We start from the raw sequence: 57,010 nt of genomic DNA, 5'->3' as shown, positions 1-57,010 counted from the left end.
CGGCCGCGATATTCCTGACGAAAAACTCTATAGGCTGCGCGAGGCGGGTTGCCTTGACGGCATAGTCATCCGCATCGGTGGCACAGACAGGACAATCCCGGTGTGGCTGCAATCGCTCGATAACCAGACGATCTATAAGGGAATCGATACGACACCCGAGACTGCGCGAGCGCTTGTCAGCCATTACCTCGGCAAGCCGGTTCGCGTTCACGGACAGGGAGTATGGGAGCGTTCGACCGAAGGCGACTGGAGTCTGGTAAGTTTCCACATCGCGCATTTTGAAGAGCTGGATGAGACGCCAGTTGACGAGGTGTTCGCAAAGCTCGCATTACATTCGGGGAATGGATGGGCGGAGTTCGAGGACCCGCTAAAAGAACATCAAAAAATCCGGGGAAGCGATTAATGGTCGTTTTTGATGCTGGAATTCTGATCAGTCTCCTGACACCTCGCAAGACAGAGCAGCACAAGAAAGAGCGCTTGGAATTTCTTGTACGCAGTCTTCATCAAACGCGGACAAAGATCCTCATCCCGACGCCTGCGTTGTCGGAGCTTCTAGTCCACGCTCCTGAACTGGCTGACGGATTTAGTCGATCGTCCGGTTTTGAGGTCGTCCCGTTCGATCAGCGTGCTGCGATCGAATGTTCGATTAGCATTCGAGCCGCGCTGTCCTCTGGAAATAAAAAGGGAAAGCAAAACGCGGCTTGGAGCAAGGTGAAATTCGATCACCAAATCGTGGCCATTGCGCGCAGCCGTAGTGCGACCTGCATTTACTCCGACGACAAGGGGCTTCGCAACTTCGCTCGGACTATTGGCATGAGTGCCGTTTCGTCCGACCAACTTGTCGATGATCCGGCGAAAGCACAGGGGCAACTTGATCTGGAGGAAGGGGAGTAAGCTCCCGCAGAGTAGTTCTCGCATGTGAGAACCCGGTATGCCGCAATGTCCGCAGACGATTTCGTTCAGCGCATGCGTCATTTGCCCGTCTGGCAAGGCAATTCCCGCCCTCTCTATTCCCTCCCGGAACGCTGACCAGGCATATCCGAAAACCCTCTCGCCTGAGTCGCCCGCTTTATGGTGCGCCCTTAGCTCATCCTGAAGCTCATCCTGAAGCTCATCGGAAATTGGCACTGCTCGCACCTTTCCCGACTTCGTTCTTGCGAACTGAATAATCCCTGCCCCTATCTGCGATATCTGAAGCTCCTCCGCTTCACTCCAGCGCGCACCAGTCGATAGGCAGACTTTTGTAATCAAGAGCACGTGCGGATTTCGCGCTGTCGATAATGCAGCAACCAGTAGACGAATTTGTGCGCCAGTAAGATAGGTCAGTTCGTTTTCCTGAATCTTGTACTGCCGAAGCTCGCCTATCGACAGATCCGCAGTTCATTACTGACGAGATCCGCCGACGAACGGTGCGCCAGTGTCAAGGTGTGACGATGCCCGGCATCGGCACACCTTGACTGGACTCTTATTGCTGCCGGCTCTTCTGGAAGTCCTGGTAATACTCGTCGAGAACCTGGCGCGTGAACTTCCCGATGGATGCGTATTCGCGATCCGTCAGGTTCGCGAGCGACACACGCGCCGACGTATCGACGACCTCGAATCCATTGCCGGGCAAAAGCACGACGCCAGTTTCCTGCGCGAGGCGGAACAGGAAACTGGTTCCCAGGTCGCTTTTGATGAACCAGGCTTCGAATTCAGGTCCATACAATGCACCGCCCAGTTCCTGAAGATCGATCAGGGTGTAGTAGTTGACATCGTTGGGTTCGTGCGCAACCTTGACGCCCATGTTTCGGTAGAGTGTGAGATACCGCTGTCGTATCAGTTGTTTGGCGGCATTCTTGTAACGATGTTCGCGATCCATCAAGCCGTTCAATGCAAAGAGCGCCATCTGGAGCTGCTGCGGCACAGACAGGCCGGCCGTATGATTCAGCGCCACCGCCCGACTGTCCGCCACCATACGATCAATAAAACGTAGTTTTCGGGGCTCCGTCGTCAGAGAGGCATACCGCACATCAAGCTGCTTTTTTTGCTCTTCGGGCAAGGCAGCCAATGCCGCGTCGAACACATTGTCTTCGTGTAGCGCGATCGCACCAAGCCTCCATCCTGTGGCGCCGAAGAACTTGGAAAAAGAATAGACACAGAGCGTGTTGCGCGGGCACTTTGCAAAAATCGACACGAAATCATCGGCGAATGTGCCATACACGTCGTCGGTGACGATAAAGAGGTCGGGAGTACGGGTTGCAATCAGGCTGGCCAATTGGTCCAGAACCGCATCAGACAGTTTGGTCGAAGGAGGATTGCTCGGATTGACCAGGCAAAATATCTTGATGGCCGGGTCCATCAACTTGTTGATTTCTGCCTGCGGCAGTTGCCAGTTGGAATGTTCATCCATACGGATATCAACGATCTCAAGCCCATAGTCGGCGAGAACGGGAATCTCCAGATACGGCGAGAAGATCGGCGTCCCGATGGCTATCTTGTCGCCCGGTTTGATCAAACCATTTTCCCGCAGACTCTGGAAAATGTAGGTCATTGCTGCCGTCCCGCCCTCGGTGGCAAATACGGAGAAATCGCCGCTGCGCGGCACCTGCCCGAACATCTCCTGCGCGAGATACGCTTTGACGATCTCCTCGGTATGCGCAAGCATTCTCGGAGGGGTGGGGTAATTGCAACCGAGAAATGCGCTGACCATTTCAAACAGGAACGCGTCCTGATCAAGCCCGAGCTGATCCTTGACGTAGGAGATCGCCGAGCGTAAGAAACAGACACCTTCGCTTCCGGCATGGTTGCCAGCGTATGTCTCGAACCGCTGCGCGATACCCTCGTGCTCGGGCAAGCCGCCGAAACCGCTGTTCAGGTAAGAATATGACCGCTGCGCCTCCTGCATCGCAAATTCACCCAGACTGAGGAAAGCCCAACGCGGTAGCGTAGCCAGGAAATTGGGATTGCCACGTCCTGCGTTGAGCATCAATCGCTGGGCATCCGACGATGCAATTTCTATTAGCTGATCCTTGAGTTCAAACGGGCTCAGATTGGCAAACCGACTGAAATCCTGCTTTGGCATGATAGGCCTCGTATCGGTAATGTTAGAGAACGGCGTTTTTGGTAATGACGCCGACAATGACCGGCCCCCAGAGTGTCAGGAACACGTTGGCCACGGCATAGGTGACGGTGAATGAGACAACCGGCGTAGCGTTGCCAGCCTTGGCCAGCAATGCCGCAAAAGCGGGGTTCGCGCTGCGACCACCGGCAACACACGCCAGCGCCTCAATGGGGTTTTGGATGCGCAGAACGTAGTAAGAGAAGAAGAAAGTAACGACCTGAGGGATCAGCGTAACGGCAACGCCGAGAAAGAACAGCGTCAAACCGTACTGCCTTATAGCAATCAGAGCCTGAGGCCCGGCCCCGATACCCACGACGCCGACAAACACGGCCAGCCCGAAGTCACGCAGGAAGTTGGAGGCGCCAACGGGTAGCGCAGCAAATTTCGGATGTACGCTGCGCATCCACCCAAACAGCAGACCGGATAGCAGGCAGCCGCCTCCGCTGCCGATCGAAATCGGGACGCCCCAGAGTTTGAATTCGATCATGCCGATCAGGATGCCAACCAGCATGCCGATGCCGAAGAAAATGAAATCAGTGACAGCAGCGGCGGTGATCTTGTAACCGATCTTCGCTTGCACCCGATCCAGGTCCACAGGACTGCCTGTGAAGTGCAGTTCGTCGCCAGTTTTCAGTTGCAGCTTGCTCAGCAACGGTAGATCCCGTCCCATCCGCTTTACCGCAGTCAAAAAGACGCCGTGACGCGTTTCGATATTGACGTGGTCGTGAATCTCATCGACGGCTCGGCCACCGAGGGCGCGATTAGTCAGAATGATTTCGCGATTCTCTTCAACCAGCGCTAGGCCATCCGGTGCGGCGACCTCTTTACCGAATAAGTCACCGGCGGTTTTCATGACATCAACCTTGCCGGTCACCGCGATCCGGTCGCCCGCCTGAATCAGTGTTGCATCGGTCAGATCAATTGAAGTGTCATTGCGGAACACAGCTTCTACAGCGGCATCGGAAAGCTCCTTGTCCAGTGTCAGCGCCGTCTTGCCGACCGCCTTGCTGTTCGCGGCTACTTCATAGACGCGAGTGGCGATATCCCTGACAGCATTGAACTGTCCGGGATCGAGTTCCGTTCGGCCTCCCGACATTGCCTTGGCGAGGTTGACAGCCTCCTTACGAATATCCCACTTCATGATCATCGGCAAGAACCAACTGACCATAATGATCGGGCCGAGCGAGCCGAAGATGTAGCAAACGGCGTACCCGACAGCGACGTTGGTCTGCATGGTCTTGACGAGTTCCGGTGACAGTCCCAGCTTTGCTATCGCGTCGCCGGCCGTACCGAGGATTGCGGACTGCGTCAGCCCCCCTGCCGCGAGACCTGCTGCCATTCCCCGGTCCAGTCCAAACATCCACGCAGCGGCCAGCACGCAAAGCAGACCGGTCAGACACATGATGAAGGACGAAGCGAGCTGATTTAGAGAGCGTCGGTTAAGCGCATGAAAGAACTGCGGGCCGCCCTGGAACCCGACCGCATAGATGAACAGTGCAAAAAAGATGTTCTTGATCCCGCTGTCGATATTGACGTCAAGCTGGCCGATGATGACACCAACGAGCAAGGTTCCAGCAATGCCCCCAAGTACGAAGCTTCCTATTTTGATTTTGCCGACAAGGTAGCCGAGGGCAATCGTGACAAAGAGTGCAAGCAACGGCTGGCTACCGAATAAGTGTCGTATGAATTCCATGCTCAGGTTCCTGAAACGGGTAGTGTTGTACCTCTGGATCTGATTCGCACTCCGAAATCTGAAATTCCATATCAGGTTCAGGTCGGTACTGATGTGTGTCCCGATACGGGCGACATTCTCTTGTTGATGATGGTTCTCGTGGAAGTGCAAAGGCACGCGTGCACAGATATTCTCCGGCCCCATTACCCACAGAGTTGGACCATATCGGGGCGTAAGCCAGAGGCCACTCGCAGGAAGCAAGGCCAGTTCCAGCGGCAATCCGTGAATACCGGAAAGTGGACTCAGTAACGCGACTCACTTGGTCTGGACTGAACTTCCCCCAGTTTTCGGGGCAGCCGAAGTATAGTGCTCCGTTTTATCCGGGTTGATCGAAATTTAGCTAAACTTTTGATGTTAAGCAATCTCTGATTAGCTTCGGTCGAATGTCTATCATTTTCAAAAACTTACCGCATCTCACGCCGAATCATAATGCGCAGGTCAGAGGTTCGATTTCCTGTTTCGCCACGAAATACGAAAACGGCTTCCAGCAATGGAAGCCGTTTGCTGTCGCGCCGCAAAGCTACCGTTTTCCCGCAAATCGATTCATTCACCGACTTCGCGGCCAACGTTCGGTGCTCTAGGCCGAACGTATTTTTCCAAGCAACGTCAATCGGGGTCGAATATCTCCACTGTTAACTTCGTCTTACGACGACGATCGTCGCAACCGCGACGCATCGTGCGATTGCCATGCTCATGATCGTCCCAATACGCTTGCGAATCCTGGCGATAACGCCTGTCGTCATCCCCGCACGACGACTGCGCCGCCCCTCCCCCCAACACCGTCCGTACGCTCGATCAGCTTGTCCAGTTCGCCGCGAATCAAACCTGCATTTCCATTCATTCAACCTCGCAAACGCCGAACTTCATGGACATAAAAAAACGGTGCCGATTTTCACCGGCACCGCGCTCATCTGCTGATTTGCTCACGTTTTCACGTGCTCACGTCCGCACCGCTCAGTGCAACACGCGGGTCTCCTTTGCCTTGCGACGTGCCTTCGCACGGCGCGTCATCATGTTCAGACCCTCGACGAACGCCGAGAATGCCATCGCCGCGTAGATGTAACCCTTCGGGATATGCGACCCAAAGCCTTCCGCGATCAGCGTCATACCAATCACCAGCAGGAAGCCCAACGCCAACATCACCACCGTCGGGTTCGCCGCAATGAAGCGCGAGAGCGGCCCCGCCACGAACAACATCGCCGTCACCGCCGCAATCACCGCGACAAACATGATCGGGATGTGCTCCGTCATACCCACCGCCGTCACGATACTGTCGATGGAGAACACCAGATCCAGCGCCAGGATCTGCATCACGGCCGAGCGCGCCGTGATCGTCACCATCGCACCCGCCGCTGACGTGCCTTCTCCCGACACATCCTCATCGTCCGCCGTCGACGCCACATGGTGATGCATCTCCTTCGTCGCCTTCCATACCAGGAACAGCCCCCCCGAGATCAGGATCAGATCGCGCCACGAGAATCCGTGGCCGAACATCTCGAAGAGCGGCGTCGTCAGCTTGGCAATCCACGCCACCGTCCCAAGCAACGCCAAACGCATGATCAACGCCAACGCAATGCCCATGCGCTGCGTGCGCGCACGCATCGATACCGGCAGCTTGTTGGTCAGAATAGAGATGAAAATCAGATTGTCGATGCCAAGCACCACTTCCATGACCACCAGCGTGACAAGCGCCGCCCACACCGCCGGATCAACCGCCAAAGCAAGTAGATAGTCCATATGTGCGCCAGAGTTTCCTTAGAGTTATCGGAGCGCCCACTCTCCCCAGCAGCGGACGCCTCCCTTCATTTTTCCGCACAAGTTCACAGAGCGCGGATTCAGGACAGCATCATCCTAGATCTCATGCTTCGCAAAAACCAGCTATATACTTCGCAATAGTTCGGTTTTTCCGAAGTCCACATCAATATGTTGAACTACCGTCATCTTTACTATTTTTGGGTCGTCGTCAAGGAAGGTGGCTTTGCTCGCGCTGCGGAACGCCTCGATATGGCCGTGCAAACCATCAGCGCCCAGGTTCGCGAGTTGGAGAAGACGCTTGGCCATCAATTGCTCAAGCCCGCCGGGCGCGGGGTTGCGATGACCGAGCCGGGGCAAGCGGCCTTTCGGCGTGCCGAGGAAATCTTCCGCCTCGGTCAGTCGATCCCCGATGAAGTCCGCGAAGCCGCAAGCGGCCGCGCAGCAAGGTTGGCCGTCGGGCTGGCCGACGGCATCTCGAAACTGGCTGCGCACGCCATTCTGGCACCCGTGCTCGACACGCCATCGCTGCGGCTCGTGTGCCACGAAGGCGAACACGAACAACTGCTCGGCGAACTCGCGCTGCACAAGCTCGACCTCGTGCTGGCGAGCCAGCCGGCCCCCTACAACCCAACCTTGCGCCTCTCGAGCGAACGCCTGGTCGAATCACCCGTCGACTGGTATGGCCCCGCGTCGCTCGTGCGCAACGCGTCGCGCGACGCGTTTCCTCAGTGCCTGGCCGACCTGCCCACCCTCCTGCCCACCGGTCATTCCGCGCTGCGCGCCCGGCTCGATCAATGGTTCGAGGCACAGGGCATTCGCCCCAATCTCGTCGGCGAATTCGAGGACAGCGCCCTCATGGCGGTCTTTGCCACGCGTGGCATGGGCGTTTTTCCATTGAGCGAGGCGGGCGCGGGCGACATCTCCCTGCTGCGCGGCCTGCGCTGGCTCGGCCGCCCCGACCATGTCTTCGAAGACATCCACGCCATTCGCTCGCGACGCGGCGAAGGTCATCCGCTCGTCGCGCAAATCATCCGGGAATTCGGCCCGAGCGCCGATTCTGATATAAAAACGACTGGCGTGCCCTCCAGGCCGCAGTCACCTGCAAGGAAACCTCATGACGAGCCATAGCGACCAGCGCAAATTCTTCCACCTCATGCTGTTCGTCGTGACCGTCGTGTTCGGGTGGATTCTGTTTCCGCTGTTCGGCGCCATCTTCTGGGGGACGATCCTCGCCGTGCTATTCCTGCCCGTGCAGCGCCGTATGCTCGGCCGCCTGCGCGGTCGGCGAAACCTGGCCGCGATCGCCACGCTTGCGCTCATCATGCTCATCGTGATCCTGCCGCTCACGCTCGTCGTGGGCATGCTGACGCAGGAAATCAGCACAGCGCTCGTTCGCTTCCGTGCCGATCTGCCGCAACTCACGATCGCCTTCCAGCAGTTGCTCGACCGGATGCCCGCGAACGTGCATCGCCTGATGGACCTGGCCGGCGTGCAGGACGTCAACGCTATCCAGCAAAAGCTCGCCGACGGCGCAGCCCAGATCGGCCGTCTGGTCGCCGTCCATCTCTTGAGCATCGGCCAGAACACAGCCCAACTGCTCGTGAGCTTCGGTGTCATGCTCTATCTGCTGTTTTTCCTGCTGCGCGACGGCATGATCCTCGGCACGATGGTGCGACGCGCCATACCGCTCGACGAACGTCACAAAAGCCAACTGCTCCGGCAGTTCACCACGGTCGTGCGCGCAACGGTCAAAGGCAACATCGCCGTCGCCGTGGTGCAAGGGCTGCTCGGTGGCTTCATCTTCGCGGTGCTCGGCATTCAGGGCTTTGTGCTTGCTGCCGTCGTGATGGCATTCCTGTCACTGCTGCCCGCCGTGGGCGCGGCCGTCGTGTGGGTGCCCGTCGGCGTATGGCTGCTGGCCTCGGGGGAAGTCTGGAGGGGTGTGGTGCTGTTTGCATTCTGCGGCACCATCGTGAGCCTGGTCGACAACGTGCTGCGTCCGATTCTCGTGGGCAAGGACACGAAGCTGCCCGACTGGGTCGTGCTGATCTCCACCCTCGGCGGCATGTCGCTCTTCGGCTTGACGGGCTTCGTGATCGGACCGCTCATCGCCGCACTGTTCATCGCGAGCTGGAACATCTTCACGCGTCTGCGCGACGACGACGCCAATCAGGCCGATGCCGGTTGATACCGGCTCATACAGGCTGATACCGGCTGATACCGGCAGCCATTGTCAAAATTTTGCGGGAATCAGCGGAATTCGGCCGGCACGAGCGCCAACCCATGCCGGCCGACCCGGCGCCAAGCCGAACGGCGTCGCCCTGCATCGACCTTACTGCGCCGCCACTGCCGCCCGAGTTCCTTGCACAAGGGCAGTGAGATCGGCCTCGACCTGCGCCATCACGCCATCCCAATCGCCGCGTTGCAACTGGCGGTAAAGCCTGAGCGACGGATACCAGTCGCTGTCCCTGCGCGACAACTGCCAACGCCAGTCGGGCGTGAAGTCGATAAGCCCCCAGACGGGTTTGCCCAATGCCGCAGCCAAGTGCAGCGCCGCCGTGTCTGCCGCAATGACGAGATCCATCTGCGCGACGACCGCCGCCGTCTCGGCAAAGTCGCTGAGCTTCGCCCCGATGTCGCGTACGTTGGCATACTTCGCCAATTCCGTGCGCTCGTCATCGGTTGCGTCGACCTGCAACGCGTAGAACTGCGCGTCGACGCCGAACACCCGCGCCCATTGCTCGAGTCCCCCATCGCCACGCCCAGGCGCCGAATGCGAGCGCCACACGAAGCCCACCCGCAACGCGCCTTCCGGCGGCTTGCCGAGCATCGATCGCCAAATCATTTCCCGCCCGGCACTGGCGCGCAGATACGGCGAACGCACCGCCACGTCGCTCCCCACGTTCAACAAATGCGGCAAGCTGAGCAGCGGCAATTGCCAATCGAACGACGGCACCGGCATACGCTCGCCCAGCACCGTCACGCCGCGCGCGAATCCGCCAAGCAAGGTGACGAGCGGCGCCTGCACCGACAGCACGACGTTCGCGCCCCGTGCAACCAGACGCGGCACGAACCGAGCGAACTGCAGCGTATCGCCAATCCCCTGCTCGCTATAGACGAACACCGTCTTGCCTGCGAGCGGCGCGCTGCCGTCCCAGAGCTTGTCGCTGAAGCGTCGCTGCTGGCCACCGTCCTGCCAGCGCCACTCGAAGTCATGCCACCCGTGCTCGTAATCGCCCAGCAGCAGATGGGTCTGCGCCCGGTTGGTGCGAGCTCCCGCATGCGTCGGCGCGAGCTTCACGGCCTCGTGCAGACACTGCAGTGCGTCGGTGAACGCCTGCCGCTCACGCAGCGCCACGCCAAGATTCACCAGCGGATCGGGCTGCTGCGGGGCAATGGCGTTCGCCAACCGGTAAGCGTCGATCTCTTCGTCGTGGCGGCCGAGTGCGCCGAGCGCGCGCCCTCGGTTGAAATGCGCCTGCCACAGCGCCGGAGCCTTGGCAGACGTGCGCTCGAACCATACGAGCGCGCGCGCGTTGTCACCCGCCTGCGCCCAGGTCAGGCCAATGGTATGCATCGTGCCAATGACGTCCGGCGACTGCTGCACCGTTGCTTCGAAGAGCGCCTCGGCGCGCATCTGACGCCCGGCCTGCAAGCTGGCCATCGCTGCGTCGAAGCTCGCCTGCGCCCCCGGTTGTGGCACAAGCGCGATCAGGCGATCAAACGCGTCGGCGGCCGACTCGAAGGCGCTCGTGCGCAATGAGACATAAGCCAGCCCCTCAAGGGCAGGCAGAAATTCCGGAGATTGCTTCAGTACTTGGCGCAACTCGACAATCGCTTCGTCGAGCCGGCCGGCGGCACTCAGTTGTCGTGCACGCTCGCAACGCGCATCCAATGGCGTCGTCATGCGGCGCATCCTTGCTTGTCTTGGTATTTGAGGGGACGGGCCGGCATGCGACACGACAGCCCGAGCGTCCTGCCACCCAGGCCACAGGCGCCGTAGCCCGATCGAGCGGTGCACACTACACGACCGCACGGCGCGAAGCAAGCCGTGGGAATTGGTCTGCGCAACGCCCATAAAGTTCACATCCTCAAAGCAACATTCTCGTGCTGGCGCGACCGCAAAATTACCGGCCCGAGCCCGCGCCTGCGCAAGGCAGACAAACACCGCGCGCGCTCAGCGGTATCGCCTGTCGGAACGCAACCCTACCGCAGTGCAACATAAAAACCACAATCGCTCGCCCCAGACCCGGTTTGCCAGTCTGCGGCACGCGCTTTAACATATTTTTACCGGGCAATCTGGTAGCATCCGCTGCCGTCCTTGCGCGCGCGCACCGTCGCTGCCGTGCCACGCACCGACGTCGAGTCCTGTTATCTGTCCGACCCCTCATCCTCACGAGGTCTTGATGACGCGCGTAGCCCGTCCGTTCATCCCCGCCACTGCGCGACGCCTGCTGCCCAACCGCTGGGATTTCATTGCCTTCCCGCTCATCATCGGATTTCTGATGGTCAGCTCGTCGGGCATTCGCCAGACCTGGGCGCCGCTTGCCGACCTGCAGACCGAGGTCATCTCGCTGAACCCGGCCAACCTGCCCGAGTACGCCTTGCGCACCACGCTGCGCATGCTCGCCGCGATGGTCGCCTCGCTCGTCTTCACGCTCGTCTACGGTACGCTCGCGGCCAAGAGCCGACGGGCCGAGAAACTGCTGGTGCCGATGCTCGACATTCTCCAGTCGGTGCCGGTGCTGGGCTACATTTCGTTTACCGTCACCTTCTTCCTCGCCCTGTTCCCGGGACGCGTGCTCGGCGCCGAATGCGCCGCCATCTTCGCGATCTTCACGAGCCAAGCGTGGAACATGACGTTCTCGTTCTACCAGTCGATGCGTACACAGCCGCGCGATCTGTCGGAGGTCGCCGTGAATCTGCGCCTCTCGCCGTGGCAGCGCTTCTGGAAACTCGATGTGCCTTACTCGATGCCGGGCCTCATCTGGAACATGATGATGAGCATGTCGGGCGGCTGGTTCTTCGTGGTGGCGTCCGAAGCGATCACCGTGGGCGACAAGACCGTCACGCTGCCGGGCATCGGCGCCTATCTCGCCACAGCCATCGTCCAGCGCGATCTGCACGCCGTAGGCTGGGTCATTCTGGCAATGGTGGTCGTCATCGTCATTTACGACCAGTTTCTGTTCCGGCCGATGGTCGCCTGGTCCGACAAATTCCGGCTTGAAGACACCGTCTCGCAGGCCGCGCCCGAGTCGTGGGTGCTCAATGTGATTCAGCGCACCCGGGCGATTCAGTTCCTGCTCCGCCCGTTCGGCAAGCTGCTGCGCACGCTCGCCCACATGCGCCTGCCGATCTCGCTGCCTGCCGCGATACATTCGGAATCGAAGACCGCGCTCTCACGTGTCATCGACGGGCTTTGGGCCGCGTTACTCGTGGTGCTCGGCCTGTCCGCCGCCTGGAAGATCTGCGCGTTCGTCATGGCCGAAGTCGGTGCCTCCGAAGTCCTGCACGTATTCGGCCTCGGCCTGATTACACTGATTCGTGTCGTGGTCCTCATCGCACTGGCGTCGGTGGTGTGGGTACCGCTGGGTGTGCTGATCGGGCTGCGTCCGAAGCTTGCCGAGCGTATTCAGCCGCTTGCCCAGTTTCTCGCCGCGTTCCCGGCCAATCTGCTGTTCCCGATCTTCGTCGTGGCGATCGTCCACTTCCACGCCAATCCGGACATCTGGCTCTCCCCGCTCATCGTGCTGGGTACGCAGTGGTACATCCTGTTCAACGTCATTGCCGGTGCGACGGCCTTCCCGAACGACTTCAAGGAAGCTGCGACCAACTTCCGCATTCGCGGCTGGCAGTGGTGGCGTCAGGTGATGCTGCCCGGCATCTTCCCCTATTACGTGACGGGCGCGATCACCGCGTCGGGGGGCGCGTGGAACGCGTCCATCGTCTCGGAATACGTGCAGTGGGGCGACGACAAGGTCGCCGCGCACGGTCTGGGCGCATACATCGCCCAAATGACGGCCGCGGGCGACTATCCGCGTATTTTGCTGGGCATCGCCGTGATGGCGCTGTTCGTCGTACTGTTCAATCGCTTGCTGTGGCGCCCGATGTACGCCATCGCTGAAAACAAGCTTCGCCTGAATTGAAGGGGCCGTGATGCCGAACGATACCCAACCGATCGCCGGAAAAGAGATCTTTTCGCTCGCCAACGTCAGCCGCGGCTTCCGCAAGGGCAGCGACGAGCGTCAGGTGCTCGACGGTGTGAATCTGCAACTGCACGAAGGCGAAATCGTCGGACTGCTCGGCCGCTCGGGCTCGGGCAAGTCGACGCTGCTGCGCATCATCGCCGGTCTGATTCAGCCGAGCGCGGGTGACATCCGCTACCTCGGCAAGCCGCTCGAAGGCCCGCCCGAAGGCGTGGCGATGGTGTTCCAGACCTTCGCGCTGTTCCCGTGGCTCACCGTACTTCAGAACGTGGAAGCCGGGCTGGAGGCACTTGGCGTCGAGCCGAAGGAGCGGCGTCGCCGCGCGCTCGCAGCCATCGACTTGATCGGTCTGGACGGCTTCGAAAACGCCTATCCCCGCGAACTCTCGGGCGGCATGCGCCAGCGTGTGGGCTTCGCCCGCGCGCTTGTGGTCAACCCCACGCTGCTGCTCATGGACGAGCCTTTCTCCGCACTCGATGTCCTGACGGCAGAGACGCTGCGTACCGACCTGCTCGACCTGTGGAGCCAGCGGCAGTTGCCGATCAAATCGATCCTGATCGTCACGCACAACATTGAAGAAGCCGTCTTCATGTGCGACCGGATTCTGGTGCTGTCGTCGAATCCGGGCCGCGTGGTGGCCGAGATCAAGGTGCCGTTCCCGCATCGTCGCAACCGTCTCGATCCGACCTTCCGCAAGATGGTCGACGACATCTATGCGCTGATGACGTCGCGCCGCAACGCACACACCACGCAAAAAATACCGCTGGAACTCTCGAGCCCGCTGCACGAAGTGTCGACCAACCTGATGGCCGGTCTGCTCGAAGCGCTCGCCGGCCCGCCTTACAATGGCCGCGCCGACTTGCCGGACATCGCGCAGACGCTGCTGCTGGAGGTCGACGACCTCTTCCCCGTCGCGGAAATTCTCGACCAGTTGGGCTTCGCGGAACTCAAGGAAGGCGACCTTTTGCTGACCGTCGCGGGCAAGCACTTCGTGGACGTGAGCACGCAGGAACGCAAGGTCTTGTTCGCCGAGCATCTGCTACGCCATGTGCCGCTCGCCGCGAAGATTCGCGCGGTGCTGCAAGAGCGGCGCGGCCAGCGTGCCCCGCGCGTACGCTTCGAGCAGGAGCTGGAAGACTCGATGTCGGACGATCTCGCGCAGGAAACGCTCGACACGGCTATCAACTGGGGACGCTACGCCGAGATCTTCTCGTATAACGACCACACCGAAACGTTCAGTCTGGAGGACGTGGAAGGCGCGACCTGATCGCAGTTCACCGGGGTACGACTACCGGAAAAATAACGCCGCGCGGGTCGTCCGATCGCGCGGCGTTGTCCTTTATCAGAACGCGTAGCCCGCGCCAATCATCCACGTCTGGTTGATCGTCTTCGAATCGGGTTCGTAGGCGTTCACGCCCGGCTGCACCTGCGTGACGCTCGAACGGCCGTACTGGAAGCGCGACCACTCGTACGTCGCGTTCACATGGAAGTTGCGCGCGATCGCGTAGTCGAGCCCGAAGCCCGCCACCACGACCGGCTTGCTGCCCAGGCTGAACGTGTTCTGCGAGCCCGCGAGCGTCATCGATGCGCCGACCATGGCCCCTGCACGAATGTCGGCGGTCGCGACAAGTTTCGGCGTGACTTCGAGCTGCCCCATGAGACCGCCGCCGATCACGTGATGACGATATCGCTCATAGAAACCATAGGGATCGCGGCTACTGTCTCGAATCCAGTCCCGATAGCTGTAGCTCACGTACGGGATCACCTGCGCATTCCAGGTGCCGAGTTGGAATGGGATCGCCTTGCCGGCCTTGAGCGTGACATCCGTGGTTGTCGAACGCGTGGTCATCGTATAGTCCGGCTGGACGACACGGCCCGCGAAATCTTGCAGATAACCACCGTAATCGACATTGCCATGCGCCACGCGCACCGAGCCGCTGAAGTACAGGTTCGACACGCCGAACAACTGGCGCTGGGTCGACGCCCCCAACGCGAACGCGGCAGTCGTCCCCCGCTCGGCGTCGCTCTTGCCGGGCGCGATGTTCTCCCAGTAGTGCATCTGCTGGGCACCTGCGCCGATCCAGACCTGATTGTTGGCGCGCAGCATGGCGTCCTGCGCTTGGGCATTGGCCGCGCACGATGCTGCGACAACGACGGCGAATACGGCGGGCTTGATGGCCGCTCCCCATTGGCCGCAAACGATAGTGCGGCAAGTGTTCCGCGTCATGACACGTCCCTCCCAGGCGTGATCTCTACAACGACTCGGAAGTGGCCATCGACGTGGCCACCGTTTGCACGCATTGTTTCAGCGCGTGCCGCGGCGCGCAAGCGGGGAAATGTGGAATCTGCATTCGCTTCGCAGATCAAGAGTCACGCGCCGCGAGACACTGTGTACGCCTACCCGAGCGCCAGGCCGCTGCCGTTGGGGCTGGCGCCGACAATGTGTGTGTTGCCCTCGCTCAAAGCCGTCGCCGAGACATGTGATGCGTCGACGCAACCGTGTCAAAAAGGCCACACCTATCGGTAAAGATACTGATTCGCGGTCGTTTTTTTGCGGTCGCATAATCGGGCGAGAACCTGCGCGTCATGCACCGGGGGGCGCATCGACGGCGTGTCATGCAGGTTCTTTCCGCGGCGAAGACCGTGCATCGGATCCGAGAAGACGCAACATGAGCTACTACCATTCAAAAGAAGCTGGCCGAGTACGAGCCTTCAGCCTGACGCCCGCCTACCGCTGGCGCCGGCGTGCCTACGCTGTGGCATGCGCGGTTCTCGCCGCACTCACCTACTACGCGGTCCACCACCCGAAGTAAGCCTCGCGGCAGGACCCGCGCACAATGAAACAAGGCGCGTACGACTCGACATCGCACGCGCCTTGTTCGAACCGTCTTCTCTTTTTCTACCCGCGCCCGGAGACCCGTCGGCGTGACCTGCCGCGTTTCGGCACCCTCAGCTCGCTCGTCACGCAGCGTGTCCGAGTGCCGGGGCGTGCCAGTCGAGCGGTACGTTGGCGAGCATGTCGTCGACCATGGCGTCCAGACCGAAGGCCGGCTGCCAGCCCCAATCGTAGCGGGCATGCGTGTCGTCGAGCGTGTGCGGCCACGTCTCGGCAATCGCCTGACGGAAGTCGGGGGCGTATGTCACCGCGAAGCCCGGCACGCGGCGCGCGATGGCCGCCGCCAGGGTGGCCGGATCGAAACTCACGCCAGCGACGTTATACGACGAACGCACACGCAGCCGCGAGGCGTCTGCGCCCATCAACGCCAGCGTGGCGCGCACCGCGTCGGGCATGTGAATCATCGGCAGCGTCGCGTCTTCCTTCAGAAAACACGTGTAGGTCTCGCCGCGACGCGCGGCCTGAAAAATCTCGATGGCGTAGTCGGTCGTGCCGCCGCCCGGGGGAGTCTTGTAACTGATGACGCCCGGATAGCGCAGACTGCGAACGTCCACCCCGAACTTGGTGAAGTAGTACTCGCACAGACGCTCACCCGCCTGCTTGCTGATACCGTACATCGTGGTCGGATCCATGATGGCGAGCTGCGGCGTTTCGACCGCGGGCGTATGCGGGCCGAACGCGGCGATCGACGAGGGCCAGAACACCCGCAGTCCCGTGCGCTCGCGCGCCAGTTCCAGCACGTTGAGCAGGCCGTTCATGTTGAGCGTCCAGGCCTGCAGGGGACGCGTCTCGCCCGTCGCCGAGAGCAACGCCGCCAGATGGAATATCTGGGTGATGCCGAAGCGCTCGACGAGCGCGGCCAGACGGGGTGCATCAAGCACGTCCAGGGTCTCGTAATGCACCGGATGACGCGACGGCCCCGGCGCGATATCCGTGGCGACGACATGCTCGTTGCCATACTGCGCGGCGAGGGCTTCGACGAGTTCGCTGCCGATCTGCCCGTTGGCGCCGATGATGAGGATGCGTTCCATGTTCAACCTTGCTGGAGAATGCCGAGTTCTTTGCCGGCCTGGGCGAATGCGCTCAGCGCGCGGGTGAGGTGATCGCGCGTGTGGGCCGCCGAGAGCTGCACGCGCACACGCGCCTGGCCCTGCGGCACCACCGGATAGAAGAAACCGGTGGCGATCACGCCCAACTCGTACAGTCGCTGCGCAAAACGCTGCGCGAGCATCGCATCGAAGAGCATGACGGGCACGATCGGGTGGGTACCCGGCTTGATCGTGAAGCCCAGCGCCGCCACTTCCCGACGGAAATACGCGGTGTTCTCATGCAGTTGTTCGCGACGCGCCGACGAATGCTCGAGTTCGTCGAATACGGCGAGCGACGTGCCGACGATGGCCGGCGCGAGGCTGTTCGAAAAGAGGTATGGGCGCGAGCGTTGGCGAAGCGTCTCGATCACCTCGCGTCGCCCGGCCGTGAAGCCGCCCATCGCGCCGCCAAGGGCCTTGCCCAGCGTGCCGGTGATAATGTCGATCTTGCCAAGCACACCGTGATGTTCATGCGTGCCACGCCCCGTCGGCCCCATGAAACCGGTCGCGTGGCACTCGTCGATCATGATGAGGGCGCCGTACTGCTCTGCCAGCGCCACAATGCGGTCGAGCTGGGCAATCGTGCCGTCCATCGAGAACACACCGTCGGTGACGATGATGCGATGACGGGCGCCGGCCGCCGCCTGCAACTGGCGCTCGAGGTCGTCCATGTCGTTGTGCGCATAGCGCAGACGCTGCGCCTTGCAAAGACGCACGCCGTCGATGATCGAGGCGTGGTTGAGCGCGTCGGAAATGATCGCGTCCTGCTCGTCGAACAGCGGCTCGAAAACACCCCCATTGGCATCGAACGCGGCGGCGTACAGGATGGCGTCTTCGGTGCCGAGGTACGCGGCGATGCGGGCTTCAAGTGCCTTGTGCGGGCCTTGCGTGCCGCAGATAAACCGCACCGACGACAAGCCGAAGCCGAAGTCTTCCAGCGCCTGCTGCGCCGCCTTGACGAGCACTTCACTGCCTGAGAGCCCAAGGTAGTTGTTCGCGCACAGGTTGATACGCGTCTGGCCGTCGTCGCACATGACCTCCGGCCCCTGCCGCGACATGAGCACGCGTTCCTGCTTGAAAAGGCCCTGGCGGCGCGTGTCTTCCAGTCGTTCGGTCAGTTGGCGGTAGAAGCCCTCGCGAGCCTCCGGGGCGTGTGCGGTCATCGTGCGCATCTCCTGTGTGCGTTGGGCGGCGCCGTTGTGTGGCGTCATCCGAGGAATCTGGCGGGCTGAATAGATGCCGGTCGGCATCGAAAGCCATTCGTGAATGGGGCGCATGCTCTGCTACCATGCATCCATTCACCTTATCGGAAACTATACTATATATTGAACCAATTTCAATATATTGGAAAATTCTAATATCCCGGAACTCATATGGCAAGTACTCTCGCTGCATCTGCGGTGTCCCCGATTGCGCCGCCGCCCGTCGGAGACATGATTCAGCAACTGCGCAAGGAGCGCGGCATGACGCTCGAGACGCTCTCGCGCGCTTCCGGCGTGTCGAAGTCGATGCTCTCGCAGATCGAGCGCGACAAGGCCAATCCGACCATCGCCGTGGCGTGGCGGCTCGCCAATGCACTGGGCGTGCGGCTCGACCAACTGCTGGGCGCCCCGGCGGGCGACCCGGAACCGGTGCGCGTGATCGGCAAGCATGAAATCCCGACGCTGGCAGGCGCCGAGCACGCCTATCAGTTGAAGATCCTCGGGCCGATGGAGCTGGCGGGCAAATATGAGTGGTACGAACTGACCCTGCAGCCCGGTGCGGCGCTTGTCTCCGAGCCGCACGATCCGGGCACGCGGGAACACTTCACCGTGTTCGACGGGCAGGTCGACATCGAAGTCGAACATTTCGCACGACGCGCCAAACCGGGCGAGACCGCGCGCTACCCCGCCGACCGCGCCCATGCCATCCGGAATGTCGGCAAGTCGGTCGCGCGCGGCCTGCTCGTCGTGATCCACGGATAAGCCGCGTCAGATCAGCGAAATCACACGGCCCGTCACCGCCGGACGCGCCTCGGTGCGTGGGGGGCGTGGGGGGCGTGGGGGGCGTGGGGGGCGTGGGGGGCGTGGGGGGCGTGGGGGGCGCGAGATTCGTGCGATTCGTGCGATTCGTGCGATTCGTGCGATTCGTGGAATGCGTGGGATGCGTGGGTAGATTAAGCGCGCGTGGTGCTTCGGCGGCGCGCGCCGCCTCACGCGTGGCTGTGCGGCCCGGACTCAGGCCTGCTCCAACGCCCCCGCCATCCCGGCATCGATGACCTGACGCGCCACGGTCGGCAAAATGCGCAGCGGCGCCGAACCGGGTCCGAACGTCTGGCTCGCCGCGTAGGCGCCTTCGAGAATGAGCGACAGCGCGTCGACCAACGGCGCAGGCGTCTGAAGGCCCGCGGCGGTGGCGAGTGCCGTGAAGCGCTGCACCACTTCCGCCTTGTAATCCACGACCGACTGACGGGCCGGATGCTGTGGATCGGGAAATTCGGCCGCCACGTTCACGAACGGGCACCCGCGATAGCCGGGCTTGCTTGCCCGCTCGGCAAGATCGACGAAGATCTGCAACATCTGCGCGCGCGGCTCACCCGGTCGCTTTGCGATGCTCGCATCGATACGCGCCAGACTCGTCGCCTGCATGTGATCGAGATACGCCAAAATCAGTTCGTCTTTCGATGCGAACTGGCGATAGAGACACATCTTGTTCACACCGGCACGCTTGACGACGGCATCTACACCCACAGCGCGCACCCCTTCGGCGTGGAACAGTTCGACAGCCGCGTTGAGCAAGTACTGTTGCGCCACCGACGCGGGGGTCACCTGCCGCGCCGCCTTACCCGGGCGCGACGTCCCGCTGCGACGGCGCACCGAGGTCGCCGGGGCATCACCCTTGGCGGGTGGCGCGACCTTCAGAGCGACCTTCGTGTCGCCCTTCGTTTTGACCCCGGCCTGCGTATCGGGCATGACAGGCGTTGTCGATTTGACCATGGTCCGGCGCTCCCCAAGCTGTGATTTGCAATGCCGGGCAAAGCCCTGACGCCGCAAAGGAATACTTGACATGTTACCGATCGGTTCATAACATGGCAACCTAATGTTACCGATCTGTCACAAATCGACTGACAAGCGTAGACAGCGAGGTTCCCGCAAACGTTCCCGGCTCGGCTGCGAAGGCCGATCTCAGCAAGGATTTACGCCATGAAGGCTGCACTCGCAAGGCGCATCGATGGTCGCTTCCATTATGGTTGGATCGTGGTTGGCGTCATTTTCCTGGTCCTGCTTGCGTCGGCGGGCATTCGCGCGACGCCCAGCGTGATGATGGTGCCGCTCGAACACGACTTTGGCTGGAGTCGCGCCACCGTTTCGCTGGCCATTTCGGTGAATCTGGCGCTCTACGGACTGACCGGTCCGTTCGCGGCGGCCGCGATGCAGCGTTTCGGAATTCGCCCAACGGTGATGGTGGCGCTGCTGCTGCTCGCCTCCGGCACGGCCCTCTCGTCGCTGATGACCGCCCCGTGGCAGATGGTGCTTATCTGGGGCGTGATGGTCGGTGGCGGTACGGGCGTGGCCGCCATTACGCTGGCCGCGACGGTCACGAACCGTTGGTTCCACACGCATCGCGGTTTGGCCATGGGCATCCTGACGGCCAGTTCCGCCACGGGCCAGATGGTCTTCCTGCCGATGATGGCGGCGGTGATCGAGCGCCATGGCTGGCGCCCGGTGGTGCTGATCGTTGCGGTCGTCGCCGCGCTGGTGCTGCCGCTCGTGGCCTTCCTCGTGCCGGAGCGTCCGGGCTCGGTCGGTCTGCGTCCGGTCGGCGCCCCGGAAGACGCACCCGATATCCCGCTGGCCCAGGGCAATCCGCTGGCCCACGCGTTGTCTGCGCTGCGCATGGCGGCCGGCAAGCGCGACTTCTGGCTGTTGTTCTTCAGTTTCTTCATCTGCGGCGCGAGCACCAACGGCTACATCGGTACCCACTTCATCGCGATGTGCGGCGATTACGGTATCTCGGAAGTCAAGGGCGCGGGCATTCTGGCGGGGATGGGCACGCTCGATCTCGTGGGCACCACCCTCTCGGGCTGGCTCTCGGATCGTTACAACAGCCGCGTGCTGTTGTTCTGGTATTACGGCTTGCGCGGGCTGTCGTTGATTTATCTGCCGTATGCCTTTGGCTTCGACTTCTTCGGCTTGCCGCTCTTCGCACTGTTCTATGGCCTCGACTGGATCGCGACCGTGCCGCCGACCGTGCGCCTGACGACCGACGTATTCGGGAAAGCCATGGCCCCGATCGTGTTCGGCTGGATCGTCGCCGGGCACCAACTCGGCGCGGCGACCGCCGCGTTGGTCGCCGGATCGATGCGCGCCACGCTCGGCAACTACACGATGGCGTCGATGCTCTCGGGCGGCGTGTGCCTTCTCGGCGCAGTCATGGTGCTACGCATTGCGCGTCGCGCGCCGGCGAGTCCCGTCGCGGCGGGCGCCTGAGCGTGCTGCGATACGGCACGAATCGTCGTGAATGGTCGTGAATCGTCGCGAATCGTCGTGTTGGCGCTCGCGTGCCGGCGCGTTGTCCGTCGACAAACATCGCGTTGGCGGGTCGTCGGCAAGACTGCCGGATTTGCCGTAATCTGTACACGTTTTGTGCAACACAGCATTCCCCACTTCAACAGGACCTTCAGCAATGACGGACTCGCAACATCCCCCCCTCGCCGCGCTCGACACGGATCTCTTCTCCCCGTACGCGCTCGGCCCGCTTGAACTGAGCAACCGCATCGTGATGGCACCGCTCACGCGTAGCCGCGCCGGCGCCGGCGACGTACCGGGCCCGATGAACGCCGAGTATTACGTGCAACGCGCGTCGGCCGGCCTCATCATCAGCGAAGCCACCAACATCTCGCAGCAAGGCAAGGGCTACGCCTTTACGCCGGGCATCTACACCGATGCGCAGGTCGCAGGCTGGAAGCAGGTGACGGACGCCCTGCATGCCAAGGGCGGCAAGATTTTCTGCCAGCTCTGGCATGTCGGCCGCATCTCGCATGAATCGCTGCAGCCTGACGGTGCGCTACCGGTCGCGCCGTCCGCGATTCAACCTGCCGGCAAGGCGTTCACCGAGCATGGTTTCGAGCCGCACCCGACGCCGCGTGCGTTGGAGACATCGGAGATTCCGGGCATCATCGCGCAGTATCGTCATGCCGCCGAGTGCGCGAAGCGTGCCGGGTTCGACGGCGTGGAGATCCATGCCGCGAATGGTTATCTGCTCGATCAGTTCATGCGTGACAAGACGAACCATCGCACCGACGCCTACGGCGGCAGTATCGAGAATCGTGTACGTCTCACGCTGGAAGTCACGCAAGCGGTCGTCGACGTCTGGGGCGCCGACCGTGTCGGCATTCGCCTCTCACCCATCAGTCCGGCGAACGATTGCGGCGACAGCAATCCGGAGCCCGTGTTCACGTATGCCGTCGAGCAGCTCAATCGTTTCGGTCTCGTGTACCTGCACGTCATCGAAGGGGCGACAGGCGGCCCGCGCGAAGTGGCGAACGGCTTCGACCTGCAGAAGCTGCGTCGCCTCTTCAAGGGCGCGTTCATGGCGAACAACGGGTACGACCTCGCGCTCGCGGTCGAGGCACGCAAAGAGAACCTGGCTGATCTGGTCGCCTTCGGCAAACCGTTCATCGCCAACCCGGATCTGGTGGAGCGCCTCAAGCGCGGCGGCCCATTCAACGAGCTCGATCGCGCCACGCTCTACGGCGGTGACGCCCGTGGCTACGTCGACTATCCGGCGCTCGACGCATCGGCGGCATAATCTGCTGGATCCGCTGGATCCGCCGCATCGACGCGTTGGCGCGTTGCGCTGAATCGGAAAGGGCGCCTATGGCGCCCTTTCATGCGTTTTAGCGCCCTGCTCACGCCCCGCTCATGCCGCGCGCTGCGCTTGCCAACGGACCAGATCGGCGCCCGCCGGGTTCTGATACATGCGCAAGCCGAACTCCGGGAGGATGGCCAGCAGGTGATCGAAGGCGTCACCTTGCACGCGTTCGTACTCGGCCCACACCGTGGTGTTGGTGAAGCAATAAAGCTCGATGGGGATGCCGGTCGCCGAAGGCTCCAGCGCACGCACCATGCAGGTCATGCCGTCGTGAATGTTCGGATGTGCCTTCAGATACGCCAGAGCATAGGCGCGGAAGGTGCCGATGTTCGTCAACCGTCGCGTGTTGGCCGGAACGCCCGCCGCAATGCCCAGTGCGGCATTCGCGTCGGCCAGCGAGCGTTGCTTGTCCGTCAGATACGGTCCGAGCAAATGCAGCTTCGACAAGCGCGCAATCTCGGCCTCGTCGAGGAATCCGATACTGCCCGCATCGACGCACAGCGTGCGCTTGATGCGGCGACCGCCTGCCTGCTGCATGCCGCGCCAGTTACGGAAGCTCTCCGAAATCAGCCGCCACGTCGGAATCGTCGTGATCGTCTTGTCCCAGTTCTGCACCTTCACCGTATGCAGTGCGATGTCGACCACGTCGCCATCGGCCCCCACCTGCGGCATCTCGATCCAGTCGCCCACGCGCAGCATGTCGTTCGACGTGAGTTGCACGCTGGCAACGAACGACATGATCGTGTCCTTGAACACCAACAACAGTACCGCCGACATCGCCCCCAGGCCGGAGAGCAGGAGCCACGGCGAACGATCGATGACGGTCGCCACGATCGCGATCGCTGCGACCACATACAGCCCAAGCTTGCCCAACTGCACGTATCCCTTGATCGACCGCGTGCGGGCGTGCTCGGAGAGCGCGTACACCGTTTGGGCGGCGTCGAGAATGCCTGCGATGGCAAGCGTCGCGTAGAGCAGCGTCGTCGCGAGCGCGACGTTGCCGATCACCATCGCTGTCTTCGGCGGCAGGTCCGGGACCCACGCGACGCCGAACTGAATCACGAGATACGGCAGAATGCGCGCCGCGCGATGGAAGACACGATGGGCGAGCAACGCGTCGTCCCAACGGTTCACCGTGCGCTTCACCACGATACGCACCACGCGAACAATCAGGAACTGCGCCACGGCCTGCACCAGCAGCGCCACCCCGATCAGTATCGCCATCGCCCCGGCCATCCGTGCCCACGGCGCGTTGTCGAACCACGCCATCATCGCTTCCCACGTCATCCTGCAACTCCTTTCCGGCTGTCTATCCCACTGTCTATCCCGACCGCCCCCGCGGGGCGCGCGAATACAAAAATGACGGCCCGCACCGGGCCGTCATCATCTCACCTGCCGGACAAACGTCATTGACACTCGCCCGTCGACGGCCTCATGCGCAATCGTCGCAGTCCTCGCCGCAATCGTCATTGCAATCGTCGCCTCAATCCTCGTCGCAAGCCGACGATCAGCTTACACCGACGCGCCAAAGGGAAGGGGCGCAATCACATGCGGCGCCGACGGCGGGGCAGGCACGGTGATCGCTCCGCCGCCGTTTCCGCGCGACTTGCCCGAACTCAGATAGTCGGCGATGGAATCCTGCGTCACCTCGCCAAGATACGCATTGTCGTCGCCCAACACCGGCAGCGATGCCAGGTTATGTTCATACATGCGCGAGAGCAATACGCGCAGATTGTCGTCCGCGACGGCCGACGCCTTGAAGTCGCGCACCCGCTCGCCACATGTCCCCTGCGCCTGCCGCGTGTCGCGGCGTGCAACGTAACCGAGCGCGCGGTCACGCTCGTCGACGACGACCAGCGAGCGCGTGTCGAGTTCGTCCATCATGCCGTACGCCTCGGCCAGCGTGGTCCGCGGCTTGACGGTCGGCAGCGGTGCGGCAGCATCTTCCGCACGCACCAGCAACAGGCGCTTCAAAATTCGGTCATGTCCCACGAAACTCGCCACGAACTCGTCGACCGGACGGGCCAACAACGCATCGGGTTGCGCGTACTGCACCAGACGTCCCTGGCGGAAGATCGCGATGCGGTCGGCCAGCTTGATCGCCTCATCGATATCGTGGCTGACCATGATGACGGTCTTGCCGAGTTGGCGCTGCATCTGCAGGAATTCGTTTTGAATCGACTCGCGGTTGATCGGATCGACCGCGCCGAACGGCTCGTCCATCAGCAACACGGGCGGATCGGCGGCCAGCGCGCGGATCACGCCGATACGCTGCTGCTGCCCCCCCGAGAGCTCACGCGGATAGCGTGACAGATAGCGCTTCGGATCGAGCGCCACCATCGCCATCAGTTCGGTCGCGCGCGCGTGGCACCGCTTCTTGTCCCAGCCCAGCAGGCGCGGCACGACGGTGATGTTCTCCTCGATGGTCATGTTCGGGAACAGACCGATCTGCTGGATGACATAACCGATGTGGCGGCGAAGTTCGATTTCGTCGATGTTGCCGGTATCTTCGCCGTTAAGCAGAATGCGTCCGGACGTCGGCTTGATGAGCCGGTTGATCATCTTGAGCGTGGTCGTCTTGCCACACCCCGACGGGCCGAGAAAGACGCAGATTTCGCCCGGTGGCACCTCGATGCTCACGGAGTTCACGGCGATCACGGGCGTGCCGTCCTTCTGGACGAAGCTTTTGGTGAGGTTGTCGAGTGTAATCATACGGTTCGGATTCCTTTCGGTGTCAGCACGCGCTGCAGGCGGTGCAACAAGGTGTCGGCGACGATGGCGAGCAGACTCACCATGACCGCACCCGCGACAAGCTGCCGGGTATCGCTCTGGCTGATCCCCTGGGTGATCAACACCCCGAGTCCGCCGGCCCCGACGATGGCGCCAATGGCCATCACGCCAATATTCATCACAACGGCCGTGCGCACGCCGCCCAGCACCACCGGCACGGCCAGCGGCAGCTCCACGAGGCGCAGACGCTGCCCGAACGTCATGCCGATGCCGATCCCCGCTTCGCGAATGCTCGGGTCGATCTGCTGCAACGCGAGACTCGTGTTACGCATGATCGGCAGCAGCGAATACAGGAACACGGCCGCAACGGCCGGCGCCGGTCCGATCCCCATGCAGTAGACCGACAGCACCGGGATCATCAGACCGAACAGCGCGATCGACGGAATGGTCAGCACGACGGTCGCCAGGCCAAGCACGGCGCCCGACAGCCAGCGAAAGCGCGTGACCAGCACGCCCAGGGGCACACCTACCACGATGGCCGCCCCGACCGATGCGGCCACCAGCCACGCATGCTGCCCCGTGAGGGTGAGAATGCGGTGCCAGTTATACGTCAGAAATTCAATCATGAGACTCCTCAATCGGTAACTCTGGGGGGCAACTTCGGGCCGGTGCCGTCATTGCACCAGTCCTTCCTGCTTGAGGAAGTCGCTCGCCACACGCGACACGGCCCGATGGCCGATGTCGACCTTCGCGTTCATGTCGCTCATGTTCTCGTTGTTGATCTTCGCGGACAGCGCGTCGAGGGCTTCGGCGAGCCTGGGATTGGCGTCGAGCACTTCCTTTCGAACGACGGGTGTGGCGGCATAGGCCGGGAAGAAGTCTTTGTCGTCGGCAAGCACCTTGAGATCGAACCCCTTGTTGCGTCCATCGCTCGTGTAGACGAGACCGGCGTCGATCTGCTGGTTCCTGAGCGCCGTATAGACGAGGCCCGGGTCCATCTGCTTGATGTTGCGCCGCGCGAGATGAAAGCCGTAGAGATGCTCCATCGGCACCAGCCCGTCCGAGCGGCCAACGAACTCCATGTCGAACGCGAACGTCATCTTCGGATTCGCCCGGAATCTCTGCACGAGTTGCGACACCGTTTCAATACCCGCCTCTCGGGCAATCTTGCCCGGCACGGCAAACGCATAGGTGTTGTTGAGCGCCGACGGGTTGAGCCAGATGAGGCCGATCCTGGCGTCGAGCGCTTTCACGCGTTCGTACGTCTGCTGCGGATCGAGCTTCTCGGTGACCTTGTTGTAGACGATCAGCGAAGTACCGGTGTACTCCCAGACGATGTCGAGCTGGTTGCTCTCCATGCCTTGACGCATGACCACGCTACCCAGGCCATTCTTGAGCTCGACGTCGTACCCTTGGCTACGCAGGTACTGCACCGTCATCTCCGAGAGGATCAACTGCTCGGTAAAGTTCTTGCCGCCAACGGTGAGCGTTGTGGCCTGGGCGGCGACGCTCGTTGCCATGAAGCCGAATGCGAGGCAGGCCGTGCCGAGTCGCCGCAACCAGCGCGGCACCGCGCCAGCCGGCGTGCGAGGAAATGAAATTTGCATGGGTGTGGGTCTCCTTTGTCTTAACGCGCGGGCGCGCCGTGACGGGCGAACCAGAGCCCGCTCGCGAATGCGACAATGCCGTCGAGCACGAGCGCGAGCAGTGCGGTCCCGGCGGCGCCGAGGAGCAGCTTCGTCGGGTCGTTCAGATAGATGCCTGGGAAGATCAGTTGTCCGAGACTGTCCGCGCCGATCAGAAACGCGAGCGGTGCGGTGCCGACGTTGATCGCGAGTGCAGTGCGAACCCCGCCGACGATGACCGGCATGGCGTTGGGCAGGTCGACGCGGAACAGCACTTGTGCGGGCGTCATGCCCATGCCTCGTGCCGATTCCCGCAATGCCGGCGGCACTTGCCGCAGTCCTTCGTACGCGTTGCGCACGATCGGCAGCAGCGAGGCAAGCCACAACGCCAGAATGGCGGGCCGGTCGCCGATGCCGAGCACGGCCATCGATAGCGCCAGCACGGCGAGCGACGGCAGCGTGTTGCCGATATTGAAGATCTGCACGGCACGCTCGGCATGTCGCTCGAACATCGGCCGGGAAATCAGCATGCCGGCGGGCACGCCGACAGCGATCGCCAGCGTCATCGATATCGCCACGAGCTTGAGGTGCTGCTGCGTGTAATAAACCAGGTCTCCCCGGTATTTCACGAGCGCATCAAAGCCCAGCCAATACAGCACGCCAGCGACTGCGGCGGTCACGCCGAGCAATCCGAAGCCGGCCATATAGAAGATGCGGTACTGCTTCGCCACGTTCATGCTCCCTTTGAATGGGTTGGCAGCGCTGGCGCGAGGCAATAGCAATCGCCCCGCGTGACAACGCGGACAAGCATGACAACTGTTAGCTGCCTTGCGAATGTTGAAGTGTTCGCTCCGAAGGTCTGTGGAAGACGACGGTTACGAACCAGGCGTCGCGCAATGCGACATGAGAGACAAGCTTTCGACGCCATGGGCGCCTGGGCCTCTCGGTGCACGCTTATTGAAAGCGCGCGAATGATCTACTGCTCGAACTCATTGAGTGATGGTACGGAACGCCGGCGCAACGAGGAACACCGACAACCCTTCTACTTCTGTTTCTATGAGCCAACCGCAGCGATTGGCTTTTTTTATTCTAGTACAGATAGTGCGTCGATGCCAACCCGCAAACCATTTTCCACGACGAATCCCACGCTTTTTGGGGTCGCATTCGCTCGCATTTCCCATATGAATCGGATACCGAATTAATTGCGCATGCGTCAATCCCCCGTCATCACGGGCGTTGCGGCGTTCGGTGAGCTTGCGTCCCGAATTCCTTCATTTTCGATGTTCCGCAAAGCGGAACAATGTGTCGCACGAATTATTTTCCACGACGGGCCAACGCCCCCTTGCGCGCCCGGAATCGGTGCCAAAACCGCCCGGAATCCGGGCACGTTCGGGGGTCGAACAGGAATTCGAGGTCGGCGATCAGAAACGGGTGCCAACCCGAAGAAACTCGTGTATTCTCCGAGGTTTATCTTAGTTTTCAACCATTTAGCGCAAAAACAGGGAAGCAGGGGGGAAGCGTTGGGGAAGCGGGCGGTCACGTGAGGCTACGATCTTGCGGCCAGTCGCTGGCGCGGATTTTTGAACGGTGGAAAGGCGGCTTTTGTACAAGACGCGAGGTCGTTGATCGGCGAATAACAACTATGAAAAGTACCATCAGCCGTACCGAAAAAGGGAATCGTGTTGCCGCGACCACCATCTTGGTCGCGTGCGCTGCGCTGACCCTCACCGGGTTTCTTTCACGTGCGCTCGAAGGCACCGTCAATCCGTTACTCACGTTCTTCCTCGTCTCGGCTGGCGGCATCCTCAATCTGTCGACGGCGTGCCTGCTCGGCGTACAGTACCTCTACAACGGCAAGCGATATTTCGCGCAATTCGGATGCGCGTTTTTGCTCAGAGGGCTCTTCATGTTCACGGAAGGGGTGTGGCTCGCGAATCAACTCGCCGGCATTGCGACGCCGGTCACGCGCGCGCCCTTCTGGCTTTGGCTTGCCGCCGAGGCGAGTTTTGCCGCGTACGTCATGCTGAGCGTGCGCAGCTATTCCCGTACCCGCCACGACCCGCACACTCGCCCGAGCTATTCGGAAGCGGCGCGCTACGGCGCGACCGTCCTCGTGATCTGGGCCACGGTATCGCAGGCGCTGGTCGGCGCCGGACGCACGCTCGTGGCACCGCATCTGGCTGGCGGCGCAAGCATTGAAGCCCTCGCGCTCGGTGTGCTGTTCGTCGTCTATATCGGGCTTTGGTGGCGAATCGTAGTCGTCACACGTTTGTCCCACAAGCTGTTTCTGCTGGTGTGGGTTGTCGTGACAATCTCGCTCTGCCAGCTACTGCTTTCATTGACCGCACCAAGCGAGGCTTCCTACCAGTGGTACGCAGCGCGCCTGCTTGCACTGGCGTCGCCGGGCGTGGCGACGCTCGCGCTGGTCTGGGAGATCACGCGCCAGTATCAATCGCTCGCGCTCACGAATACGGATCTGGTCGAGAAGGTATTCATCGATCCGCTCACGCATATTTACAACCGCCGCTATTTCGACAATCGCATTCGCCTGGTCGCCGATCGTGTGCAGCAGCGCGCGATTCCGCTGTCCGTGCTGCTGATCGACATCGACTTCTTCAAGCAGGTGAACGACCGCTACGGACATCCGTTTGGCGACGCGGTGCTCAAGCGCATCGCCGGCACGATCGAGCATTGCATCCGCCTGCCGAGCGATTTTGCCGTGCGTCTGGGGGGCGAGGAATTTGCCGTGGTGCTGCCGGAGATCGATCAGCATGCCGCGTTACGCGTGGCGGATCGCATTCGCGAATCGGTCAAGCGCGCCAGCACCGACATGCTCCCCGAGAAGGCGCGCGACGACGGCGAAGCCATCACGATCAGCGTAGGCATTGCGTCATGGCAGCCGGGTGAGCCCCTCGTCATCAGCGCGATGCTCGACCGCGCGGACAAGGCGCTCTATCAGGCCAAGCACAAGGGACGCGATCAAAGCGTACTGGGCCAGATGGCAGCGTGATGCCACCCTGCGCTGCCCGCACGCTCACGCATTTACGGATTTACGCATTCACGGATAGCCCGGCTCAGCGGCCAGGCCGCGACGGCGGCCCCTTGAGCTCGACCCGATTGCCGTCCGGGTCATTCAGATAGCACGATGGCCCCTCCCCGTGCGCGCCGTAGCGTTGCACCACGTCGCCCAGCGTCACCCCGTGCTCGGCCAACCCTTTGCGGATGGCCACATCGTCAAACGGCTCCACGCGCAGACAGAAATGATCGAGATTGCGCCCCTCCGGGCCGGGCGCCGCGCCGCCCTCGCGGCCGAGGGCTCCGGCGACGTCGACCAGATCGATCAACGCGTCGCCGGCACGCAACTGCACCAGCCCGATATCGGCCTGCACCTTCTCCAGCGTACAGCCCAGAACATCGATATAGAAATGCTGAAGGCGCTGCACGTCGCTGCTACGAAGCACCACGTGATCGAGCGCAACGAAGGGAATCTTCATCACGCGCTCAACGCGTAGCGCCGCCGCTTCTCGACCTTGGTCTCGTGCGTGATCTCGCTGCGGCCGTCCTCGAACACCGTCTCCAACCTCACCGTAAAGCCCCACAGGCGGGCCACGTGCTTGAGCACCTCGTCGAAGCCCTCGTCGAGCGGCCTGCGATCGCTCTGCACATGGCGCAACGTCAGCGATCGATCGCCGTGCAGATCGACCTGGGCGACCTGGATGTTCGGCTCGAGCTGGCTAAGGTTGTACTGTTGCGCAAGCATCTCGCGAATTTCGCGGTATCCGGTCTCGTTGTGAATGGCGGTCACACGCAAACGGCTGTCGCGGTCGTCGTCGAGCACGGAGAACAGTTTCAGGTCGCGAATGACCTTGGGCGACAGGAACTGCTGGATGAAGCTCTCGTCCTTGAAGTTGCGCATGGCAAAGTCGAGCGTCGTCAACCAGTCGGTGCCCGCAATGTCCGGCGCCCATTGACGGTCCTCCTCGGTGGGCGCCTCGCACATGCGACGGATGTCCTGGAACATCGCAAAGCCCAACGCGTAAGGATTCAGGCCGCTATAGTACGGACTGTCGAACGACGGCTGATACACCACGTTCGTGTGCGCATGCAGAAACTCCATCATGAACGCGTCGTTGACGAGCTTCTCCTGGTAGAGCTGCTGAAGAATCGTGTAGTGCCAGAACGTCGCCCAGCCCTCATTCATCACCTTGGTCTGACGCTGCGGGTAGAAATACTGTGCAAGCTTGCGCACGATACGAACGATCTCGCGCTGCCACGGGGCCAGCTTGGGTGCATTCTTCTCGAAGAAGTACAGCAGGTTCTCCTGCGGCTCGCCCGGGAACGGCGGATCGTCGGATTCGGAGGGATCGAGCCCATCGTCCTCATCGTCGTCGTGCAGGGGATGATTGGGCAACGTGCGCCACAGATCGTTGATCTGCATCTGCAAATAGTTCTCGCGTTCCTTCTGACGCGCCTGCTCCTGCGCAAGCGACAAACGCTTGGGCCGCTTGTACCGATCCACGCCGTAGTTCATGAGCGCGTGGCACGAGTCGAGCAGCAACTCGACCGACTGTTCGCCGTAGCGTTGCTCGCACTCGGTGATGTAGTTACGCGCGAACAGCAAATAATCGACGATGGCGTCCGCGCTCGTCCAGGTGCGAAAAAGGTAGTTGCCCTTGAAGAACGAGTTATGTCCGTAGCTGGCGTGCGCGATGGTCAGCGCCTGCATCGTCATGCTGTTCTCCTCCATCAGATACGCGATGCAGGGGTTCGAATTGATGACGATTTCGTACGCCAGTCCCATCTGTCCGCGCTTGTAGCCTCGCTCCGACGACAGGAAGTGCTTGCCGTACGACCAGTGGTGATAACCAATGGGCAAGCCCACGGTGGCGTAGGCGTCGAGCATCTGCTCGGCGGTGATGATCTCGATCTGATTCGGGTAGGTGTCGAGCTTGAAGTTCGCCGCGATGCGCGCGATTTCATGCTCGTAGCGCTGAATCAGCTCGAAGGTCCATTCCGAACCGGTGGATATATACGCCATGATGCGTCCTCGTTGCGGTGCTGGCGCCGGACGGTTTTCAGGCCGCCTTCTTCTTGAACAGGTCGTGCAGCACCGGATAGATCTCGGCCGCTTCCATGATGCGCTGCATCGCGAAATTCGGGTGCTGTTGCTTGACCGACAGGTATTCGTTCCACAGGTTCTGCGGCTCGGCGCTCGCCACTTCCACATACGCGAAGTACTGCACCGCGGGCATGATCGACTGCATCAGGATGTCGCGACAGATAGGCGAATCGCCGTCCCAGTTATCGCCGTCGGACACCTGCGCTCCGTAGATATTCCAGTCGCTCGGCGAGTAGCGATCTGCGATGATTTCCGTCATCAGCTTGAGCGCGCTCGACACCACCGTGCCCCCCGACTCGCGCGCGTAGAAGAAGTCGTCTTCGTTGACTTCCTTCGCCGTGGTGTGATGCCGGATGAGCACCAGGTCGATGCGCTCGTAGTTATGCCGCAGGAACAAATACAGCAGCATGAAGAAGCGCTTGGCGAGATCCTTGCGGCTCTGATCCATCGAGCCGGAGACGTCCATCAGACAGAACATGACCGCCTGCGCCTGCGGGCGCGGCTGCATGACCCGGTTCGAATAGCGCAGGTCGAGCTTCTCGATGTATGGAATCGCCTCGACCCGCGTACGAAGACGCGTGATCTCGTGCGCCAGCGCCACTGCGCGCGGCGAGGTGTCGCCCTCACGCGAGACGATGTCCGCATATTCGGACTCCAGCGCGCGCAACTGCTTGCGGTACGGTGCCGTGAGCGCAATGCGGCGGCCCAGCGAGCTACGCATTGTCCGAATGACGTTGAGGTTCGACGGCGTGCCGTCGATGGAATACCCGGCACGAACCTTGCGGAACTCCGGAATCTGCGCAAGCCGGCGTTTCGCGAGGTCCGGCAGGGCCATGTCTTCGAAGAAGAACTTCAGGAACTCCTCGCGCGAGAGGTTGAAGACGAAATCGTCCTCGCCCTCTCCCGAGTCGCTCGCGCGGCCACCACCACCGCCGGCGCCCGATGGCGGACGCTCGAAGTTGTCGCCCACCACGAACTCGCGATTGCCGGGATGAACCATCTCCCGCCGCCCGCCGGGTCCGTGGTGAAACAACGGCTCCGAAATGTCCTTGACCGGGATCGAGACCTGTCCGCTGCCATCGATATCGGTAATCTTGCGCCCGCCCACCGCCTTCGCCACCGCGCGTCGAATCTGGTCGCGATAGCGCTTGATGAAACGCTGCTGGTTGATGGCGCTTTTGTTCTTTCCGTTTTGCCGTCTGTCGATGATTGCTGACATAGTGGCCCCGATTGGTTACGAGGATTTGCGCACGCGCAGGTACCATTCCACGAGCAAACGAACCTGCTTCGGGGTATAGCCTTTTTCCACCATACGGTTGACGAAGTTGGCGTGCTTTTCCTGATCCTCCTTCGACGACTTCGCGTTGAACGAGATCACCGGCAACAGATCTTCGGTCGTCGAGAACATGCGCTTCTCGATCACTGCGCGCAGCTTCTCGTAACTTGTCCAGAGCGGATTCTTGCCCGCGTTGTTGGCGCGCGCGCGCAGGACAAAGTTGACGATCTCGTTGCGGAAATCCTTCGGGTTCGTGATCCCGGCCGGCTTCTCGACCTTCTCCAGTTCGTCGTTGAGCGCCGTGCGATCGAGGATCTCGCCCGTGTTCGGGTCACGATACTCCTGGTCCTGAATCCAGAGATCCGCAAAATTCACATAGCGATCGAAGATGTTCTGGCCGTACTCCGAATACGACTCGAGGTATGCCGTCTGAATTTCCTTGCCGATGAACTCCACGAACGGTGCTGTCAGGTACTCCTTGATATAGGCGAGATAGCGCTTCTCGACTTCGCCCGGATACTGTTCACGCTCGATCTGCTGCTCGAGCACGTACAACATGTGCACCGGGTTGGCCGCCACTTCGGTGTTATCGAAGTTGAAGACCTTGGAGAGCACCTTGAAGGCGAAGCGCGTGGACATGCCCGTCATCCCTTCGTCCACCCCCGCGTAGTCGCGATACTCCTGATACGACTTGGCTTTCGGATCGATGTCCTTGAGGTTTTCACCATCGTAGACACGAACCTTGGAGAAGATGTTGGAGTTCTCGGGCTCTTTCAGACGCGTGAGCACCGCGAACTGGGCGAGCATCTTGAGCACATTCGGCGCACGCGGCGCGTTGGCAAGCGAACTGTTCTTCACGAGCTTTTCGTAGATCTTCACCTCATCGGTCACGCGCAGGCAGTACGGCACCTTCACGATGTAGATGCGATCGAGGAAAGCCTCGTTATTGCGGTTGCCCTTGAAGCTCTGCCACTCGGCCTCGTTCGAGTGGGCCAGCACGATGCCGTCGAACGGAATTGCGCCGAACCCTTCCGTGCCCTTGTAGTTGCCCTCTTGGGTGGCGGTCAGGAGCGGGTGAAGCACCTTGATCGGCGCCTTGAACATTTCGACGAACTCGAGCAGGCCCCGGTTGGCCAGACACAGACCGCCGGAGTACGAGTAGGCGTCCGGGTCGTCCTGCGGATATTCCTCAAGCTTGCGAATGTCGACCTTGCCCACCAGCGACGAGATGTCCTGGTTGTTTTCATCACCCGGCTCGGTCTTGGCAATGGCGATCTGCTGAAGTACCGACGGACGCACCTTCACCACGCGGAACTTGGTGATATCGCCGTTGAACTCGTTCAGACGCTTGGTGGCCCACGGCGACGGAATCGTATTGAGATACCGCACCGGGATGCCGAAGTCCTCTTCCAGAATCCTGCCGTCTTCCTCGGGCGAGAACAGGCCCAGAGGCGACTCGTGCACCGGCGATCCCTTCAGGCAATAGATGGGCACGTCTTCCATCAACGCCTTGAGCTTCTCGGCCAGCGACGACTTGCCGCCTCCCGGGGGGCCGAGCAGGTACAGGATCTGTTTGCGCTCTTCGAGCCCCTGCGCCGCGTGCTTGAAGAACGAGACGATTTGCTCGATCGTGTCTTCCATGCCGTAGAACTCACGGAAGGCAGGATAGATCTTGATGATCTTGTTCGAGAACAACCGCGAGAGCCGCGGATCATGATGCGTGTCGATGAGCTCAGGCTCACCGATGGCGCTCAGCATGCGCTCGGCGGCCGTCGCGTAGGCCGTCGAGTCCTTCTTACAGATCTCCAGATACTCCTGGATGCTGTACTCCTCTTCCCTGCGTGCTTCGAAACGTGTCGTGTAGTGGCTGAAAATATCCATATGCCTCACCCCCCGCTTCATCGGAAAACATCGCAACGCGATGCCCGCTCTGTTGCCTAAGACCCGGATGACTGCGCAATGGTTTCGACCTGGCTCACTGCATGCCGGAGCGACTGTCGCGAAACCTTTCGCACTGTCTCCTCCCTTACATGAACGACTCAAAATAGGTTTAGGTTGACTTTAAACTTGTCGCTGAAAATTGCAACCGTTTACTCATCATATGCACAAAACAAAAAGCTGTCGCTAGATATTTTCCGCATCGCTAAGCATTCACCACAACCCATATTTCACAAGGGTTTCCACGCGATCTACGCATTGCGCACGCCAGACGCAAAACATCGCAAATAGAGCGATTTTTCTGCCGCTTACCCACGCGCTGCGCATTCGGGTTTGTCTGCATTTTCACGCACAGGCTACCTCCGCCACTTATTAAGGAATACTATTTATTCGATAGATTTCTTTCTCTGCACCGGACGCATCTTGCGCAGGGAATTGCGGAAAAAAAGTGGGCTGCCCAACGACGTCGACGAATGCGAAGACGTGGGCGCGTGATGGGGTGCTTTCCTGTCGAGGCGACGCGACGGCGCGAGGTCGCGAAGGTCGTGCGAGCGTCATGCGTCGGCGCATGGTCTCGCGGCGGAAAGTCGACGGCGGCCAGATGTCTGAAAGGGCGAACCTCCTGGGCGATATCGACATGCCTGCGACGCGCTTCCAGCGCCTGCAGGATGCGCACACCCTGGGCCACTGCGCCACAACATGCCAACGTCTCATCGATGCCTTGCAAATTGCCAATCTCTGGAATGAAGCGAACAGCGTGCCAGTCGATCGAGCGTGAATCCATGTTACGCCGGTTCGCCAAAATCTGCTGCGCTGATATGTAACGCGCTGTGTCTCGATACGACCCGCGCGCGCGTCGTGCCTCCCGGCGTCCCTTGGTCGACGAGGACGGCAACCCGGACCGTTTCATGCCATAATGCAACCTTGTTGCATTTATTACACAGTTGCAAACCGCGTGTGGGCACTGCCCGTTTCGACCATGATCCGCTTCTCCGTTTGGCTCTACCGTCTCGCTGGCTGGGAGCGCACCGCACTCACGCTGCTGGTGCTCGTGCCGCTTTGGGCGCTCGTTTTCTGGACGCTGCATGGAGTCGTCTCGTGATCGGCTGCCAGGATCTTTCGGTGCATTTCGGACCGAACGTCGCGCTCGAACACGTAAGCGTCGCCTTCGCGCCGGGTGTCCTCTCGGCGGTTGTCGGCCCCAATGGCGGCGGCAAGACCACGCTGCTGCGCGCGCTTGCAGGTCTGCAGAAGGCCTCGGCTGGCAAGATCGTCTGCGACGGGCCCGTGGCCTATCTGTCGCAACGGCCCGAAACCGATCACCGGTTTCCCATGTGCGTCGAGGAGTATGTGCTGACCGGCACATGGCGGCGCACGGGCGACGCCCGCCGTCTCGGGCGCGGCGAATTCGACCGAGTTCACGAGGCCCTCACGCGCGTGGGCCTTGCAGACAAGCGCACGCAAGCGCTGGAAGCCCTGTCGGGCGGTCAATGGCAGCGCGCCCGCTTCGCTCGGCTGATCGTGGAAGACGCCCCCATCGTATTGCTCGACGAACCGCTCACCGGCATCGACGTGCCCTCTGCGGAACTGTTGCTCGCATTACTGGATCAATGGCGCAACGAGGGACGCACCGTGGTCACCGTACTCCACGACCTGCCGCTCGTGCTGGAGCGCTTCGCGCACGTCGCTGTCATGGCAGGCCGGCTGGTGTCCGCGGGCACGCCTGCGGCGTGCCTTTGCGGCGGACCGCCGTCTGTCGATGGCGCGGCGGGTGGCACGCGCGCCGCTCTGTCCGGCCTCGAAGGCTACACGGCCAGCGCCGTGGGCACGGCGACGGAAACCTTCGGCTTCGCCGCGCGCGAGGGCGCACAACTGCCGGGCACCGTCCCCCCCAACCAAGGAGGCCGTCGATGAGCGCTGTGTTGAATCTACTCGTCGGTCCGTTCTCGGAATTCGACTTCATGCGGCACGCACTGGTTGGCAGCCTCGCGCTATCGATCGGTTGCACACCGGTGGGCGTGTTCCTGCTGCTGCGGCGCATGAGCCTCATGGGCGACTCGCTCTCGCATGCGGTGTTGCCGGGCGCCGCCATCGGGTATCTGATCGGCGGTCTGTCGCTGCCGTGGATGGCGGGCGGCGGCATGGTGGCCGGCTTGCTCGTTGCGCTGCTCGCCGGGTTGTCGAGCCGCCGCACGCGGCTTGACGAGGGCGCATCGTTCGCCGGCTTCTATTTGCTGGCGCTGGCGGGCGGCGTGGTGATCGTCTCGAAATGGGGTAACAGCGTCGACCTGATGCACCTGCTCTTCGGTTCGGTGCTCGCGGTCGATGATCCGTCGCTCATTCTCGTCGCCGCCATTGCCACCGTGACGCTCCTATGGTTCGGGTGGCATTATCGCGGTCTTGTGCTCGATAGCGCCGATCCGGCGTTCCTCGGCCAGGGGCAGGGCAAAAGCGTGATGCGCTACCACCTGGGCTTCACAGTGCTCACCGTGATGAACCTTGTGGCGGGATTTCAGGCGATGGGCACGCTCATGGCCGTGGGCCTGATGATGTTGCCGGCGGCGACCGCCCGGCTCCTCGCACGCACGCTGCCGGGCATGTTGCTCGTGGCCTGGCTGGTTGCGAGCGCGTCGAGCGTGATCGGGCTGCTGCTTTCGTATTATTTGGCCTGCCCTTCGGGGCCAGCCATCATTTTGACGGCAGGCATCGCCTATCTGGGCGCGCTGCTTGCCACGCCGGGCCAGGCAAATGCTGCGAGAGCCCCGGCGCTTTGAGAGAGGAAAACATGTTCGGATTGGGTAAATCCAGCGGCAAATCGTGGCTTGGCGCAGGACGCTTCACCGCCCTGGTCGCCCTCGCGCTGGCACTCGCCAGCCCGGCGCAGGCACAGGACACGCGCCTTGCTGTCGGCGCGAGCTTCAGTATTCTGTCGGACATCGTGAAGGCCGTCGGCGGCGATCGGGTCGACGTCGCGACGCTCGTCGGCCCCGATCAGGACACCCATGTCTACGAGCCGACCCCGGCGGATGTCGCCAAGATTTCAGGAACGAAGCTCTTTTTCGTGAACGGCCTGGGTTTCGAAGGGTGGCTGCCGCGTCTGGTGAAGGCAAGCCAATATCCCGGCAAGCTCATCACGGTCACGAAGGGGCTCAAGCCGCACACGATGGTCGATGAGGGGAGAACCGTGGACGATCCCCACATGTTCCAGGATCCCGAGCGTGTGAAGGTGATGGTCGACAACATTGCAGCCGCGTTATCGCAGGCCGACCCAGCCGGCGCCGCCTACTACTCGGAACGTGCCAAAAGCTACCGCGGCGCGCTCGACGACCTGATCACCTGGGCCAACAAGCAGATCGCCCCGATTCCGCCTGCCCGCCGCGTGGTGCTCACGTCGCACGACGCCTTCGGCTATCTCGGCCAACGCTTCGGCATCAAGTTCCTCGCCCCGGAAGGCGTATCCACGGAAAGCGAAGCCAGCGCCAAGGATGTGGCCAATCTGATCCGCGTGATCCGCCGTACCGGCATCCGGGCAGTCTTCATGGAAAATATCTCCAATCCGCGCCTGGTTCAGCGGATTGCCCGCGACGCCCGGGTGAAGGTCGACGGCAAGCTGTACTCCGACGCGCTGTCACAGAATCCGGAAGCGACCACCTATCTCCAGTTGTTTCAGCACAACATCCGGGCCATCGCCGCCGCGATGAAGGAAAACCGCTAGCCGCCCCCGCGCTGCCCAACGGTGCACGCGGTATAATGCGTGCACCATACACCGGCCCCGCCACGGAGGTCCGGATAGGCCGGCCTTGCCGGCTTTTGCGTTTGGGCCACCGCTTTTCTCTCGCGGCCAGGCAAGACTGAACCCCTGAAACACTCACTACGGACGCCCCCAGGTTAACCACTGTGACCGGCGCGCACTCAATGGCAAAGAAGATTTACATCAAGACGTTCGGCTGTCAGATGAACGAGTACGACTCCGACAAGATGGCGGACGTACTCGGCGCAGCCGAGGGTCTCGAAAAGACCGACTCCCCGGAAGACGCCGACGTCATCCTGTTCAACACCTGCTCGGTGCGCGAAAAAGCGCAGGAGAAAGTGTTCTCGGATCTGGGCCGCATGCGCGCGCTCAAGGAAATCAAACCGGATCTGGTGATCGGTGTCGGCGGCTGCGTCGCGAGCCAGGAAGGCGCCGCCATTGTGCAGCGCGCCCCTTATGTCGACGTGGTGTTCGGCCCGCAGACGCTGCATCGTCTGCCCCAGATGCTCGAGGCGCGCCGCGCCACCGGGCGCTCGCAGGTCGATATTTCGTTCCCGGAAATCGAGAAGTTCGACCATCTCCCACCGGCCAAGGTCGAGGGCGCAACCGCGTTCGTCTCCATCATGGAAGGCTGCTCGAAGTATTGCAGCTATTGCGTGGTGCCCTACACGCGCGGCGACGAGGTGTCGCGCCCGTTTGAGGACGTGCTCACCGAGATCGCCGGACTCGCCGAACAAGGCGTGCGTGAGATCACATTGCTCGGCCAGAACGTGAACGCCTATCGTGGCCTGATGGCCGACGGCGAAATCGCCGACTTCGCGCTGCTCATCGAATACGTGGCCGAAGTGCCGGGCATCGAGCGCATCCGCTACACGACCAGCCACCCGAAGGAGTTCACCCAGCGCCTGATCGACACCTACGCCAAGGTGCCCAAGCTCGTGAGCCACCTGCACTTGCCCGTGCAGCACGGCGCCGACCGCGTGCTCTCGGCCATGAAGCGCGGCTACACGGTGCTGGAATACAAATCGATCATCCGCCGCCTGCGTCAGGTTCGCCCGGAAATGTCGATGTCGTCGGACTTCATCGTCGGCTTTCCCGGCGAAACGGAAGAGGACTTCGACAAGCTCATGGCGATGATTCACGAAATCGGCTACGACACGAGCTTCTCGTTCATTTACAGTCCGCGCCCCGGCACGCCGGCCGCCAACCTGCCCGACGATACGCCGCGCGAGGTCAAGCTGCGCCGTCTGCAACACCTGCAGGCGGTGATCGAAGAAAACGCCGCGCGCATCAGCCAGCGCATGGTCGGCTCACGCCAGCGCATTCTCGTCGAAGGCGTGTCGCGCAAGGACCCCAACGAGTTGCAAGGCCGCACCGAGAACAACCGGGTGGTCAACTTCCCGGCACCCGAAGCCCAGCGCGCCCACCTGATCGGCCAGATGACCGACGTCGTGATCACCTTCGCCTACCCGCACTCGCTGCGTGGCGAACTGTTCACCACGCACTGACCGAAATTTGAGAATATGAACGGACCCGGCAGGTTTGGGCACGCACATCGCCTACCCGAGCCCGCCCCCGGCGACTCCATCGAACGATCTGAACAGGCACCCGACCGGATCATCTTGAAAGCACCCGCCCAAGAATTCACCGCCCCTCGCGACGACAATCGCCGCCTGGCCAATCTCTGCGGCCCGCTCGACGAAAACCTGCGCCAGATCGAACAGGCGCTCGACGTGTCGATTTCCCGCCGAGGCCATCGCTTCTCCGTGCGCGGCAAGAGCGCCGCGATCGCCACTCAGGCCCTCGAGAGCTTTTACAACCGCGCCACCGAACCCTTGTCCGTCGACGATATTCAGTTGGGACTCGTGGAATCGCGTCAGGGCCTCGCCCCGACCGTTCGCCACGGCGACGACAACCCCTTCGCCGCCGGTGAGACGGAGGACGGCTCGCCCGTGCTGCACACGCGCCGCAGCGACCTGCACGGCCGCACCCCGGCGCAGCGCGAGTATCTCAAGCAGATCCTCTCGCACGACGTGACATTCGGCATCGGCCCGGCCGGTACCGGCAAGACCTATCTGGCCGTGGCCTGCGCCGTCGACGCGCTGGAGCGCGACGCGGTCAAGCGCATCGTCCTCACACGCCCGGCCGTAGAAGCGGGCGAGCGGCTGGGTTTCCTGCCCGGCGATCTGGCACAGAAGGTCGACCCATACCTGCGCCCCCTCTACGATGCGCTCTACGACCTGCTCGGCTTCGACAAGACACAGAAGTACTTCGAGAAGCAAATGATCGAGATCGCGCCACTCGCGTATATGCGCGGGCGCACGCTCAATCACGCGTTCATCATTCTGGACGAGGCACAGAACACCACGCCCGAACAGATGAAGATGTTCCTCACGCGTATCGGCTTCGGCAGCAAGGCCGTCGTGACCGGCGACACCACGCAGGTCGATCTGCCGCGCGGTCAGAAGAGCGGCCTGACGGAAGCGCAATTGATCCTTAAGGACGTGCGCGGCATCGCCTTGACGCGCTTCACCAGCGTGGACGTGGTGCGCCACCCGCTCGTCGCGCGCATCGTCGAGGCCTACGACGCGCACTCGCAGCAGGCCGAAGCCGCGCTGGAAGCACCGCAATCGCGTCAACACGATTCACGCGATTCCCGCACCACCCGCACCCCCCGCGCGCCACGAGGCAAGGCATGAGCGAGCGCGCCCCACGCTCTGCGCGTCACACGCTCGCGTTGACGAGCCAGTTCGTGGCAGGTCGGGCATTCGCCACACACAAGGCATTGCTCTCGCGCACCACGCTGCGCCGCTGGGTGCAGGCCGCGCTGCTCGCCGACGCCGAGCTGACGCTGCGCTTCGTCGACGCCGAGGAAGGCCAGTCGCTGAACCGTGGCTATCGCGGCAAGGACTACGCCACCAACGTGCTCACGTTCGCCTATGCGCAGCACGAAAGCGATCCGCTGACGGGCGATATCGTGTTGTGCTGCCCGGTGGTCGAGCGCGAAGCAAACGCGCAGGGCATCGCGCTCGAAGCGCATTACGCGCACCTGATCGTGCATGGCGTGCTTCACGCGCAGGGCTACGATCACGAACAGGACGACGAGGCGCGGGAAATGGAAGACCTGGAGACGGAAATTCTCACCGGTCTCGGCTACGGCGACCCTTACGCGGCCGAGAAGTCCCCTCAATCGCGCAAGTCGCCTGCGCCGGCCAAAGCTCGCCGCGCCTGAACCGATAACGTATGGACCGCATGCCCGCCCCCCCGACGGCTACCGAGACTGAGCCGACCAGCGCATCGAGCGGTCCGGCGTGCAATCAATACCCGCCGGATCTCGGCGATGCTCGCCACCTGAGCCAGGAAGAACTCGCCGGCTCGCTCGACGCCACGCTCACCCACTGGGACGGCCGCGAGGATCTGTGGATTTTCGCGTACGGCTCGCTCATATGGAATCCCGGCCTGCCCGTCGAAGAAAGCCTGCATGCCCGCGTGTACGGCTATCACCGAGGGTTGTATCTGTGGTCGCGCGTCAATCGCGGCACCCCAGAGCAGCCGGGGCTCGTTCTCGCACTCGATCGCGGCGGTTCTTGTTCGGGCGTGGCGCTGCGTCTCTCGGCCGCCAAGGCGCGCACCGAACTCGAAACGCTCTGGTATCGCGAGATGGCGATGGGTTCGTATCGTCCGGCATGGCTGAATTGCGCCCTCGCCGACGGTCGCACCGCGCCCGCGCTCGCGTTTGTCATGCGGCGCGACGTCAAGAGCTACGCCGGTCGTCTGCCCGACGACATCATCCGCAAGGTCTTCGAGCAGGCGCAGGGACGCTACGGCACAACGCACGATTACGTAGCCCGGACCGTCAAGGCGCTGCGCGAAGCCGGCATGCCCGACCCGGCGCTCGAAGCGGTGCTGCACCGCTGCGGTGCGCGTTGAAATGCCCGGTGTGTCCTGACATTCGCAGCATCGCCCGGCGACGCGACCGGCGCGCCGAAACGCTGCGGTGCAGGCGCGGTGTCGCCGCACATCTGGTGTATCCTTGAGCTTCCTGAAACAGCTCGGCGTCCGCCCAACTTGGACGCGCCGTCATGAACGACCCTTATCCCAGTCGACCCGGTCGAAAAAACACCGACAAACCCCGCTCGCTGCTCGAACGCCTCACCGATCTGATTTCTCCGGAGCCGGAGTCGCGTTCAGAGTTGCTCGAAATTCTGCAAGACGCCCACGCCCGCAACCTGATGGACGCCGACTCGCTGGCGATGATCGAAGGCGTATTCCAGGTGGCCGATCTGTCTGCCCGCGACATCATGGTGCCGCGCGCGCAAATGGACGCCATCAACATCGACCAGACGCCGGAAGCGTTCGTCCCCTTCGTACTGGAACAGGCGCACTCGCGCTATCCGGTGTACGAAGGCAATCGCGACAACATCATCGGTATTCTGCTCGCGAAGGATCTGCTGCGTTACTACGCCAATCACGATTTCGACGTGCGCGACATGCTGCGCCCGGCCGTGTTCATTCCCGAGTCGAAACGCCTGAACGTGCTGCTGCACGACTTTCGCGTGAATCGCAATCACATCGCCATCGTCGTGGACGAATACGGCGGCGTGGCCGGTCTCATCACCATTGAGGACGTGCTCGAGCAGATCGTCGGCGACATCGAGGACGAGTACGACTTCGATGAGGAAGAAGACAACATCATCGCCGCACCCGATGGCACGTACCGCATTCGCGCCCTCACCGAGATCGAACAGTTCAACGAAGCGTTCGGCACACAGTTCCACGATGACGAGAACGATACGATCGGCGGTATGATCACGCACCAGTTCGGTCGTGTGCCGCGTCGTGGCGAGCGTATGCGCGTGGGCAATCTCGTGTTCGAGGTGCTGCGCGCGGACGGCCGTCAGGTCCACATGCTGCTGTTGCGGCGCGTGGAACCGGCGCCCGCCGATCAGCCCGAGTAACCTCTTCCATCGATCCATGCAGGAAATGACGCTCCATGCGCCCGAGCGGCGCCCGTGGCCGGCCTGGCGCGCCCGTGCGCTCGCCGGCCTGGCCGGCATCGCCCAGACCCTCGCCTTCGCCCCGCGCGACGTGTGGTGGCTGCAACTGCTTGCCATGGCAGGGCTGTTCGCGCTCGTCGAGCGCAGCGCATCGCGCCGCGACGCCCTCTGGCTCGGCGGCAGTTTCGGTGTCGCGTCGTTCGTGTCCGGCGTCTGGTGGCTCTATATCAGCATGCACACCTACGGTGGCATGCCTGGCGTCATGGCCGGCGCGGCCGTCGTGCTGTTCTCGGCCTATCTGGCGCTCTATCCCGCACTGGCGACGTTCGTCACACGCGGGATCACGGCCAGAGGCCCATGGCGCACGCTCGCGTTCGCCGGCGCCTGGACGCTCGCCGAATGGCTGCGCGGCACCGTCTTCACGGGCTTCCCGTGGCTCTCGCCCGGGTATGCCCACGTCGATGGCCCGCTGGCAGGCTTCGCGCCGCTCGTCGGCGTCTACGGCATTGGCGGACTCGCCGCGCTTGCGGCCGCCTGGCTCGCCCGCGCGCTGCTGCCCACCATGGCGAACACGCGACCGGCACGGCGACTGGGTGACGTGGTCTGCGTGCTGGCATTGCTCGGCGCAGGTGCAGGCCTCGCCCGGCACGCCTGGACAACGCCTTCGGGTAAGCCCCTCACCGTGCGACTGCTGCAGGGGAGCATCGCGCAGGACATGAAATTCGAGCGCGCCGGCATCGACCACGCCATGGCGCTATATCGCGACATGATCGTCGCCGCGCCGGCCGACCTCATCATCACGCCGGAGACGGCCTTCCCCGTACTGCTCCAAGGCATTCCGCCCGACGTGGCCGGTCCGATCCGCGAATTTGCCGATCGCACCGGCTCGCATGTGGTGCTCGGTGCGGTCGGCGCGACCCTCACCGATCGCGGTCCGACCGATCTGACCAACAGCCTGTTCGGCGTCTCGCCGCGCAACCCAACGCTGTACCGTTACGACAAGCATCATCTTGTGCCTTTCGGCGAATTCGTCCCGTGGGGCTTTCGCTGGTTCGTCGACATGATGCACATCCCCCTGGGCGACTTCCTGCGCGGCACCGCGACGCCGAGCGGCTTCGCAGTCGGCGACCAGCGCGTAGCGCTCGACATCTGCTACGAAGACTTGTTCGGCGAGGAAATTGCACAGGCGTTGCGCAGCACGCCGGTACCCGCAACCGTGCTCGCCAACTCGACCAACCTTGCGTGGTTCGGCGACACCATTGCGCTCGACCAGCACCTGCAGATCGCGCGCATGCGCACGCTGGAGACGGGGCGTCCAATGCTCCGCGCAACGAACACCGGCACGACCGCGATCATCGATGCACACGGTCGCGTCCAGGGACGTCTGCCGGCGATGACCACGGGCGTGCTCACGGGCAGCGTCCAGCCCTACAGCGGGCTCACGCCTTACGTTCGCTTCGGCAACCTTCCCCCGCTGGTGCTCGCACTCGTCGCCGTGGGGCTCGGACTGGCGATGACGCGACGCGCGCGCTGACGCGCCAGCGCCATCGAAACGACACGGGGGAAAGTGAAAATCCCCCCTGTCGCGCGACCCAATGGGCATCAACGCCCCGTTCGGGTCGAATTCCCGCTAAAATTCAACGTTTTAGTTTGCTGGCCGCGCTCGCGGCCGGGCCAGTGAACTGCGCAAAATCCGCATTCTTTCCTGTTCGTCCGCGCGAATTTATCATGCTTACCTTTCAACAAGTCATCCTGACGTTGCAGGATTACTGGGACAAGCAAGGCTGTGCATTGCTTCAGCCTTACGACATGGAGGTCGGCGCCGGTACCTCGCACACCGCCACGTTCCTGCGCGCGATCGGCCCGGAGCCGTGGCGCGCCGCCTACGTGCAGCCGTCGCGCCGTCCCAAGGACGGCCGTTACGGCGAGAATCCGAACCGCATGCAGCATTACTACCAGTACCAGGTGGTGCTCAAACCGGCACCGGAGAATATTCTCGACCTCTATCTGGGTTCGCTGCGTGCGCTCGGTCTCGATCTGACCGAAAACGACGTGCGCTTTGTCGAAGACGACTGGGAGAACCCCACGCTTGGCGCCTGGGGCCTGGGCTGGGAAGTGTGGCTCAATGGCATGGAAGTTACGCAGTTCACGTACTTCCAGCAAGTCGGCGGTCTGGACTGCAAGCCGGTGCTCGGCGAAATTACCTACGGCATCGAGCGTCTGGCCATGTATCTGCAACAGGTCGAGAACGTCTACGACCTCGTGTGGACCGAATGGGACGAACAAACTGCCGACGGCCCGGTCAAGCGTCGCCTGACCTATGGCGACGTGTTCCATCAGAACGAAGTCGAGCAGTCGACGTATAACTTCGAGCATTCGAATCAGCCGATGCTGTTCGGCTTCTTCGACAATTACGAGAGCGAGGCCAAGCGCCTCATCGAGGCCGAACTCGCGCTGCCCGCTTACGAGATGATTCTCAAGGCCGCGCATACCTTCAACCTGCTCGACGCGCGCGGCGCCATCTCGGTGACCGAGCGTGCGGCGTATATCGGCCGTATCCGGGCGCTGTCGCGTCTGATCGCACAGGCCTACTACGCTTCGCGCGAAAAGCTCGGCTTCCCGATGCTGAACGCCCCCGCCGCCCAACACCCAACGCAAGCCGCATGATGAGCACCGCACAACGCACCCTGCTGGTCGAACTGCTGACCGAAGAACTGCCGCCGAAGGCGCTGGCGCGTCTGGGCGACGCGTTCGCCGACGGCATTGCCCATGGCCTGCGCACGCGCGGCCTCACCACCGACGCCAGCGTCGTGACGCCGTACGCCACGCCGCGACGTCTGGCGCTCACGATCTCGAACGTGCTCGAGCGCGCCCCCGACGCGACGATCCGCGCCAAGGTGCTCCCGGTGTCGGTCGCGCTCGACCCCAACGGCAACCCGACGCCGCCGCTGGCGAAGAAGCTCGCGGCCATGGGCTTTGCCGATCTTCCGGTCGCGCGCCTGGAGCGCGCGATGGACGGCAAGGCCGAAGCCTTCTTCCACACTTACACCGCGGCGGGCGCCCAACTGGCCGACGCGCTGCAAGCGGCGCTCGACGAAACACTCGGCAAGCTGCCGATCCCGAAGGTCATGAGCTACCAGCGTCCGGACGGCGAGACGGTGCAGTTCGTGCGCCCTGTGCACGGCCTCATCGCGCTGCACGGCGACACGATCGTGCCGGCCACGGCCGTCGGCCTCGCCTCGGGCAACAAGACCCTGGGCCATCGCTTCCTGTCGAAGGGCGAAGTCACCGTCGCCCATGCCGATGCCTACGCCGCAGCCCTCGAGACCGAAGGCCGGGTGCTCGCCAGCTTCGCGGGCCGCCGTGACGCCATTCGCACGCAACTGCTCGCAGCGGCCGGCAACGATCACGTGGTCATGCCCGACGCACTGCTCGACGAAGTCACCGCGCTCGTCGAGTGGCCCGCGATCTACGCTTGCCATTTCGAGCAGGAATTTCTCGCCGTACCGCAGGAATGTCTGATTCTCACGATGCAGACGAACCAGAAGTACTTTGCGCTCACCGACAAGCCGCTCGCCGAAGGTGGCCGTCTGACGAACCGCTTTCTGATCGTCTCCAACATTGCCACCGACATGCCCGGGCAAATCGTCACGGGCAATGAGCGCGTGGTGCGCCCGCGTCTGGCCGATGCGAAGTTCTTCTTCGAGCAGGACAAGAAGAAGCCGCTCGCCGAGCGTGTGCCGCTGCTCGCGAACGTCGTCTATCACAACAAACTGGGCTCACAGTTCGAGCGCACGCAGCGCCTTGTGCGGATCGCCGGCGCCATTGCGCCGATGATCGGCGTCGACGTGGCACTGGCCGAACGCGGCGCACTGCTCGCCAAGGCCGACCTGCTGACCGACATGGTCGGCGAATTCCCTGAGTTGCAGGGCACGATGGGCACGTATTACGCGCGTCACGACGGCGAAGCCGAAGACGTCGCGCGCGCCTGCTCGGAGCACTATCAGCCGCGCTTCGCCGGCGACGCCCTGCCTGCGAGCCACACCGGCACCGTCGTGGCGCTGGCGGACAAGCTCGAGACGCTCGTCGGCATCTGGGGGATCGGCCTGCAGCCGACCGGCGAGAAAGACCCGTTCGCGCTGCGCCGTCACGCGCTGGGTATCGTGCGCATGCTCATCGAGCGGCGTCTGCCGGTCATGTTGCCGGACCTGCTTGACGTGACGTACAAACAATTCACGTCGGGCGTTGCCGGCCCCGAGTTTCTGAGCGATGTCTACCAATTCGTGCTCGATCGCCTGCGCGGCTATCTGCGTGAGCGCGGCTATGCGGTCAACGAGATCGAAGCCGCGCTGGTTTCCCCGTCGATCTACCTCGATCTGAGCGATCTGATCGAGCGACTGGACGCCGTACGCGCTTTCTCGGCATTGCCGCAGGCCGAAGCCCTTGCCGCCGCGAACAAGCGCATCGGGAACATTCTGAAGAAGACGGCGCCGCCGCCGGATGGCGTCATCGTGGCGTCGCTGCTGATGGAACCGGCCGAGAAGGCGCTCGCCGCAGCGCTGGAAAAGGTCGCCCCCGTGGTGCAGCAAAAGTTCGAGGCTCGCGAATATGCGCACGCCCTGTCGGCGTTGGCCGAATTGCGCGATGCGGTCGACGCGTTCTTCAACGACGTCATGGTGATGGCCGACGACGAGGCGCTGCGCAACAATCGTCTCGCGCTCCTCTGGCATCTGCACGTACAGATGAACCGCGTGGCCGATCTCTCGAAGCTCGCCGCTTGATTGCGGCTTAATGTCCCGGAAGCCCGTTCGCCATGGATTCGCGCAAAGACCGCACCCCCGGCCCCGCCGCCCGCAAACTCGTGATTCTCGACCGGGATGGCGTCATCAACGCCGACTCGGATCAGTTCATCAAGTCGACGAACGAGTGGATGCCGCTGCCCGGCAGCCTCGAGGCCATCGGCCGCCTGAATCAGGCCGGCTACCGGGTGGTCGTGGCGACGAACCAGTCGGGCGTGGGGCGCGGGCTATTCGACATGGCGACGCTTGGTGCCATGCACGCGAAGATGTCGAAGCTCGCCGCGGCTGCCGGTGGACGCATCGACGCCGTGTTCTTCTGCCCGCACACCGCTGTCGACGACTGCAACTGCCGCAAGCCGAAGCCCGGTCTGTTCCAGGAAATCGCGCGACGCTACGAAGTCGACCTGACCGGGGTGCCGGCCGTGGGCGACTCGCTGCGCGATTTGCAGGCGGCCGCTGCGGTGGGCGCGCAGGCGCATCTGGTGCTCACCGGCAAAGGCAAGAAGACGCTCGCCGCAGGCAATCTGCCCGAAGGCACGCGTGTGCATGACAACCTGCAAGCCTTCGTCAACGACCTGCTCGCCGAAGAGGACGCCAAGAGCGTGTGAGCGGCGCTCACCCCGTCGCATGACCCAAGACGCGCATCAGCGCGCGTAGGACAATCGCTCCTGCCCCCTACTCCAGGCCTAGACCCGATGCTGCAACTTCGTTCGATTCTCTTCTTCATCTTCCAGATCGTCTGGACGATTCCGTACGCCATTGCGTGCATCGTCTCCTTCCCGTTCCTCTCGCGCGTGCAACGTTACTGGTTCGCGGCCGGCTGGTGCAAGACGGTGATTCGCGTCGCCGACAAGCTCTGCGGCATGCGCTACCGGGTCGTTGGCTGGGAGAATTTGCCGGATACCCCCGCCGTCCTGCTGTCAAAGCATCAGTCGGCGTGGGAGACGATCGCTCTGCCTGCGCTCATGCCGCGCCCGCTGTGCTTCGTGTTCAAGCGCGAGCTGCTCTACGTACCGTTCTTCGGCTGGGCGCTCGGCCTGCTCAGCATGATTCACATCAACCGCAGCAAGGGCACCGACGCTTTTCAGTCAGTCGTTGCGCAGGGTCGCGAGCGTCTGGCCGAAGGATCGTGGATCATCATGTTCCCGGAAGGCACCCGCACAAGAACCGGTACCCGCAACAAGTACAAATCGGGCGGCGCCCGCCTCGCCACCACGACCGGCGTCCCTGTCGTGCCCATCGCGCACAATGCCGGACGCGTCTGGCCGCGCAACTCGTTCGTGAAGCACCCCGGGGAAGTGATCGTATCGATCGGACCGGTCATCGAGACGGCGGGCCGCACGGCCGAAGCCGTCAACGCCGACGTGGCCGAATGGATCGAGCGCGAAATGGTGCGCATCGACCCCGCCGCCTATACGTCAAAGCCAGCGATGCACGCCTCGGATTCGCCGGACGCCACGCCACGGACCTGACACCATCCCCCCCGAGACTGTCTCATGTCGAAAATTCAATCCGCGACCCGCGACACCCGCGACACCCGCGACACCCGCGCCCGGCATGAGACGCCTGCTCCCCAGATGGAACTCGACCTGTTCGGCAGCCCCGCGCCCGAGGCAAACGGCGTAGCCACCGACGCGCCGGGCGCGTCCGCTGCGCTAAGTCCGTCCGCAACGGACACGAATACGCTGCAGGCACCGCCGTCGAGTAGCCCTCGCCGCACGCCCGCCGCCGGCGAACGTGTGATCATGCTCGACGGCCACGCGCTTTACTATCGGTTCAAACGCTCCTCGCGCCGCACCATCGGGTTCATGATCGATGAGTCAGGTCTGGCCGTGACGGCCCCGCGCTGGGTCACCCTCGCGGACGTCGAGGCGGCCGTCGTCGAGAAGAAACGCTGGATTTTCAACAAGATCGCCGAATTTCGCGAGCGCTCTGCGCGTCGCGTGATACCGCGCGTGAACTGGATCGACACCGCCACGCTGCCGTATCTCGGCCACACGTTGACGATCCGCCTCGGCGCAAGTGCCGGGGCCGCGCAATACGACATCCAGACGCATACGCTGTGGCTCGACCTGCCGCCTCAAGCCGCCCCTGAGCAAATGCGCGACCGTGTGCTGGGCTGGCTGCAGCAAGAAGCCCGCAAGCTCTTCACGACGCGCCTGGAGGTCTACGGCGAGCGGCTCGGCGTGCGCTATACGGCGCTGGGACTGTCGTCGGCCTCGACCCGCTGGGGCAGTTGCAGCGCTGACGGCCGCATCCGCCTGAACTGGCGGCTGATCCACTTCCCGCTCGGGGTCATCGATTACGTCGTCGCGCACGAACTGGCGCATCTGAAGGAAATGAACCACGGACCTCGCTTCTGGCAGGCCGTAGCCTCGATCTTTCCGGAATTCGAAGCCGCGCGCGACACCCTCAAGTCGCACGCGCCCGAATGGTTGCCCGAATTCTGATCGGGCCTTCGCGTTCGATTTTCAGAATTTCTCAACGCTGCATGAACACGGCTCATTTTCATGGGACACGAGTACAATCGAGCTTCCGTTGTCCCCACCCGTTAAAAACACCATGCGAATGCTCCATACCATGCTGCGCGTCGGCGACCTGCAGCGCTCGATCGATTTCTACACGCGTGTGCTCGGCATGCAACTGCTCCGTCAGAGCGAAAATCCCGAGTACAAGTACACACTCGCGTTCGTCGGCTATGGCGCCGAGTCGGAGAATACCGTGCTGGAGCTGACGTACAACTGGGGCGTGGAAAAGTACGAAATCGGCACCGCGTTCGGACATCTGGCGGTCGAGGTCGAAGACGCATATCGCGCGTGCGACACGATCCGTGCGGCAGGCGGCAAGATCAGCCGCGAAGCCGGACCGGTCAAGGGTGGCACCACGGTTATCGCCTTCGTGGAAGATCCGGATGGCTACAAGATCGAACTGATCCAGAAGCACTCGGCCAAGGGCAGCCTGTAAGGACGACAAGGCCCGTCGGTCTGCTCGTCACGTCATGACGGCCGCCCGTTTGCGGCGGCCGCTTCGTCGTTCACGCCACGTCGCGCCGGTGATAGCCGCGCCGAACACGCCAGACGCCTCTCAGATCAACACCATCGCAAAATCTTCCTTGCCCACGTCGCACAACGGGCAGCGCCAATCTTCCGGCACATCTTCCCAACGGGTTCCCGGCGCAAGGCCATCGTCGGGATAGCCGGCCGCTTCGTCGTAAATCCAGCCGCAGATCACACACACCCATTGGCGCAACGCCGTTCCCGTCTCGCCGGATGAGATCGGTGCGATCCGGTCGCCCCGCGCGCCTTCCGGCGTTTGCGTCGCCCCCGGATCCAGCAGGGTGAACACTCGTGGCGATGCAGTGCCCGCACTGTCGTGCGCCGGCTGGCTCAGATGCGATTGCAGGGCGACCAACAGCGCCTGTGCTTCGTCACGCGTGAGGTCGATCCAGTAGGGATCGCCGGCTCCGTCGTTGAGCCGCGACGGGGAGAACTGAAGTTCTACGGCTGAGCCTTTCTTGTACATTGGGTGATACGGGGGTGAATGACGGCAGTAGGGGCCACAAGCGCCCGCGCGAAGCATTGTATCCGTGGGCTTGCGCGCAATAAACCCGTGAATCGGGGACACATTGTGCCGTCTCGCAAAACAATTCCCTCACGATTACCCACATTGCCCGCACCGGAATGAAGCGCGAGGTCTCCCGGATCGGAGACAATGGGCGGCACAGCACATCGTGCCCACGATACATCGCCCTCCCAACCCATTCCATGAAAACAACAACGCGCCCGATCGATGCTGCCGCGCTCGCCATCATGTTCGGGTTGTGCACGATTTGGGGTGGCCAGCAGGTCGCGGTCAAGCTGGCGGTGACTGTCGTGCCGCCCGTGCTGCAAGCGGGTCTGCGCTCCCTGATCGCTTCGGTACTCGTGGGCGGCTGGATGCTGTGGCGTCGCCAGAAGCTGGTCACGGGCGACGGCACCTTGCCCGCAGGCATTCTCGCCGGCGTGCTCTTTTCGCTGGAGTTCCTCTGCATCTTCATCGGCTTGACGCACACGACCGCCTCTCGGATGGCCGTCTTCCTCTACTCGGCCCCCTGCTTTACCGCCATCGGTCTGCACTGGACCGTGCCAAGCGAGCGGCTGCGCCCGATGCAATGGCTGGGCATGGTCGTCGCCTTCTGTGGCATCGTGGTGGCGTTTTCCGATGGCAGCAGCTCGAACCTTGCGAAAACGTGGCCCGGCGATCTCCTCGGCATCCTCGCGGGGGTGTTCTGGGGCATGACGACCGTGGTCGTTCGCGCGTCGCGCCTCGCGAACGCCGCCGCATCGAAAACCCTCCTCTACCAACTGGCCGTCTCAGCCGTACTGCTATGTACGCTGGCGGTAGTGACGGGGAATGTGCATATCGGCGCGATGACCCCCACGACTTGGGTGAGTCTCGTGTATCAGTCCGTCGGCGTAGCGTTTGCGAGCTATTTGATCTGGTTCTGGATGCTCACGCGCTACAGCGCAGCCCGTCTCGCGTCGTTCTCGTTCCTCAGCCCGCTGTTTGGCGTGACGTTCGGCGTGCTGATTCTCGGCGAGTCGGTGGGATGGCGCTTTGCGGCCGCCGTCGTGCTCGTGCTCTCAGGGATCAGTCTGGTGAACCGTCGCCGCTGATCGCGCGCGCAAGCGTCACGTATTCGTCGACCGCCACGTCTTCGGCACGGCGGGTGAGATCGAAGCCCATTGCGTCGAAATCGATACGGTCGCGATAACCATGCAGCGTGTTGCGCAGCATCTTGCGGCGCTGCGAGAACGCCTGCGCGACCACGGTTTCAAACGCCGCCAGATCGACCTGCGGCAGATCCGCGACGGCACGCGGAATCATCCGCACCACGGCCGAATCGACCTTCGGCGGCGGATTGAACGCCTCGGGCGGCACGTCGAGCACCTTGTCCATCCAGTAGCGGTACTGCAGCATGACCGAGAGTCGGCTGTAATTGCTCGACCCGGCGGGTGCCACCATGCGCTCGACCACTTCACTTTGCAGCATGAAGTGTTGATCGCGCACGAACGCCGCATAGCGCATCAGATGGAAGAGCAGCGGACTGGAGATGTTGTACGGCAGGTTGCCGACGATACGCAGCGGTGCTTCGTCACGACGATCTTCCGGGACGAGCGCCCCGAAATCGAAATCGAGCGCGTCGCCCGCGTGCACGCTCACGCGCTCACCGAACTTGCGCCGCAGACGCTCCACCAGATCGCGGTCGAGTTCGACGACGTGCAGATGCACGAGCCACTCGACAAGCGGCGTCGTCAGCGCCCCCAGCCCCGGTCCGATCTCGACCATCAGGTCGTCGGGTCGCGGCGCGATCGTACCCACGATCGCATCGATCACGCCCATGTCGACGAGAAAGTTCTGACCAAAACGTTTGCGCGCCACGTGGCCCTGTTGGACGCCCGTGCGCTTGGATGCGCTACTCATGTGAGATTCCTTATGAACGCGGTTGTGCGGCGTTCGGATCGCCGGTCGCACCTGCACTCAAGGGCGCGTGTGTCGCGGCGTTGGCTGCCATGATCGCCGCCGTGCGCAATGCTTCGAGCAGACTGCCGCTCTCGGCTTGCCCGGTGCCGGCGAGATCGAGCGCCGTGCCGTGATCGACCGACGTGCGAATGATCGGCAGGCCGAGCGTGATGTTGACACCGGCCCCGAAGCTGGCGTATTTGAGCACCGGCAGTCCCTGGTCGTGGTACATCGCGAGGACTGCATCGGCACCTTCGAGATACCGAGGCTGGAACAGGGTATCGGCCGGATACGGGCCGCGCGCGTCGATACCCGCCGCGCGCGCGTCGTCGAGTGCGGGCGTAATGACGTCGATTTCCTCGCGGCCGAGGTAGCCCGACTCACCCGCGTGCGGGTTGAGCCCGGTCACGAGAATGCGCGGACGGGCCACGCCGAAATGACGCATCAGATCCTGATTGAGGATAACGAGCGTTTGCAGGAGATCGTCGCGACGAATCGCGCCGGGGACTTGCGCGAGCGGCAGATGCGTCGTCGCGAGCGCCACGCGCAGCCCGCCGCCGGCGAGCATCATTACGACGCGCGGCGTGCCGGTGCGCTCGGCGAGGTACTCGGTGTGCCCGGTGAACGCCACGCCGCAATCGTTGATCGTGCTCTTTTGCAGCGGTGCGGTAACGACGGCGTCGTAGGTGCCCGCCAGCGCGCCGTCGATGGCGTCGTCGAGCAGGGCCAGCACGTATCGGCCGTTGGCGGCATCGAGCTGCCCTGGTTGCGCCTTCACGGCGAGCGGATGATGCACAACGCGAACACGGCCGTCGGCGAGCAATGCCTGCCACGCATCGCCCAGACCGACCGTCTGCGCCCGTTCGGCGAGCAGCGAGGCGTCGCCAAGCACGGCGAACCGGCAACGTGCGAGGGCGGTGTCGAGGCAAGCGTTGGCGGCCCCTGGCGGGGTAGACAGGCACTTCACGAGCGCCTGCACCGTCAACTCCGGCCCGACGCCTGCCGGCTCACCCGTGGTGATGGCAAGGACGAAGGACCGTTCGGAAGTCATGCCTGAAAAGAGAGGGAGGTCGCGAAATGTCTCACGCGGCGCTTACTGCTGCGCGTTGTTCAGACGATAGTCGACATAAGCGCTGTCGCGCAGTTGTTGCAGCCAGTCGCGGTACTGCTGCTCGGCCTTGCGACCGCGCAGTTCCTGCATCGCGACGTTGCGTTCCTGATCGCCCGAAACCTGCGACTCGCGATGACCCAGCACCTGAATCAGGTGATAGCCATACTCCGAGCGCACCGGGTCGCTGATCTGGCCGTCTTTGAGTTCCGACATGGCGCGCTCGAACGCCGGCACGGTCTCGCCCGGCGAGATCCAGCCGAGATCGCCGCCCTGGGCGGCCGAGCCGTCCGCCGAGAACTGGCGGGCGAAGTCGGCGAAATCGCCCTTGCCTGCCTCGATCTTTGCCTTGATGTCGAGCAGCTTCTGACGTGCCTGAGCTTCCGACACACCGTCGCCCACCCGGATCAGAATGTGACGCGCGTGGATCTGCGGCACGGTCATGCCCTGGTCGCCGCCCTGCTGGCGCTTCTCGACCAGTTTGATCACATGGAAACCGTTGTTGCTGCGCAGCACCTGCGGCACGACCGTGCCCGGTTGCAGCTTCTGAATCTGGTTCAGGTACAGATCGGGAATTCGCTCGGGAATGCGGAAGCCCATGTCGCCACCGTTCGCGGCGTCGGAGGCATCCGAATACTGCTTGGCGAGCGCGGCGAAGTCCCCACCGGCTTTCGCCTTGTCCAGCGCCTCACTGGCCTTCTTCTGCGCAGCGCTGACCTGGTCGGGCGTGGCGCCTTCCGGCAGCTTCACGAGGATTTCGCTCAAGCGATATTCGGTCGTCGACGGCGTCGCTGCGGCACCGCGCTGTGCGGCGAGGAATGCGTTGATTTCCGAATCGCTGACCTGCACCTGACTGTCGACTTCACGGTCGCGCAGCCGCGCCATGATGATCTGCTCGCGCACTTCCTTGCGGAAGGCATCCCAGGGCACACCGGCCTGCGACAGACGCGCCTTGTACTGATCGACGCTCAACCGGTTGTCGGCGGCAATGCGTTGCAGGGCCTGCTCGACGTCGGCGTCCTTCACAACGATGCCGTCTTCCTTCGCACGCTGGAGCTGCACCTGCGTGACGATCATCTGTTCGAGCACCTGACGCTGGAGCATATCGGCGTCCGGAATCGGGCGCTTGGCCAGCGTGAGCTGGTGCTTGGCCTCTTCGATTCGCGTGTCGAGTTCCTGGCGGGTGATCACACTGTCGTTGACCACGGCCACGATGGAATCGACCGGGCGAGCGCTCGCCACAGGCACGCCTGCGGCTTTCGCGCCGACCTGCGCCGGCTGGGCTACCGCCATCCCGGCAGCGAGACACAGGCTCGCCAGCAGCGAGGCACGCTTCACAAACATGTCATTCATAGTTGCTGAATCGAGAAGGAATCTGGTTCGTCGGCGGTGCCTGATAGCCCGGCACCCCCACCTTGAAGGCTTCTGTGGCGCTGTTGCCGGACTTGGTCAATCCCTTCAACTCCAACTGCGCGAAGATCCGCGAGGTCGTCGTGGTGGCATTGGTCGCATAGCGCTGGAGCCCCACCCGG

General features: G+C 62.6%; 50 protein-coding genes and 1 pseudogene (2 of these 51 only partly in view). 28 read left to right on the top strand and 23 right to left on the bottom strand.

Translation table 11 applies throughout. The features are described from left to right. Positions 1–403 carry the 3' portion of an MFS transporter gene (locus ACE3UG_RS07840; protein WP_374621951.1) on the top strand. It extends 335 nt beyond the left edge of the window, so 403 of the gene's 738 nt are visible here — the last part of the coding sequence; its start codon lies off the left edge, out of view; the stop codon is at positions 401–403. Continuing rightward, complete coding sequence (locus tag ACE3UG_RS07835) at positions 403–894, top strand: hypothetical protein (RefSeq protein WP_374621948.1); 492 nt, start codon at positions 403–405, stop codon at positions 892–894. Before ACE3UG_RS07840 ends, ACE3UG_RS07835 begins: the two co-directional genes overlap by 1 nt. Before the next feature lie 159 nt (positions 895–1,053). Here ACE3UG_RS07835 and ACE3UG_RS07830 read toward each other — a convergent pair. From ACE3UG_RS07830 to ACE3UG_RS07815, 4 genes and pseudogenes are all read right to left on the bottom strand, one after another. Continuing rightward, positions 1,054–1,326 (bottom strand): annotated as a pseudogene (locus tag ACE3UG_RS07830) (tyrosine-type recombinase/integrase); the annotation flags it as partial. 139 nt (positions 1,327–1,465) lie between these two features. Beyond that, the gene (locus tag ACE3UG_RS07825) at positions 1,466–3,064 is read right to left on the bottom strand and encodes a bifunctional aspartate transaminase/aspartate 4-decarboxylase (protein ID WP_374621945.1); all 1,599 of its coding nucleotides are present in this window, start codon (positions 3,062–3,064) and stop codon (positions 1,466–1,468) included. Between the two features lie 22 nt (positions 3,065–3,086). Beyond that, complete coding sequence (aspT, locus tag ACE3UG_RS07820) at positions 3,087–4,796, bottom strand: aspartate-alanine antiporter (RefSeq protein WP_374621942.1); 1,710 nt, start codon at positions 4,794–4,796, stop codon at positions 3,087–3,089. Positions 4,797–5,789: 993 nt separating this feature from the next. Beyond that, a complete protein-coding gene (locus ACE3UG_RS07815; RefSeq protein ID WP_374621939.1) occupies positions 5,790–6,572 on the bottom strand; it encodes a TerC family protein in 783 nt (260 codons plus the stop codon). 186 nt (positions 6,573–6,758) lie between these two features. On the opposite strand from ACE3UG_RS07815, the gene ACE3UG_RS07810 reads away from it, so the two are divergent. Continuing rightward, on the top strand, positions 6,759–7,718 hold the full coding sequence (locus tag ACE3UG_RS07810; protein ID WP_374621936.1) for a LysR family transcriptional regulator: 960 nt from the start codon (positions 6,759–6,761) through the stop codon (positions 7,716–7,718). After that, a complete protein-coding gene (locus ACE3UG_RS07805) occupies positions 7,705–8,778 on the top strand; it encodes an AI-2E family transporter (protein ID WP_374621934.1) in 1,074 nt (357 codons plus the stop codon). The genes ACE3UG_RS07810 and ACE3UG_RS07805 overlap by 14 nt, the downstream gene beginning before the upstream one ends. Positions 8,779–8,922: 144 nt before the next feature. On the opposite strand, the gene ACE3UG_RS07800 is transcribed toward ACE3UG_RS07805, so the two are convergent. Continuing rightward, on the bottom strand, positions 8,923–10,497 hold the full coding sequence (locus tag ACE3UG_RS07800; protein ID WP_374621932.1) for a tetratricopeptide repeat protein: 1,575 nt from the start codon (positions 10,495–10,497) through the stop codon (positions 8,923–8,925). Between the two features lie 499 nt (positions 10,498–10,996). Here ACE3UG_RS07800 and ACE3UG_RS07795 point away from each other — a divergent pair, with 499 nt between their 5' ends. Together ACE3UG_RS07795 and ACE3UG_RS07790 are read left to right on the top strand one after the other, a co-directional pair. Beyond that, positions 10,997–12,736 (top strand): ABC transporter permease, encoded by a 1,740-nt coding sequence (locus tag ACE3UG_RS07795; protein WP_374621929.1) that lies wholly within the window; start codon positions 10,997–10,999, stop codon positions 12,734–12,736. Between the two features lie 10 nt (positions 12,737–12,746). Then, positions 12,747–14,063, top strand: a complete 1,317-nt coding sequence (locus ACE3UG_RS07790) for an AAA-associated domain-containing protein (RefSeq protein ID WP_374621926.1) — start codon at positions 12,747–12,749, stop codon at positions 14,061–14,063. 75 nt (positions 14,064–14,138) lie between these two features. Here the strand turns inward: ACE3UG_RS07790 and ACE3UG_RS07785 are convergent, their stop codons facing one another. The 3 genes from ACE3UG_RS07785 to kbl all read right to left on the bottom strand — a co-directional run bounded on the left by ACE3UG_RS07785 (position 14,139) and on the right by kbl (position 17,943). Next, complete coding sequence (locus ACE3UG_RS07785; protein ID WP_374621923.1) at positions 14,139–15,023, bottom strand: hypothetical protein; 885 nt, start codon at positions 15,021–15,023, stop codon at positions 14,139–14,141. Positions 15,024–15,757: 734 nt separating this feature from the next. Further along, positions 15,758–16,723 carry an NAD-dependent epimerase/dehydratase family protein gene (locus tag ACE3UG_RS07780; protein ID WP_374621920.1) on the bottom strand — a complete coding sequence of 322 codons (966 nt, stop codon included), beginning with the start codon at positions 16,721–16,723 and terminating at the stop codon, positions 15,758–15,760. 2 nt (positions 16,724–16,725) lie between these two features. Further along, entirely contained in the window at positions 16,726–17,943 is a 1,218-nt protein-coding gene (gene kbl / locus ACE3UG_RS07775) for a glycine C-acetyltransferase (protein WP_374621917.1), read from the bottom strand. Between the two features lie 210 nt (positions 17,944–18,153). On the opposite strand from kbl, the gene ACE3UG_RS07770 reads away from it, so the two are divergent. Continuing rightward, the gene (locus ACE3UG_RS07770) at positions 18,154–18,744 is read left to right on the top strand and encodes a helix-turn-helix domain-containing protein (RefSeq protein WP_374621915.1); all 591 of its coding nucleotides are present in this window, start codon (positions 18,154–18,156) and stop codon (positions 18,742–18,744) included. A 252-nt stretch (positions 18,745–18,996) separates the two neighbouring features. Here the strand turns inward: ACE3UG_RS07770 and ACE3UG_RS07765 are convergent, their stop codons facing one another. Then, on the bottom strand, positions 18,997–19,731 hold the full coding sequence (locus ACE3UG_RS07765; protein ID WP_374622078.1) for a TetR/AcrR family transcriptional regulator: 735 nt from the start codon (positions 19,729–19,731) through the stop codon (positions 18,997–18,999). Between the two features lie 231 nt (positions 19,732–19,962). Here ACE3UG_RS07765 and ACE3UG_RS07760 point away from each other — a divergent pair, with 231 nt between their 5' ends. Then, positions 19,963–21,249, top strand: a complete 1,287-nt coding sequence (locus ACE3UG_RS07760) for an MFS transporter (protein WP_374621912.1) — start codon at positions 19,963–19,965, stop codon at positions 21,247–21,249. 196 nt (positions 21,250–21,445) lie between these two features. Continuing rightward, positions 21,446–22,570 carry an alkene reductase gene (locus ACE3UG_RS07755; RefSeq protein ID WP_374621909.1) on the top strand — a complete coding sequence of 375 codons (1,125 nt, stop codon included), beginning with the start codon at positions 21,446–21,448 and terminating at the stop codon, positions 22,568–22,570. 111 nt (positions 22,571–22,681) lie between these two features. On the opposite strand, the gene ACE3UG_RS07750 is transcribed toward ACE3UG_RS07755, so the two are convergent. The 5 genes from ACE3UG_RS07750 to ACE3UG_RS07730 form a co-directional block, all read right to left on the bottom strand. Continuing rightward, positions 22,682–23,920: a mechanosensitive ion channel family protein gene (locus tag ACE3UG_RS07750; RefSeq protein WP_374621907.1), complete on the bottom strand. Its 1,239-nt coding sequence runs from the start codon at positions 23,918–23,920 to the stop codon at positions 22,682–22,684. Between the two features lie 225 nt (positions 23,921–24,145). Beyond that, on the bottom strand, positions 24,146–25,345 hold the full coding sequence (locus ACE3UG_RS07745) for a betaine/proline/choline family ABC transporter ATP-binding protein (RefSeq protein ID WP_374621904.1): 1,200 nt from the start codon (positions 25,343–25,345) through the stop codon (positions 24,146–24,148). Then, entirely contained in the window at positions 25,342–25,989 is a 648-nt protein-coding gene (locus tag ACE3UG_RS07740; RefSeq protein WP_374621902.1) for an ABC transporter permease, read from the bottom strand. The genes ACE3UG_RS07745 and ACE3UG_RS07740 overlap by 4 nt, the downstream gene beginning before the upstream one ends. Before the next feature lie 48 nt (positions 25,990–26,037). Further along, entirely contained in the window at positions 26,038–26,970 is a 933-nt protein-coding gene (locus ACE3UG_RS07735; RefSeq protein WP_374621899.1) for a glycine betaine ABC transporter substrate-binding protein, read from the bottom strand. 20 nt (positions 26,971–26,990) lie between these two features. Next, positions 26,991–27,725 carry an ABC transporter permease gene (locus ACE3UG_RS07730; protein ID WP_374621897.1) on the bottom strand — a complete coding sequence of 245 codons (735 nt, stop codon included), beginning with the start codon at positions 27,723–27,725 and terminating at the stop codon, positions 26,991–26,993. 905 nt (positions 27,726–28,630) lie between these two features. On the opposite strand from ACE3UG_RS07730, the gene ACE3UG_RS07725 reads away from it, so the two are divergent. Then, the gene (locus ACE3UG_RS07725) at positions 28,631–29,998 is read left to right on the top strand and encodes a diguanylate cyclase domain-containing protein (RefSeq protein ID WP_374621894.1); all 1,368 of its coding nucleotides are present in this window, start codon (positions 28,631–28,633) and stop codon (positions 29,996–29,998) included. A 64-nt stretch (positions 29,999–30,062) separates the two neighbouring features. Here the strand turns inward: ACE3UG_RS07725 and ACE3UG_RS07720 are convergent, their stop codons facing one another. From ACE3UG_RS07720 to ACE3UG_RS07705, 4 genes are read right to left on the bottom strand one after another with little or no spacing between them, the layout of a single operon-like run. Next, entirely contained in the window at positions 30,063–30,482 is a 420-nt protein-coding gene (locus ACE3UG_RS07720; protein ID WP_374621892.1) for a VOC family protein, read from the bottom strand. Then, entirely contained in the window at positions 30,482–32,026 is a 1,545-nt protein-coding gene (locus tag ACE3UG_RS07715) for a SpoVR family protein (RefSeq protein WP_374621889.1), read from the bottom strand. Before ACE3UG_RS07715 ends, ACE3UG_RS07720 begins: the two co-directional genes overlap by 1 nt. A 37-nt stretch (positions 32,027–32,063) precedes the next feature. Beyond that, positions 32,064–33,326 carry a YeaH/YhbH family protein gene (locus ACE3UG_RS07710; RefSeq protein ID WP_374621887.1) on the bottom strand — a complete coding sequence of 421 codons (1,263 nt, stop codon included), beginning with the start codon at positions 33,324–33,326 and terminating at the stop codon, positions 32,064–32,066. Positions 33,327–33,341: 15 nt separating this feature from the next. Next, a complete protein-coding gene (locus tag ACE3UG_RS07705) occupies positions 33,342–35,264 on the bottom strand; it encodes a PrkA family serine protein kinase (RefSeq protein WP_374621884.1) in 1,923 nt (640 codons plus the stop codon). A 613-nt stretch (positions 35,265–35,877) separates the two neighbouring features. Here ACE3UG_RS07705 and ACE3UG_RS07700 point away from each other — a divergent pair. The 17 genes from ACE3UG_RS07700 (at position 35,878) to gloA (ending at position 51,832) form a co-directional block, all read left to right on the top strand. Then, a complete protein-coding gene (locus tag ACE3UG_RS07700) occupies positions 35,878–36,099 on the top strand; it encodes a hypothetical protein (RefSeq protein ID WP_374621881.1) in 222 nt (73 codons plus the stop codon). Between the two features lie 201 nt (positions 36,100–36,300). Continuing rightward, positions 36,301–36,423 carry a hypothetical protein gene (locus ACE3UG_RS07695; RefSeq protein ID WP_374621879.1) on the top strand — a complete coding sequence of 41 codons (123 nt, stop codon included), beginning with the start codon at positions 36,301–36,303 and terminating at the stop codon, positions 36,421–36,423. Beyond that, positions 36,420–37,235: a metal ABC transporter ATP-binding protein gene (locus ACE3UG_RS07690; protein ID WP_374621877.1), complete on the top strand. Its 816-nt coding sequence runs from the start codon at positions 36,420–36,422 to the stop codon at positions 37,233–37,235. Before ACE3UG_RS07695 ends, ACE3UG_RS07690 begins: the two co-directional genes overlap by 4 nt. Then, positions 37,232–38,095 carry a metal ABC transporter permease gene (locus ACE3UG_RS07685; RefSeq protein ID WP_374621874.1) on the top strand — a complete coding sequence of 288 codons (864 nt, stop codon included), beginning with the start codon at positions 37,232–37,234 and terminating at the stop codon, positions 38,093–38,095. The genes ACE3UG_RS07690 and ACE3UG_RS07685 overlap by 4 nt, the downstream gene beginning before the upstream one ends. An 11-nt stretch (positions 38,096–38,106) precedes the next feature. Continuing rightward, positions 38,107–39,036 (top strand): metal ABC transporter solute-binding protein, Zn/Mn family, encoded by a 930-nt coding sequence (locus ACE3UG_RS07680; protein WP_374621871.1) that lies wholly within the window; start codon positions 38,107–38,109, stop codon positions 39,034–39,036. 200 nt (positions 39,037–39,236) lie between these two features. Beyond that, positions 39,237–40,580, top strand: coding sequence for a tRNA (N6-isopentenyl adenosine(37)-C2)-methylthiotransferase MiaB (gene miaB, locus ACE3UG_RS07675; RefSeq protein ID WP_374621868.1), 1,344 nt, complete (start codon positions 39,237–39,239; stop codon positions 40,578–40,580). Positions 40,581–40,691: 111 nt separating this feature from the next. After that, entirely contained in the window at positions 40,692–41,771 is a 1,080-nt protein-coding gene (locus ACE3UG_RS07670; protein ID WP_374622076.1) for a PhoH family protein, read from the top strand. Continuing rightward, positions 41,768–42,304: an rRNA maturation RNase YbeY gene (ybeY, locus tag ACE3UG_RS07665; RefSeq protein WP_374621866.1), complete on the top strand. Its 537-nt coding sequence runs from the start codon at positions 41,768–41,770 to the stop codon at positions 42,302–42,304. The genes ACE3UG_RS07670 and ybeY overlap by 4 nt, the downstream gene beginning before the upstream one ends. Before the next feature lie 20 nt (positions 42,305–42,324). Next, the gene (locus tag ACE3UG_RS07660) at positions 42,325–43,002 is read left to right on the top strand and encodes a gamma-glutamylcyclotransferase (protein ID WP_374622074.1); all 678 of its coding nucleotides are present in this window, start codon (positions 42,325–42,327) and stop codon (positions 43,000–43,002) included. Positions 43,003–43,154: 152 nt separating this feature from the next. Then, on the top strand, positions 43,155–44,030 hold the full coding sequence (locus ACE3UG_RS07655) for an HlyC/CorC family transporter (RefSeq protein WP_374621864.1): 876 nt from the start codon (positions 43,155–43,157) through the stop codon (positions 44,028–44,030). Between the two features lie 25 nt (positions 44,031–44,055). Then, on the top strand, positions 44,056–45,603 hold the full coding sequence (gene lnt, locus ACE3UG_RS07650; RefSeq protein ID WP_374622072.1) for an apolipoprotein N-acyltransferase: 1,548 nt from the start codon (positions 44,056–44,058) through the stop codon (positions 45,601–45,603). 194 nt (positions 45,604–45,797) lie between these two features. Then, complete coding sequence (gene glyQ, locus ACE3UG_RS07645) at positions 45,798–46,736, top strand: glycine--tRNA ligase subunit alpha (protein WP_374621862.1); 939 nt, start codon at positions 45,798–45,800, stop codon at positions 46,734–46,736. Beyond that, entirely contained in the window at positions 46,733–48,850 is a 2,118-nt protein-coding gene (gene glyS / locus ACE3UG_RS07640) for a glycine--tRNA ligase subunit beta (protein ID WP_374621859.1), read from the top strand. The genes glyQ and glyS overlap by 4 nt, the downstream gene beginning before the upstream one ends. A 32-nt stretch (positions 48,851–48,882) precedes the next feature. After that, entirely contained in the window at positions 48,883–49,476 is a 594-nt protein-coding gene (gene gmhB / locus ACE3UG_RS07635) for a D-glycero-beta-D-manno-heptose 1,7-bisphosphate 7-phosphatase (RefSeq protein ID WP_374621857.1), read from the top strand. A gap of 87 nt (positions 49,477–49,563) precedes the next feature. Then, entirely contained in the window at positions 49,564–50,340 is a 777-nt protein-coding gene (locus tag ACE3UG_RS07630) for a lysophospholipid acyltransferase family protein (RefSeq protein WP_374621854.1), read from the top strand. A gap of 105 nt (positions 50,341–50,445) precedes the next feature. Beyond that, positions 50,446–51,318, top strand: a complete 873-nt coding sequence (locus ACE3UG_RS07625) for a M48 family metallopeptidase (RefSeq protein ID WP_374622070.1) — start codon at positions 50,446–50,448, stop codon at positions 51,316–51,318. A gap of 112 nt (positions 51,319–51,430) precedes the next feature. Further along, positions 51,431–51,832, top strand: coding sequence for a lactoylglutathione lyase (gloA, locus tag ACE3UG_RS07620; RefSeq protein ID WP_374621851.1), 402 nt, complete (start codon positions 51,431–51,433; stop codon positions 51,830–51,832). A gap of 120 nt (positions 51,833–51,952) precedes the next feature. Here the strand turns inward: gloA and ACE3UG_RS07615 are convergent, their stop codons facing one another. Beyond that, on the bottom strand, positions 51,953–52,390 hold the full coding sequence (locus ACE3UG_RS07615; RefSeq protein ID WP_374621847.1) for a rubredoxin: 438 nt from the start codon (positions 52,388–52,390) through the stop codon (positions 51,953–51,955). 242 nt (positions 52,391–52,632) lie between these two features. On the opposite strand from ACE3UG_RS07615, the gene ACE3UG_RS07610 reads away from it, so the two are divergent. Continuing rightward, positions 52,633–53,523 (top strand): DMT family transporter, encoded by an 891-nt coding sequence (locus ACE3UG_RS07610; protein WP_374621844.1) that lies wholly within the window; start codon positions 52,633–52,635, stop codon positions 53,521–53,523. Here the strand turns inward: ACE3UG_RS07610 and rsmA are convergent. The 4 genes in view from rsmA to ACE3UG_RS07590 are tightly spaced (at most 42 nt apart) and all read right to left on the bottom strand, a layout consistent with a single transcriptional unit that may run on beyond the window. Further along, positions 53,498–54,331, bottom strand: a complete 834-nt coding sequence (rsmA, locus tag ACE3UG_RS07605) for a 16S rRNA (adenine(1518)-N(6)/adenine(1519)-N(6))-dimethyltransferase RsmA (RefSeq protein WP_374621842.1) — start codon at positions 54,329–54,331, stop codon at positions 53,498–53,500. The two genes, ACE3UG_RS07610 and rsmA, sit on opposite strands and share 26 nt — an antisense overlap. A 10-nt stretch (positions 54,332–54,341) precedes the next feature. Then, positions 54,342–55,421, bottom strand: a complete 1,080-nt coding sequence (gene pdxA / locus ACE3UG_RS07600) for a 4-hydroxythreonine-4-phosphate dehydrogenase PdxA (protein WP_374621840.1) — start codon at positions 55,419–55,421, stop codon at positions 54,342–54,344. A gap of 42 nt (positions 55,422–55,463) precedes the next feature. Next, positions 55,464–56,831 carry a peptidylprolyl isomerase gene (locus ACE3UG_RS07595; protein WP_374621837.1) on the bottom strand — a complete coding sequence of 456 codons (1,368 nt, stop codon included), beginning with the start codon at positions 56,829–56,831 and terminating at the stop codon, positions 55,464–55,466. Next, positions 56,824–57,010, bottom strand: partial view of an LPS-assembly protein LptD gene (locus tag ACE3UG_RS07590; protein WP_374621835.1) — the final stretch only. The gene runs 2,171 nt beyond the window's last position; the window shows 187 of its 2,358 coding nt (coding positions 2,172–2,358); the start codon falls outside the window, past its right edge — the gene reads right to left on this strand; it ends in the stop codon at positions 56,824–56,826. Before ACE3UG_RS07590 ends, ACE3UG_RS07595 begins: the two co-directional genes overlap by 8 nt.

Source organism: Pandoraea sp. (genome assembly GCF_041919235.1).
In the GTDB taxonomy this organism is placed as follows: Bacteria; Pseudomonadota; Gammaproteobacteria; order Burkholderiales; family Burkholderiaceae; genus Pandoraea.
Note: the sequence above shows the minus strand (reverse complement) of the source record. Positions and strands in the feature narration are given on the sequence as shown.

Bases quoted from the DNA above. Each gene is read 5' to 3' on its own strand.
- miaB (WP_374621868.1), top strand. From the start codon at position 39,237: ATGGCAAAGAAGATTTACATCAAGACGTTCGGCTGTCAGATGAACGAG.
- ACE3UG_RS07755 (WP_374621909.1), top strand. From the start codon at position 21,446: ATGACGGACTCGCAACATCCCCCCCTCGCCGCGCTCGACACGGATCTC.
- gmhB (WP_374621857.1), top strand. From the start codon at position 48,883: ATGGATTCGCGCAAAGACCGCACCCCCGGCCCCGCCGCCCGCAAACTC.
- ACE3UG_RS07630 (WP_374621854.1), top strand. From the start codon at position 49,564: ATGCTGCAACTTCGTTCGATTCTCTTCTTCATCTTCCAGATCGTCTGG.
- ACE3UG_RS07680 (WP_374621871.1), top strand. From the start codon at position 38,107: ATGTTCGGATTGGGTAAATCCAGCGGCAAATCGTGGCTTGGCGCAGGA.
- glyS (WP_374621859.1), top strand. From the start codon at position 46,733: ATGATGAGCACCGCACAACGCACCCTGCTGGTCGAACTGCTGACCGAA.
- ACE3UG_RS07625 (WP_374622070.1), top strand. From the start codon at position 50,446: ATGGAACTCGACCTGTTCGGCAGCCCCGCGCCCGAGGCAAACGGCGTA.
- ACE3UG_RS07800 (WP_374621932.1), bottom strand. From the start codon at position 10,497: ATGACGACGCCATTGGATGCGCGTTGCGAGCGTGCACGACAACTGAGT.
- ACE3UG_RS07660 (WP_374622074.1), top strand. From the start codon at position 42,325: ATGCCCGCCCCCCCGACGGCTACCGAGACTGAGCCGACCAGCGCATCG.
- rsmA (WP_374621842.1), bottom strand. From the start codon at position 54,331: ATGAGTAGCGCATCCAAGCGCACGGGCGTCCAACAGGGCCACGTGGCG.
- ACE3UG_RS07780 (WP_374621920.1), bottom strand. From the start codon at position 16,723: ATGGAACGCATCCTCATCATCGGCGCCAACGGGCAGATCGGCAGCGAA.
- ACE3UG_RS07805 (WP_374621934.1), top strand. From the start codon at position 7,705: ATGACGAGCCATAGCGACCAGCGCAAATTCTTCCACCTCATGCTGTTC.
- ACE3UG_RS07790 (WP_374621926.1), top strand. From the start codon at position 12,747: ATGCCGAACGATACCCAACCGATCGCCGGAAAAGAGATCTTTTCGCTC.
- kbl (WP_374621917.1), bottom strand. From the start codon at position 17,943: ATGACCGCACACGCCCCGGAGGCTCGCGAGGGCTTCTACCGCCAACTG.
- ACE3UG_RS07825 (WP_374621945.1), bottom strand. From the start codon at position 3,064: ATGCCAAAGCAGGATTTCAGTCGGTTTGCCAATCTGAGCCCGTTTGAA.
- ACE3UG_RS07745 (WP_374621904.1), bottom strand. From the start codon at position 25,345: ATGATTACACTCGACAACCTCACCAAAAGCTTCGTCCAGAAGGACGGC.
- ACE3UG_RS07610 (WP_374621844.1), top strand. From the start codon at position 52,633: ATGAAAACAACAACGCGCCCGATCGATGCTGCCGCGCTCGCCATCATG.
- ACE3UG_RS07770 (WP_374621915.1), top strand. From the start codon at position 18,154: ATGGCAAGTACTCTCGCTGCATCTGCGGTGTCCCCGATTGCGCCGCCG.
- lnt (WP_374622072.1), top strand. From the start codon at position 44,056: ATGACGCTCCATGCGCCCGAGCGGCGCCCGTGGCCGGCCTGGCGCGCC.
- ACE3UG_RS07695 (WP_374621879.1), top strand. From the start codon at position 36,301: ATGATCCGCTTCTCCGTTTGGCTCTACCGTCTCGCTGGCTGGGAGCGC.
- ACE3UG_RS07595 (WP_374621837.1), bottom strand. From the start codon at position 56,831: ATGAATGACATGTTTGTGAAGCGTGCCTCGCTGCTGGCGAGCCTGTGT.
- ACE3UG_RS07765 (WP_374622078.1), bottom strand. From the start codon at position 19,731: ATGCCCGATACGCAGGCCGGGGTCAAAACGAAGGGCGACACGAAGGTC.
- ACE3UG_RS07740 (WP_374621902.1), bottom strand. From the start codon at position 25,989: ATGATTGAATTTCTGACGTATAACTGGCACCGCATTCTCACCCTCACG.
- ACE3UG_RS07785 (WP_374621923.1), bottom strand. From the start codon at position 15,023: ATGACGCGGAACACTTGCCGCACTATCGTTTGCGGCCAATGGGGAGCG.
- ACE3UG_RS07730 (WP_374621897.1), bottom strand. From the start codon at position 27,725: ATGAACGTGGCGAAGCAGTACCGCATCTTCTATATGGCCGGCTTCGGA.
- ACE3UG_RS07710 (WP_374621887.1), bottom strand. From the start codon at position 33,326: ATGTCAGCAATCATCGACAGACGGCAAAACGGAAAGAACAAAAGCGCC.
- ACE3UG_RS07700 (WP_374621881.1), top strand. From the start codon at position 35,878: ATGCGTCGGCGCATGGTCTCGCGGCGGAAAGTCGACGGCGGCCAGATG.
- ybeY (WP_374621866.1), top strand. From the start codon at position 41,768: ATGAGCGAGCGCGCCCCACGCTCTGCGCGTCACACGCTCGCGTTGACG.
- ACE3UG_RS07810 (WP_374621936.1), top strand. From the start codon at position 6,759: ATGTTGAACTACCGTCATCTTTACTATTTTTGGGTCGTCGTCAAGGAA.
- ACE3UG_RS07720 (WP_374621892.1), bottom strand. From the start codon at position 30,482: ATGAAGATTCCCTTCGTTGCGCTCGATCACGTGGTGCTTCGTAGCAGC.
- ACE3UG_RS07705 (WP_374621884.1), bottom strand. From the start codon at position 35,264: ATGGATATTTTCAGCCACTACACGACACGTTTCGAAGCACGCAGGGAA.
- ACE3UG_RS07750 (WP_374621907.1), bottom strand. From the start codon at position 23,920: ATGACGTGGGAAGCGATGATGGCGTGGTTCGACAACGCGCCGTGGGCA.
- ACE3UG_RS07615 (WP_374621847.1), bottom strand. From the start codon at position 52,390: ATGTACAAGAAAGGCTCAGCCGTAGAACTTCAGTTCTCCCCGTCGCGG.
- pdxA (WP_374621840.1), bottom strand. From the start codon at position 55,421: ATGACTTCCGAACGGTCCTTCGTCCTTGCCATCACCACGGGTGAGCCG.
- aspT (WP_374621942.1), bottom strand. From the start codon at position 4,796: ATGGAATTCATACGACACTTATTCGGTAGCCAGCCGTTGCTTGCACTC.
- ACE3UG_RS07655 (WP_374621864.1), top strand. From the start codon at position 43,155: ATGAACGACCCTTATCCCAGTCGACCCGGTCGAAAAAACACCGACAAA.
- ACE3UG_RS07795 (WP_374621929.1), top strand. From the start codon at position 10,997: ATGACGCGCGTAGCCCGTCCGTTCATCCCCGCCACTGCGCGACGCCTG.
- gloA (WP_374621851.1), top strand. From the start codon at position 51,431: ATGCGAATGCTCCATACCATGCTGCGCGTCGGCGACCTGCAGCGCTCG.
- ACE3UG_RS07685 (WP_374621874.1), top strand. From the start codon at position 37,232: ATGAGCGCTGTGTTGAATCTACTCGTCGGTCCGTTCTCGGAATTCGAC.
- glyQ (WP_374621862.1), top strand. From the start codon at position 45,798: ATGCTTACCTTTCAACAAGTCATCCTGACGTTGCAGGATTACTGGGAC.
- ACE3UG_RS07835 (WP_374621948.1), top strand. From the start codon at position 403: ATGGTCGTTTTTGATGCTGGAATTCTGATCAGTCTCCTGACACCTCGC.
- ACE3UG_RS07760 (WP_374621912.1), top strand. From the start codon at position 19,963: ATGAAGGCTGCACTCGCAAGGCGCATCGATGGTCGCTTCCATTATGGT.
- ACE3UG_RS07735 (WP_374621899.1), bottom strand. From the start codon at position 26,970: ATGCAAATTTCATTTCCTCGCACGCCGGCTGGCGCGGTGCCGCGCTGG.
- ACE3UG_RS07815 (WP_374621939.1), bottom strand. From the start codon at position 6,572: ATGGACTATCTACTTGCTTTGGCGGTTGATCCGGCGGTGTGGGCGGCG.
- ACE3UG_RS07725 (WP_374621894.1), top strand. From the start codon at position 28,631: ATGAAAAGTACCATCAGCCGTACCGAAAAAGGGAATCGTGTTGCCGCG.
- ACE3UG_RS07715 (WP_374621889.1), bottom strand. From the start codon at position 32,026: ATGGCGTATATATCCACCGGTTCGGAATGGACCTTCGAGCTGATTCAG.